General features: G+C 71.2%; 55 protein-coding genes and 1 tRNA gene (2 of these 56 cut by a window edge). 17 read left to right on the forward strand and 39 right to left on the reverse strand.

Annotated features, from left to right (window positions below; translation table 11 throughout):
• The 4 genes from HNQ79_RS22750 to HNQ79_RS22765 form a co-directional block, all read right to left on the reverse strand.
• Nucleotides 1-272: the 5' portion of a serine/threonine-protein kinase gene (locus tag HNQ79_RS22750; RefSeq protein WP_185034178.1), read on the reverse strand. Its footprint begins 1,945 nt before the window's first position; 272 of the gene's 2,217 nt are visible here — the first part of the coding sequence; its start codon is at nucleotides 270-272; the stop codon falls past the left edge of the window.
• 87 nt (nucleotides 273-359) lie between these two features.
• The gene (locus tag HNQ79_RS22755; RefSeq protein WP_229923277.1) at nucleotides 360-824 is read right to left on the reverse strand and encodes a MarR family winged helix-turn-helix transcriptional regulator; all 465 of its coding nucleotides are present in this window, start codon (nucleotides 822-824) and stop codon (nucleotides 360-362) included.
• A complete protein-coding gene (locus HNQ79_RS22760; protein ID WP_185033981.1) occupies nucleotides 821-1,420 on the reverse strand; it encodes a DJ-1/PfpI family protein in 600 nt (199 codons plus the stop codon). The genes HNQ79_RS22755 and HNQ79_RS22760 overlap by 4 nt, the downstream gene beginning before the upstream one ends.
• A 122-nt stretch (nucleotides 1,421-1,542) precedes the next feature.
• A complete protein-coding gene (locus HNQ79_RS22765; protein ID WP_229923276.1) occupies nucleotides 1,543-2,199 on the reverse strand; it encodes a M15 family metallopeptidase in 657 nt (218 codons plus the stop codon).
• Between the two features lie 217 nt (nucleotides 2,200-2,416).
• Between HNQ79_RS22765 and HNQ79_RS22770 the strand changes: the two genes are divergently transcribed.
• Nucleotides 2,417-2,917: a hypothetical protein gene (locus HNQ79_RS22770; protein ID WP_185033984.1), complete on the forward strand. Its 501-nt coding sequence runs from the start codon at nucleotides 2,417-2,419 to the stop codon at nucleotides 2,915-2,917.
• Nucleotides 2,918-2,968: 51 nt separating this feature from the next.
• Here the strand turns inward: HNQ79_RS22770 and HNQ79_RS22775 are convergent, their stop codons facing one another.
• Complete coding sequence (locus HNQ79_RS22775) at nucleotides 2,969-3,115, reverse strand: hypothetical protein (protein WP_185033986.1); 147 nt, start codon at nucleotides 3,113-3,115, stop codon at nucleotides 2,969-2,971.
• Nucleotides 3,116-3,202: 87 nt separating this feature from the next.
• Nucleotides 3,203-3,649: a MerR family transcriptional regulator gene (locus HNQ79_RS22780; RefSeq protein ID WP_185033988.1), complete on the reverse strand. Its 447-nt coding sequence runs from the start codon at nucleotides 3,647-3,649 to the stop codon at nucleotides 3,203-3,205.
• Nucleotides 3,650-3,698: 49 nt separating this feature from the next.
• Between HNQ79_RS22780 and HNQ79_RS22785 the strand changes: the two genes are divergently transcribed.
• On the forward strand, nucleotides 3,699-4,607 hold the full coding sequence (locus HNQ79_RS22785) for an NAD(P)-dependent oxidoreductase (RefSeq protein ID WP_185033990.1): 909 nt from the start codon (nucleotides 3,699-3,701) through the stop codon (nucleotides 4,605-4,607).
• A 144-nt stretch (nucleotides 4,608-4,751) separates the two neighbouring features.
• On the opposite strand, the gene HNQ79_RS22790 is transcribed toward HNQ79_RS22785, so the two are convergent.
• Nucleotides 4,752-5,891, reverse strand: a complete 1,140-nt coding sequence (locus tag HNQ79_RS22790) for a winged helix DNA-binding domain-containing protein (RefSeq protein WP_185033992.1) — start codon at nucleotides 5,889-5,891, stop codon at nucleotides 4,752-4,754.
• Nucleotides 5,892-6,175: 284 nt separating this feature from the next.
• Between HNQ79_RS22790 and HNQ79_RS22795 the strand changes: the two genes are divergently transcribed.
• A complete protein-coding gene (locus HNQ79_RS22795) occupies nucleotides 6,176-7,723 on the forward strand; it encodes a substrate-binding domain-containing protein (protein WP_185033994.1) in 1,548 nt (515 codons plus the stop codon).
• 107 nt (nucleotides 7,724-7,830) lie between these two features.
• On the opposite strand, the gene HNQ79_RS22800 is transcribed toward HNQ79_RS22795, so the two are convergent.
• Nucleotides 7,831-9,114, reverse strand: a complete 1,284-nt coding sequence (locus HNQ79_RS22800; protein ID WP_185033996.1) for an adenylosuccinate synthase — start codon at nucleotides 9,112-9,114, stop codon at nucleotides 7,831-7,833.
• Between the two features lie 240 nt (nucleotides 9,115-9,354).
• On the opposite strand from HNQ79_RS22800, the gene HNQ79_RS22805 reads away from it, so the two are divergent.
• The gene (locus tag HNQ79_RS22805) at nucleotides 9,355-10,113 is read left to right on the forward strand and encodes a diacylglycerol kinase family protein (protein WP_185034181.1); all 759 of its coding nucleotides are present in this window, start codon (nucleotides 9,355-9,357) and stop codon (nucleotides 10,111-10,113) included.
• 307 nt (nucleotides 10,114-10,420) lie between these two features.
• On the opposite strand, the gene HNQ79_RS22810 is transcribed toward HNQ79_RS22805, so the two are convergent.
• Nucleotides 10,421-10,942: a GbsR/MarR family transcriptional regulator gene (locus HNQ79_RS22810; RefSeq protein ID WP_373312496.1), complete on the reverse strand. Its 522-nt coding sequence runs from the start codon at nucleotides 10,940-10,942 to the stop codon at nucleotides 10,421-10,423.
• Between the two features lie 101 nt (nucleotides 10,943-11,043).
• Here HNQ79_RS22810 and HNQ79_RS22815 point away from each other — a divergent pair, with 101 nt between their 5' ends.
• Both HNQ79_RS22815 and HNQ79_RS22820 read left to right on the forward strand, forming a co-directional pair.
• Nucleotides 11,044-11,952 carry an ABC transporter ATP-binding protein gene (locus tag HNQ79_RS22815; protein WP_185034000.1) on the forward strand — a complete coding sequence of 303 codons (909 nt, stop codon included), beginning with the start codon at nucleotides 11,044-11,046 and terminating at the stop codon, nucleotides 11,950-11,952.
• Nucleotides 11,949-13,553 (forward strand): ABC transporter permease, encoded by a 1,605-nt coding sequence (locus HNQ79_RS22820; RefSeq protein ID WP_185034002.1) that lies wholly within the window; start codon nucleotides 11,949-11,951, stop codon nucleotides 13,551-13,553. The genes HNQ79_RS22815 and HNQ79_RS22820 overlap by 4 nt, the downstream gene beginning before the upstream one ends.
• A gap of 114 nt (nucleotides 13,554-13,667) precedes the next feature.
• On the opposite strand, the gene HNQ79_RS22825 is transcribed toward HNQ79_RS22820, so the two are convergent.
• The 16 genes from HNQ79_RS22825 to HNQ79_RS22900 all read right to left on the reverse strand — a co-directional run bounded on the left by HNQ79_RS22825 (nucleotide 13,668) and on the right by HNQ79_RS22900 (nucleotide 29,670).
• Nucleotides 13,668-14,168, reverse strand: coding sequence for a tetratricopeptide repeat protein (locus HNQ79_RS22825; protein ID WP_185034004.1), 501 nt, complete (start codon nucleotides 14,166-14,168; stop codon nucleotides 13,668-13,670).
• Nucleotides 14,169-14,205: 37 nt separating this feature from the next.
• Entirely contained in the window at nucleotides 14,206-14,802 is a 597-nt protein-coding gene (locus tag HNQ79_RS22830; protein ID WP_185034006.1) for a Uma2 family endonuclease, read from the reverse strand.
• Nucleotides 14,803-14,895: 93 nt separating this feature from the next.
• Nucleotides 14,896-15,603 carry a response regulator gene (locus HNQ79_RS22835; RefSeq protein WP_185034008.1) on the reverse strand — a complete coding sequence of 236 codons (708 nt, stop codon included), beginning with the start codon at nucleotides 15,601-15,603 and terminating at the stop codon, nucleotides 14,896-14,898.
• Nucleotides 15,600-16,988, reverse strand: coding sequence for a sensor histidine kinase (locus HNQ79_RS22840; RefSeq protein WP_185034010.1), 1,389 nt, complete (start codon nucleotides 16,986-16,988; stop codon nucleotides 15,600-15,602). Before HNQ79_RS22840 ends, HNQ79_RS22835 begins: the two co-directional genes overlap by 4 nt.
• 101 nt (nucleotides 16,989-17,089) lie before the next feature.
• Nucleotides 17,090-17,950, reverse strand: coding sequence for an SDR family oxidoreductase (locus HNQ79_RS22845; protein WP_185034012.1), 861 nt, complete (start codon nucleotides 17,948-17,950; stop codon nucleotides 17,090-17,092).
• A gap of 100 nt (nucleotides 17,951-18,050) precedes the next feature.
• The gene (locus tag HNQ79_RS22850; RefSeq protein WP_185034182.1) at nucleotides 18,051-19,052 is read right to left on the reverse strand and encodes an alpha/beta hydrolase; all 1,002 of its coding nucleotides are present in this window, start codon (nucleotides 19,050-19,052) and stop codon (nucleotides 18,051-18,053) included.
• A gap of 203 nt (nucleotides 19,053-19,255) precedes the next feature.
• Nucleotides 19,256-20,500, reverse strand: coding sequence for a kynureninase (gene kynU / locus HNQ79_RS22855; protein ID WP_185034014.1), 1,245 nt, complete (start codon nucleotides 20,498-20,500; stop codon nucleotides 19,256-19,258).
• Nucleotides 20,493-21,341, reverse strand: a complete 849-nt coding sequence (locus tag HNQ79_RS22860) for a tryptophan 2,3-dioxygenase (protein WP_185034016.1) — start codon at nucleotides 21,339-21,341, stop codon at nucleotides 20,493-20,495. Before HNQ79_RS22860 ends, kynU begins: the two co-directional genes overlap by 8 nt.
• 109 nt (nucleotides 21,342-21,450) lie before the next feature.
• Nucleotides 21,451-22,398, reverse strand: coding sequence for a DUF3152 domain-containing protein (locus tag HNQ79_RS22865; protein ID WP_308437323.1), 948 nt, complete (start codon nucleotides 22,396-22,398; stop codon nucleotides 21,451-21,453).
• 285 nt (nucleotides 22,399-22,683) lie between these two features.
• On the reverse strand, nucleotides 22,684-23,097 hold the full coding sequence (locus HNQ79_RS22870) for a DUF3151 domain-containing protein (protein WP_185034018.1): 414 nt from the start codon (nucleotides 23,095-23,097) through the stop codon (nucleotides 22,684-22,686).
• A 167-nt stretch (nucleotides 23,098-23,264) separates the two neighbouring features.
• The gene (fbaA, locus tag HNQ79_RS22875; RefSeq protein WP_185034020.1) at nucleotides 23,265-24,287 is read right to left on the reverse strand and encodes a class II fructose-bisphosphate aldolase; all 1,023 of its coding nucleotides are present in this window, start codon (nucleotides 24,285-24,287) and stop codon (nucleotides 23,265-23,267) included.
• Between the two features lie 243 nt (nucleotides 24,288-24,530).
• Nucleotides 24,531-25,070 (reverse strand): orotate phosphoribosyltransferase, encoded by a 540-nt coding sequence (pyrE, locus tag HNQ79_RS22880; RefSeq protein ID WP_185034022.1) that lies wholly within the window; start codon nucleotides 25,068-25,070, stop codon nucleotides 24,531-24,533.
• A 21-nt stretch (nucleotides 25,071-25,091) separates the two neighbouring features.
• Entirely contained in the window at nucleotides 25,092-25,910 is an 819-nt protein-coding gene (locus tag HNQ79_RS22885) for an aldose epimerase family protein (protein WP_229923275.1), read from the reverse strand.
• A gap of 87 nt (nucleotides 25,911-25,997) precedes the next feature.
• A complete protein-coding gene (locus HNQ79_RS22890) occupies nucleotides 25,998-26,885 on the reverse strand; it encodes an SRPBCC domain-containing protein (RefSeq protein WP_185034024.1) in 888 nt (295 codons plus the stop codon).
• Nucleotides 26,886-27,105: 220 nt separating this feature from the next.
• Nucleotides 27,106-29,055, reverse strand: a complete 1,950-nt coding sequence (locus HNQ79_RS22895; RefSeq protein WP_229923274.1) for a spermidine synthase — start codon at nucleotides 29,053-29,055, stop codon at nucleotides 27,106-27,108.
• Nucleotides 29,056-29,148: 93 nt separating this feature from the next.
• Entirely contained in the window at nucleotides 29,149-29,670 is a 522-nt protein-coding gene (locus HNQ79_RS22900; RefSeq protein ID WP_185034026.1) for a DUF2617 family protein, read from the reverse strand.
• Nucleotides 29,671-30,520: 850 nt separating this feature from the next.
• Here HNQ79_RS22900 and HNQ79_RS22905 point away from each other — a divergent pair.
• Both HNQ79_RS22905 and HNQ79_RS22910 read left to right on the forward strand, forming a co-directional pair.
• Nucleotides 30,521-31,852 (forward strand): pyridoxal phosphate-dependent aminotransferase, encoded by a 1,332-nt coding sequence (locus HNQ79_RS22905; protein ID WP_185034028.1) that lies wholly within the window; start codon nucleotides 30,521-30,523, stop codon nucleotides 31,850-31,852.
• Nucleotides 31,853-32,090: 238 nt separating this feature from the next.
• A complete protein-coding gene (locus HNQ79_RS22910; protein WP_229923273.1) occupies nucleotides 32,091-33,326 on the forward strand; it encodes a glycosyltransferase family 39 protein in 1,236 nt (411 codons plus the stop codon).
• A gap of 116 nt (nucleotides 33,327-33,442) precedes the next feature.
• Here the strand turns inward: HNQ79_RS22910 and HNQ79_RS22915 are convergent, their stop codons facing one another.
• The 3 genes from HNQ79_RS22915 to clpB all read right to left on the reverse strand — a co-directional run bounded on the left by HNQ79_RS22915 (nucleotide 33,443) and on the right by clpB (nucleotide 38,092).
• Nucleotides 33,443-34,561, reverse strand: a complete 1,119-nt coding sequence (locus tag HNQ79_RS22915; protein ID WP_185034029.1) for an alpha/beta hydrolase — start codon at nucleotides 34,559-34,561, stop codon at nucleotides 33,443-33,445.
• A 220-nt stretch (nucleotides 34,562-34,781) separates the two neighbouring features.
• Nucleotides 34,782-35,321: a type III secretion system chaperone family protein gene (locus tag HNQ79_RS22920; protein ID WP_185034030.1), complete on the reverse strand. Its 540-nt coding sequence runs from the start codon at nucleotides 35,319-35,321 to the stop codon at nucleotides 34,782-34,784.
• 152 nt (nucleotides 35,322-35,473) lie between these two features.
• On the reverse strand, nucleotides 35,474-38,092 hold the full coding sequence (gene clpB / locus HNQ79_RS22925) for an ATP-dependent chaperone ClpB (RefSeq protein WP_185034031.1): 2,619 nt from the start codon (nucleotides 38,090-38,092) through the stop codon (nucleotides 35,474-35,476).
• Between the two features lie 154 nt (nucleotides 38,093-38,246).
• Here clpB and HNQ79_RS22930 point away from each other — a divergent pair, with 154 nt between their 5' ends.
• Entirely contained in the window at nucleotides 38,247-38,651 is a 405-nt protein-coding gene (locus tag HNQ79_RS22930) for a TIGR03618 family F420-dependent PPOX class oxidoreductase (protein ID WP_185034032.1), read from the forward strand.
• Nucleotides 38,652-38,779: 128 nt separating this feature from the next.
• Here the strand turns inward: HNQ79_RS22930 and HNQ79_RS22935 are convergent, their stop codons facing one another.
• Together HNQ79_RS22935 and HNQ79_RS22940 are read right to left on the reverse strand one after the other, a co-directional pair.
• Nucleotides 38,780-39,133 (reverse strand): (2Fe-2S)-binding protein, encoded by a 354-nt coding sequence (locus HNQ79_RS22935; RefSeq protein WP_185034188.1) that lies wholly within the window; start codon nucleotides 39,131-39,133, stop codon nucleotides 38,780-38,782.
• Nucleotides 39,130-39,381 carry a 5'-nucleotidase gene (locus HNQ79_RS22940; protein ID WP_185034033.1) on the reverse strand — a complete coding sequence of 84 codons (252 nt, stop codon included), beginning with the start codon at nucleotides 39,379-39,381 and terminating at the stop codon, nucleotides 39,130-39,132. Before HNQ79_RS22940 ends, HNQ79_RS22935 begins: the two co-directional genes overlap by 4 nt.
• Nucleotides 39,382-39,543: 162 nt before the next feature.
• Here HNQ79_RS22940 and HNQ79_RS22945 point away from each other — a divergent pair, with 162 nt between their 5' ends.
• The 3 genes from HNQ79_RS22945 (at nucleotide 39,544) to HNQ79_RS22955 (ending at nucleotide 41,926) form a co-directional block, all read left to right on the forward strand.
• Nucleotides 39,544-40,521, forward strand: a complete 978-nt coding sequence (locus HNQ79_RS22945) for a helix-turn-helix transcriptional regulator (RefSeq protein ID WP_185034034.1) — start codon at nucleotides 39,544-39,546, stop codon at nucleotides 40,519-40,521.
• 34 nt (nucleotides 40,522-40,555) lie between these two features.
• Nucleotides 40,556-41,248 carry a helix-turn-helix transcriptional regulator gene (locus HNQ79_RS22950; protein WP_185034036.1) on the forward strand — a complete coding sequence of 231 codons (693 nt, stop codon included), beginning with the start codon at nucleotides 40,556-40,558 and terminating at the stop codon, nucleotides 41,246-41,248.
• A gap of 99 nt (nucleotides 41,249-41,347) precedes the next feature.
• A complete protein-coding gene (locus HNQ79_RS22955; protein WP_229923272.1) occupies nucleotides 41,348-41,926 on the forward strand; it encodes a hypothetical protein in 579 nt (192 codons plus the stop codon).
• Nucleotides 41,927-42,041: 115 nt separating this feature from the next.
• Here HNQ79_RS22955 and HNQ79_RS22960 read toward each other — a convergent pair whose 3' ends face one another.
• From HNQ79_RS22960 to HNQ79_RS22980, 5 genes are all read right to left on the reverse strand, one after another.
• Nucleotides 42,042-42,488: a heat shock protein transcriptional repressor HspR gene (locus tag HNQ79_RS22960; protein WP_185034038.1), complete on the reverse strand. Its 447-nt coding sequence runs from the start codon at nucleotides 42,486-42,488 to the stop codon at nucleotides 42,042-42,044.
• A 7-nt stretch (nucleotides 42,489-42,495) separates the two neighbouring features.
• Entirely contained in the window at nucleotides 42,496-43,674 is a 1,179-nt protein-coding gene (gene dnaJ, locus HNQ79_RS22965; protein WP_185034040.1) for a molecular chaperone DnaJ, read from the reverse strand.
• A 39-nt stretch (nucleotides 43,675-43,713) separates the two neighbouring features.
• Nucleotides 43,714-44,397 (reverse strand): nucleotide exchange factor GrpE, encoded by a 684-nt coding sequence (gene grpE, locus HNQ79_RS22970; RefSeq protein ID WP_185034042.1) that lies wholly within the window; start codon nucleotides 44,395-44,397, stop codon nucleotides 43,714-43,716.
• Entirely contained in the window at nucleotides 44,397-46,256 is a 1,860-nt protein-coding gene (dnaK, locus tag HNQ79_RS22975) for a molecular chaperone DnaK (protein ID WP_185034044.1), read from the reverse strand. The genes grpE and dnaK overlap by 1 nt, the downstream gene beginning before the upstream one ends.
• 186 nt (nucleotides 46,257-46,442) lie before the next feature.
• Nucleotides 46,443-47,462: an LCP family protein gene (locus HNQ79_RS22980; RefSeq protein WP_185034046.1), complete on the reverse strand. Its 1,020-nt coding sequence runs from the start codon at nucleotides 47,460-47,462 to the stop codon at nucleotides 46,443-46,445.
• Nucleotides 47,463-47,472: 10 nt separating this feature from the next.
• Here HNQ79_RS22980 and HNQ79_RS22985 point away from each other — a divergent pair, with 10 nt between their 5' ends.
• The 4 genes from HNQ79_RS22985 (at nucleotide 47,473) to HNQ79_RS23000 (ending at nucleotide 52,465) form a co-directional block, all read left to right on the forward strand.
• A complete protein-coding gene (locus HNQ79_RS22985; protein WP_185034048.1) occupies nucleotides 47,473-47,676 on the forward strand; it encodes a hypothetical protein in 204 nt (67 codons plus the stop codon).
• 80 nt (nucleotides 47,677-47,756) lie between these two features.
• A complete protein-coding gene (locus HNQ79_RS22990; protein WP_229923271.1) occupies nucleotides 47,757-48,320 on the forward strand; it encodes a sugar transferase in 564 nt (187 codons plus the stop codon).
• A gap of 334 nt (nucleotides 48,321-48,654) precedes the next feature.
• Nucleotides 48,655-50,937 carry a (Fe-S)-binding protein gene (locus tag HNQ79_RS22995; protein ID WP_185034050.1) on the forward strand — a complete coding sequence of 761 codons (2,283 nt, stop codon included), beginning with the start codon at nucleotides 48,655-48,657 and terminating at the stop codon, nucleotides 50,935-50,937.
• Between the two features lie 568 nt (nucleotides 50,938-51,505).
• On the forward strand, nucleotides 51,506-52,465 hold the full coding sequence (locus HNQ79_RS23000) for a Yip1 family protein (protein ID WP_185034052.1): 960 nt from the start codon (nucleotides 51,506-51,508) through the stop codon (nucleotides 52,463-52,465).
• A gap of 87 nt (nucleotides 52,466-52,552) precedes the next feature.
• Here HNQ79_RS23000 and HNQ79_RS23005 read toward each other — a convergent pair whose 3' ends face one another.
• The 3 genes from HNQ79_RS23005 to HNQ79_RS33895 form a co-directional block, all read right to left on the reverse strand.
• Nucleotides 52,553-53,056, reverse strand: coding sequence for a phosphoribosyltransferase (locus HNQ79_RS23005; protein ID WP_185034054.1), 504 nt, complete (start codon nucleotides 53,054-53,056; stop codon nucleotides 52,553-52,555).
• Between the two features lie 8 nt (nucleotides 53,057-53,064).
• Nucleotides 53,065-53,640 carry a dCTP deaminase gene (dcd, locus tag HNQ79_RS23010; RefSeq protein WP_185034056.1) on the reverse strand — a complete coding sequence of 192 codons (576 nt, stop codon included), beginning with the start codon at nucleotides 53,638-53,640 and terminating at the stop codon, nucleotides 53,065-53,067.
• Between the two features lie 224 nt (nucleotides 53,641-53,864).
• Nucleotides 53,865-54,044, reverse strand: coding sequence for a hypothetical protein (locus HNQ79_RS33895; protein WP_229923270.1), 180 nt, complete (start codon nucleotides 54,042-54,044; stop codon nucleotides 53,865-53,867).
• 177 nt (nucleotides 54,045-54,221) lie between these two features.
• On the opposite strand from HNQ79_RS33895, the gene HNQ79_RS23015 reads away from it, so the two are divergent.
• Nucleotides 54,222-54,295, forward strand: a tRNA-Gly gene (locus tag HNQ79_RS23015).
• 225 nt (nucleotides 54,296-54,520) lie between these two features.
• Here the strand turns inward: HNQ79_RS23015 and HNQ79_RS23020 are convergent.
• Nucleotides 54,521-55,629, reverse strand: the 3' portion of a protein-coding gene (locus HNQ79_RS23020; RefSeq protein ID WP_185034058.1) for a DUF262 domain-containing protein. 718 nt of this gene lie beyond the right edge of the window; only the last 1,109 of its 1,827 coding nucleotides appear in the window; its start codon lies beyond the right edge, outside the window — the gene reads right to left on this strand; it ends in the stop codon at nucleotides 54,521-54,523.

The following is a 55,629-nucleotide window of genomic DNA, read 5'->3' on the forward strand; positions in this document are numbered from 1 at the left end:
GTGGCGACCCACGGGACCTCGGCCTCCGTGTCCGCATCCAGGACCGGAGCCGTCCACCGGCCGCCGACCCGCCGCGCCGCGTGCACCTCCTGGCGGAAGCGGGAACGGAACTCCTCCTGCTCGGCGAGTTCCCTGCGTACGAGCTTGACCGCGACCGTGCGGCCGCGCTCCGAGCGGGCCAGGAAGACCTGGCCCATTCCGCCTGCGCCGAGGCGCGCCAACAGGCGGTACGCACCGATGCGTTGGGGGTCCGTGGGACCCAGTTTCTCCATGGCCATGACTGCTGCGCCACCCTCCCCCGGTGTGACCGCGATGGCCCGAGGATAGTGCCGTCGTACGACAAACGGGTCCGGTGCCCGCTACCGATCCGTCACCGTACCGGACACGCTTGCCATCACCTCGGAGAGGCGTTCGAGCACACGGACCGTTTCGGCGAAGCCCTCCTCGCCCAGCTCCGCCAGGAGCGCGGCGGCCAGTTCGGCATGAGCGGGGTCGAGCCGCTTGACGGCATCGCTGCCGGCGGGGGTCGCGCGGAGGAGCTTCGCACGGCGGTGCGCCGGGTTGTCGGCGTACTCCGCCAGGCCCTTGCCGACGAGGAGGTCGGCGATGCGCTGGACGCTCTGGCGGGTGATGCCCATCGTGCGGGCGATCGACGCCACGGGAGTGGGTGTGCGGTCGACCGCCCCCAGGACCTGCCACCAGGCGGCGGTCAGGCCCACCTCGCGGGCCATCGCGTCCGAGACGGAGATGAACTGGCCGTTGAGGTGGAAGACGCCGAGGGCGGTACGGGTGAGGAGGCGCTGGGTCGGGGATTCGGCGGTCACGCGGAGAGGACCTCGTAGGCGGTGGGGTCGGAGTCGTGGAAGAGGCGGTACCAGGCGTCGAGCTTGTCGCCCTCGAATACGCGGAGCAGGGCGAAGATCTCCCGCGCGAACGCGACCGGTTCGGTCGGACCCGCGGTGACGACCAGGCCGTCCGCGGAGGTGACGGCGTCGGCCTCCGCGTAGTGTCCGCCGCCCTGGTAGCCGCTCGCGGCGAGGTAGAAGGACACGGCACTGGTGTGGGCGCGGTCGTCGAGCAGGCCTTCCTTGGCGAGACCGAGGGTGGCACCGCAGATGGCGGCGACGGGGACTCCGGCCTCGACGAAGCGGCGGGCGACCGCGGTGAAGGGGGCCAACTCGTCCCCCTGGTCGAAGAGTTGCGCCCCGGGGAGGATCAGGAGCGAACTGTCGGACGCGTCCAGGTCACCGAGGGCGAGGTCGGGGAGGATGCGGAGGCCGCCCATGGTGGTGACGGGGTCGGCGGTGAGGCCGACGGTCTTCACCCCGTAGCCGTGCTGCGCCAGGAAGGCGGTGGCGAAGCCGGTCTCCCAGTCGGCGAGGGTGGGGTACATGGCGAGGTGCACGGTCTTGGCGGGCATGGGGTTTGCCTCTCGATCGTGAGCGCTCGGCCCTGGCGGGCTGATGACAGAATGCTGTCATGTTGACAATAGGCTGTCAATACGATCGACCACCGTGGGCCGGGGCAGGCTGACGGGTGTCGCTATCTCTCGCGGGTTCCGTAGGGGGCCGCCGTTGCCCTTGTCCTCCAGGCCCAGTACCTGTCCCCGTACGACCAGTGCCACCACTCCGTCGGGTAGTTGACCAGGCCGGCTGCGGTCAGCGCCGCGCCCAGTACCGAACGGTTCGCCCGTACCTGGGGGCTCAGTCCAGGGGCGTGGGTGTAGCACGCGCCCGCGCTTTCCTCCGGGCTCGCGTTCATCGGTGTGCCCATGTCCACTTCGCGTCCGTCCGGGCCCACCAGGGTCAAGTCCACGGCGGCTCCCGCGCTGTGCGGGGCGATCTCCGGTGGCGATACGTAGCGGCTCGCGGCGCCGCGCAGTTCCGGGGCCGTCCAGTGCGGGTGGGCGGCGCGCAGTTCCGCCTCGTACTCCTCGAAGTACTCCCGCTGGAGCGTGGGCGACCGGTACCCCTCCACGACCATCAGACGCATCCCGACGGGCAGCAACTCCTGTGCCCGGAGCAGGCGCTGGACGACTCCTGCCCTCAAGTGGGCGTAGTTCCCCTCTCCGTCCAGCCGCTCCTTCCCCGTCCGCAGTCCGCTCTCCCGTACGTCCGTCAATGCCTCGCCGCACTCCCGCACCGGTACGGCGGCGATCCGCGGGTCGGCCATCACTACAACTTCGGCGTCGTCAGTCATTGGAAGATCATGTCGACTGACCTTCTCGAACACCAATACGGATGCGCGCTGTTGCTCGCAGCGCGTGCGACCGGCCGAGCGCCCTGTCTCGCCCCCTCGCCCCCGCTGCCATTCGAGTGCGGGGGGTGCGCCCGGCCGCCCCCTGGAACAGGGTGTTGCCTGCGCGGCGAAGCCGCGGCGTTGTCCGTCCGTTGCTGCCGAAAGGTTCCGTTCCCTCATGTCCCGCGCGCTCGCCCCCGCCCTGGCCACCGTGACCCTCATGGCCCTCCTCGCCGCTCCGGCCCTCGCCGCCCCGGCGTCCGCGCCCGCCGACACGGCAGATCCCGCCCCGGTGGCGGGTCCGGCGACCACGCCGATCCCCGTCCCGGAATGCGGCGGAAGCCCCCTCGACTGGGCCGACCCGGGTGACGTGGGCGGCCTGTACAGGGGGCCGGTCCGCTTCGAGAACCTCGACCGCACCGGCGCGTACGGTTTCCTCGCCCACCTCGCACTCGACAAGCACCGCCTGGAGGCGGACCGGGTCAACAGCACCGAACAGTGGGAGATCCGCCGCTACTTCGGCGAGCCCGCTCCCTCCGTCCTCTTCTGGTCGCGGCACGGTGCGACCGTGCTCAACGATCCGCACTGCGACGACCCCGCCCGCCCGACCCGCGTCACCAGCACCACCGCGACCGTCGAGGGCGCCGCGACGGGCCGGCTGACCCGTATCGCCCCCTGACGGAAGCGCCGTGCACGGTGGTGGGCCGCCGGCTCCCGGCCCGGCGAGGGTTCAGGCGGTTGTTTCGTCCGCCTCGGGGTGCGAGCGTCGCTTTGTCTTGCGGTCCTCAGGTCCCAGGGCCAGCAGGTCGCCGAAGTTGAGCAGCACTTCGCCGCAGACCCGCAGAATCCGCACCCCCACGAACACGAGCTCCTCCATCTGTGTCCCCGTCTCCCCCGCAACAGACCGGCAATCCGTTCCCTTGGTGGGACTGACGCGGGCCGGGGGGCCCGGGTTGCCTCGGTATCAGGCCGGGATGTTCTTCCGGTCGGTCCCGTCGCTGAGGTCGGGGCCGGTGAACGCGGGGTCGGCGCCGGCGAAAGGGGGATAGCTCTCGCCGCCCACGCGCTCGGCCGCGTCGATGTAGTCCAGCAGCGCACTGCGGGAGCGCGCGATACCGGCCAGCTGGTCGTCCAGTCGGCGCAGGCGCGAGCGCATCGCGGACAGCAGCTCGTCGCAGCCGGGCAGTTCGGGGGTTTCTCCGACCGCGCAGGGCAGTACATAGGCGATGTCCTCCGAGGAGAGCCCCGCACCGAGCAGGTGCCGGATCTGCTTCACGCGCAGCACGGCGCTCTCGTCGTACTCGCGGTAACCGTTCGCCCTGCGCTCCGCCTCCAGCAGACCCTGCGCTTCGTAGTAGCGCAGTTGGTGGGCGTGAACACCCGTGCGCCGACCCAGTTCTCCGATTCGCATCGCGACCTCGCTTGACCTTCATACCGGTATCAACGTCAACGATGCTGTCATGGACAACAACACGAGCGACCACACGAGCAGGACCGCAGCAACTCCCGTATCTGTCATCGGACTCGGGCGCATGGGACAGGCCCTCGCCGACGCCTTCCTGAAGGCGGGGCACCCCACCACCGTATGGAACCGCACACCCTCCAAGGCCGACCAACTGGTGGCGAAGGGCGCGGCGTTGGCGGGCTCCGTCGGCGAGGCCGTGCGTCCGGACTCGCTGACGGTCCTCTGCCTCACGGATTACGCCGCCGTGCACGAGCTGCTCGCCGGGGACGGCGTCGCACTCTCCGGCACCACGTGGGTGAACCTCACCTCCGGCGACTCCGCCCAGGCCCGGGACACCGCCCGCTGGGCCGAGGAGCACGGCGCGCGCTACCTGGACGGCGCGATCATGGCCGTCCCGCCGGGGATCGGGACAGCGGAGGCGGTGATTCTGCACAGTGGGCCGCAGGCCGAATTCGACACGCACGCCCCGACGCTCGGCGCGCTGGGCACGGTGACGTATCTCGGTGCGGACCACGGACTGGCCGCCCTGTACGACGTGGCGGGACTGGCCATGATGTGGAGCGTGCTCAACGCGTGGTTGCAGGGCACCGCACTGCTCCGGACGGTCGGTGTCGACGCCGCGACGTATGCCCCGTTCGCGCGGCAGATCGCCGCCGGCGTCGCCGACTGGCTGCCCGGGTACGCCGAACAGATCGACAGGGGCGCGTTCCCGGCCGAGGTGTCGACCCTGGAGACCGACGCGCGGGCGATGACGCACCTCATCGAGGAGAGCGACGCGGCGGGCGTGAACGCGGAACTGCCCCGGCTCTTCAAGGCAATGGCCGACCGCGCGATCGCGGCGGGTCACGCCGAGAAGCAGTACCCCGTACTGATCGAGGAGTTCGGCACTCCGCGCCAGGCCTGACCGCCCCCTCCCTCCTTCGCGCGAACCCGATCCGCCGTCCGCGTCGGTCCGGCCCCGCTGTGTGGCGTTCTCCTGGCGGGCCACCACCCGCTGCGCATACGCACCGCCCGCAACCACGGGCCACGGGGTCTGACTCAGGGGCGGTCAGCTCTTGACGAGGAGCTTCTCGGCTGCGGGGAACCCCTTGTCCCACCAGTGTCCGTAGCGCCCGTAGACGGCCGGGTCGCGTGCGGCGAGCAGGGACGACAGCCGTTCCGCCTCCTCGGTCAGGCCTTGCCACGCGGCTTTCCCCAGCTTGTGGAAAGCGGTCAGTTCCAGGCCGCCCCCGGCTGCCCGCCACACCCCGGCGACCTGGCCGTCGACGAGGAAGCAGGGCAGGACGTCACCGTTGCGCCGGACGACCAGCGGCCGGTATTCCGCGGGCAGAAGCCGTCCGGGGATGGTGTGGGCGAGCAGTGTGCTGTCCCACATCGGCAGCAGCCTCGGCGGTGCCGGGGTGTCGGCGTCGGGCACGGTGGCGTCGGGCAGGTCGAACAGAACGGTGCCGTCGGGGCCCGGCAGCCGCACCACTTCGTCGCCGAGCCCCTGGAGCGCTTTCGTCGTCGCGGCGCGGGTCAGCAGGGTGAAGCGGGCGAAGTCCTGGAGCGTGGCGGGGCCGAACGCGCGCAGGTGGGCGAGAAACAGGTGCCGGACCCCGGCGTCCGCTTCCTCCGGCGTGGCCCCGGGTGCGGCCGCCGCGGCACGGTAGGCGTTGCGGTGCGTGAACGACCAGGGGCCGCCGGTCGGCGCGTGGTGCACCGGCGCGAACGTGCGCAGCGCCCACCACATGCGGCGTGCGTGCTCACCGTGCCGACCGGTGACCTCCTCCTCCACCTGGACGCCGGTACGGGGCTGTGCCAGGAATTCGGCGAGCCGCGGAAGCAGTGCGTCGGCGTCGTCGGGGGTCAGCCCCGTCGCGGTGTAGCGCCCGTCGTACAGCCGCGCCGCGCGCAGTGTGCTCAGCATGGCGGCGCGGTAGGGCGCGTAGTCCTCGGCGTGGACGGCGTGCAGGGTGATCCGCATGAGGGTGGCCTTCACCACCCGGCCGTCCGCGAATGCCGCGTCCAGGTCCTCGGGGGCGAAGTCGCGCACCCGGTTCCACAGCGCGAGGTACGGGGAAGCGGGTGTCTGCGCCTGGAGGGCGCAGAGCCGGCGTACCGCGTCCGGCACGTCGAGGGACCGGCGTTCGAGCAGGAGCTGTCTGTCCAAAGTCGCCAGGGCGAGCTGCCGCGCAGTAGGGCTCATGGCCGGATGATGCCATCCCGCGCACGCGACCGGCGCTGCCACAGGTGCGGGGAAGCCGTGCGGCCGACGCAGGACTCGCACACGACAACGCGGCTGGCCAGGAGCGTAGTTGGCCCCGTCCGCTCAAGGGCGCGAGGGCGCCGGGCGTGCTCCCGGCCCGGGACACTGCGGAATGCGGAACTCCTGGGGAACAATCGCCCGCTCTCGTCCCCGGGCCGGACCCTCCCTCGTACCGTGGCCGTCCGGTCACCGACAACGCGCGGAGTCAGAGGGGGCCAACGGCAGTGGAATGGGTCAGCGCGGAAAACGTCGTCGCGGTGTGCACGGCCGTACTCGGTGTGCTCGCGTCGGCGGCGGCCCTCTGGTACGAGCGCAGGGTGCCGCGGCGCAAACGCATCGGCTACCGGGTGCAGTTGGACACGCCGATAGGGGGCGACGCCCGGGGCGGGCGGGCGAACGTGCGGACCGGCCTGTTCCGTGAGACGCCCGGGGTGGACATGTCGGACGGCACGCTCGTGCTGCTCCGTATCGAGAACGACGGTTCGCAGAGCATCGCCGACAACGACTACACCGGCATCGACCTGCACGGCCTCACCGTCGAGTTCGAGGACCGCACCATCCAGGGTGTCGCCGTCACCCAGCCCTCCGGGGCCGAGCACCTCATGGACCACTTCACGCCCGCGGCCGGCATGCGCCACACCGACAACCGTCTCTACCTGCCGCGGGTGCCGCTCAACCGGGGCCAGCACTTCAAGCTGCTGGTACTGCTCACCGGCGGCGGGGTCGGCCGCGCGGTGCGGATCAGCGGCGGTATCCGGGACGGCGAGGTGATGCCGAACCGCAGCACCACCCCGGACGAGAAGCCGCCGCTGTTCAGCAGGCCCGCCCGGGTCATCACCGTGCTGATGACGGTGTGCGTCGTCGCGCTCGCCGCGATCATCGTCGTACGGAAGGACGCCCCGCCGATCGGTTGCGAGCGGGGCACGCTGCGGGTGACCGGATCGACGGCGTTCGCGCCGGTGGCCCGGGAGGCGGCACAGAAGTACATGAAGGACTGCCCGGGTTCCCACATCCAGGTCGAGGCGCACGGCAGCAACGCCGGACTCGACGACCTCGTGCGGGAGGGCGCGCGGACGGACACGAAGGGCGGCGGGTCGCCGGGCGTGATCGCCCTGTCCGACGGGCCGCGGCCCAAGCAGTACGCGCAACTGCGGGAGGACCGGGTCGCGGTGTCCGTGTTCGCCGTGGTCGTCAACGACCGGCTGCCGGTGCGCGACCTGTCCCTCACCGACCTGCGGCGGATCTACCGGGGCGAGATCCGCGACTGGAGCCACTTCGGCGGGCCCCGGACGCCGCGCCGCCCCATCCTGCTGGTCAGCAGGAACGCCAGCTCCGGCACCCGGGAGATCTTCCAGCGGCGCGTCCTGGACGGCCTGGAGCCCGCCAACTCCTCCCGCGACTGCGCCACTCCCGACTTCCCCACCGCGCCGGTCGTGCGCTGCGAACTCACCAGCACGGAGGCGGTGCTGGACGCGGTGGCCCGGCTGCCCGGGGCCATCGGGTACAGCGAACTGCGTTCCGGCACGTCCCTGAAGGGCGTGCGCCGGCTGAGCATCGACGGCTCGGCGCCCTCGGTGGACGAGATCGGCGACTCCGCCTACCCGTACCGGGAGATCGAGTACGCGTACACGTACGGCAGGCCGCCCGCCGACTCGCTCGCCTCCAGCTTCCTCACGTACCTGGGGCGGGGCGGCGGCCAGGAGATCATCCGCACGCACGGGCATCTGCCGTGCGCGACGCCGAAGGGGCTGCGGGTCTGCGGCGAGGGCTGAGCGGGCATGCGTGAGGGGCGGCCGGACATCCCGGCCGCCCCTCACCCGTCCAGCTGTCACTCGTACAGCTGTCACCCGTACAGCTGTCACTCGTACGGCGCGAACCCCTAGATGAAGGAGTTGATCTCGATCGTCTCGGTGCGACCGGGGCCGACGCCGATCGCGGAGATGGGTGCGCCGGACATGTCCTCCAGCGCCTTCACGTAGGCCTGCGCGTTCTTCGGCAGGTCGTCGAAGGTCTTGGCCTTGGTGATGTCCTCGGACCAGCCGGGGAGCTTCTCGTAGACCGGCTTCGCGTGGTGGAAGTCGGTCTGCGAGTACGGGAGCTCCTCGACGCGCTTGCCGTCGATCTCGTACGCGACGCAGACGGGGATCTCCTCCCAGCCGGTCAGCACGTCCAGCTTGGTGAGGAAGAAGTCCGTCAGGCCGTTCACGCGGGTCGCGTAGCGGGCGATCGGGGCGTCGAACCAGCCGCAGCGGCGGTCACGGCCGGTGGTGACACCGCGCTCGCCGCCGATGCGGCGCAGCGCCTCGCCGTCCTCGTCGAACAGCTCCGTGGGGAACGGGCCCGCGCCGACCCGGGTCGTGTACGCCTTGAGGATGCCGATGACGCGGCTGATCTTCGTCGGGCCCACGCCCGCACCCGTGCAGGCGCCGCCCGCGGTCGGGTTCGAGGAGGTGACGAAGGGATACGTGCCGTGGTCGACGTCGAGCAGGGTGCCCTGGCCGCCCTCGAAGAGGACCACCTTGTCGTCGTCCAGCGCCTTGTTCAGGATGAGCGTCGTGTCGGCCACGAAGGGCTTGATCTGCTCCGCGTACTGGAGCATCTCCTCGACGATCTTCCCGGCCTCGATGGCGCGGCGGTTGTAGAGCTTGGTGAGCAGCTGGTTCTTGGTCTCCAGCGCCGCCTCGACCTTCTGGACGAGGATCGACTCGTCGTAGAGGTCCTGGACGCGGATGCCGACGCGGTTGATCTTGTCCGCGTAGGTCGGGCCGATGCCGCGGCCGGTGGTGCCGATCTTCCGCTTCCCGAGGAAGCGTTCCGTCACCTTGTCGACGGTGACGTTGTACGGCGTGATCAGGTGAGCGTTGCCGCTGATCAGAAGCTTGGACGTGTCGACGCCGCGGTCGTTCAGTCCGCTCAGCTCGGAGAGCAGGACGGCGGGATCGACGACGACACCGTTTCCGATGACCGGCGTGCACTCAGGAGAGAGGATTCCGGAAGGGAGAAGATGCAGCGCGTACTTCTGGTCGCCTACGACGACCGTGTGGCCGGCGTTGTTGCCACCCTGGTAGCGCACCACATAATCAACGGACCCACCGAGCAGGTCGGTGGCCTTTCCCTTGCCTTCGTCACCCCACTGAGCACCGAGCAGCACAAGTGCGGGCACAGGCGTACACCCCTTCCGGGCGGGGCATGTCCAAGGTCAGGGGCGTACGCGACGACGTACGTCGACGACTGTGTCGACGTGTGCCTCACGTGCTGTGACCGTTGAACCGCTGCCCCGGAATAGACGAAGCCCCTGGCGCAATAGCGCAAGGGGCTCTTGCACAAAGATGCTACCCGAGGAAGGACCGAGGTGTCGGCTCCCGACCAGCTGCTGGTGGTCATCGACCCGGTCGCCCGGCGTATGGACGGCGAGTCCGTCCGTATCGCGAAGGATGTCTTGTGCGCAGGGGCGCGCGCCAAAATCTGTCTTCCGGAGACCGGTAAGGAGTTCGCGCGGGCCCTCGCCCGCCGGGGCCGGCGGCGGCCCGTGGTGATCGGCGACGACCGCGCGCTGCTGCGCACGGTCGGGCTCCTGCACCGGGAACGGGAGCTGGCGGCGGGCGGCCCGGTGTCCGTCGTCCCGGTCGGTTCCACCGTCTCGCTGGCGCGTTCGCTGGGCGTGCCGACATCCACGGTGGCGGCGGCCAGGGCGGTACTGGACGGGCGGGTGCGGCGCCTCGATCTGCTGGTGGACGACAGCGACGGCGTGGTGCTGGGCGGGCTGCGCATCCCGGCGGCCTCTCCGGCGCGCCTCCCGCCGTCCTCCGTGTGGACCACGTGCCGGACGCTCGTACGGACGCTGTCACTGGCCGGACCCGCGCCGACGCCCGCGCTGCGTACCTACCGGCTGCGGGTGGAGGCGGACGGCGTGCTGATGAGCGACCTGGACGTGCCGGTGGAGGACGTCTCGGTACGGTCCCGGGACGGCCGGGCGGAGGTGCTGGTCCGGGGCACGGGCTCCGGGTCCCCGGTACGGGCCGAGGCCCTCACCGTCACGGTCTCCGGCCCGGACTTCCGCTACCGGGCGGACGAGGTGGTGGGCGGGCCGGTGCGGACGCGGACGTGGACGGTGCGGGAGGCGGCCTGGGGGCTGATGGTGCCGGTGGGAGCGGAGGCGTAGACGGCTCATGGACGCGGCGCCGACCGTCGCGGCCCTCTGCGTCACCCTGAGGGCGTACGGCGCTGGCTCCCTGCACCTGTCCGACCGCATGCACCAGGCGCTGCCGAACCGGCCCTGGCAAGCGATGGCGGCCGTCTCCGTACCGCTGCGGCTGCATTGCGCGACCGTCGTCCTCGCCCGGCAGGCGAGAGGGCTCGCGGGGCGACCCGCGCCGGAGCAGCCGGAGGGCCCGGGGGGGGTGGACAGCGTCGCACCGGGGCGGTACGCATCCCGTGGAGCGGTGCGGATCGCGGCGGAGCTGGACCCGTCAGGATTCCGCTGCCGCCCGGCCCTCCCGCTGGGCACGCCAGCGCTCCATCATCAGCGGTATCTCCTTCTGGACGAACGCGAAGAACTCCGCCGACTCCGCGACCCTACGGCCCGCCGGGCTGTCCGGGCCGAGGGTTTCCGCGCCCTCCTGGAGGACCGCCCCCCACCGGGCCACCACCGCGTCGCGGCGGCTGAAGGTCTCGTACCAGAGCTGGTCGTGGAGGCTGTAGCGGTCGCGGCGGGTGCCGGGCTCGCGCTCCCGGCGGACCATGCCGACCTGGCTGAGGTAGCGGACGGCGCCGGAGACGGCGGCGGGACTGATGCGCAGCTGCTCGGAGAGCTCTGTGGAGGTGAGGGCGCCGTCGTCGGAGGCGAGCAGCGCGGCGAAGACGCGCGAGCCCATCCGCTGCATCCCTCCCTCGGTCATCTCCCCGGCGAACCGCTCGACGAAGCGGGCGACGGCCTCCTCGTCGCGTCCGGCGCGGGGCTTACCGGTTTCGGCGGTGTTGTCGCTGGTCACTGGCACATCTTCTCCCCTGGACACCTTCACTCGGCAGCGCATGAAAGTTTATACGGTTTCTTAACTTCACAACTTTGTGAAGCACGCGTACGTTCAGAATTATGACCGATGCAATCAGCGTGGCCGGACTGCACAAGTCCTTCGGCCGCACGCACGCACTGGACGGCCTCGACCTCACCGTCAGGACGGGCGAGGTCCACGGCTTTCTCGGGCCCAACGGTTCGGGCAAGTCCACCACCATCCGCGTCCTGCTCGGCCTGCTGCGGGCCGACTCCGGCGACGTCACGCTGCTGGACGGCGACCCCTGGCAGGACGCGGTCGCGCTGCACCGGCGGATCGCGTACGTGCCGGGCGACGTCACGCTGTGGCGCAACCTCTCCGGCGGCGAGGTCATCGACCTGTACGGGAAGTTGCGGGGCGGACTCGACGCGGGGCGGCGGGCGGAGCTCATCGCACGCTTCGAGCTGGACCCGACGAAGAAGGGCCGCACGTACTCCAAGGGCAACCGGCAGAAGGTGGCCCTGGTCGCGGCGTTCGCGGCCCGGGACGTCGACCTGCTGATCCTCGACGAGCCGACCAGCGGGCTCGATCCGCTGATGGAGTCCGTCTTCCAGCGGTGCGTGGAGGAGGCGCGGGACGAGGGGCGGACCGTGCTGCTGTCCTCGCACATCCTGAGCGAGGTGGAGACCCTGTGCGACCGGGTCAGCATCATCCGGCAGGGGCGGACCGTGGAGTCCGGCTCCCTCGCCGAGCTGCGGCACCTGACCCGCACCTCGATCACCGCCGAGCTGGCGTCCCCGCCGAACGGGATCGCCGGCCTGCCGGGCGTGCACGACGTCGACGTCCAGGGCAACCGGGTCAGGCTCCAGGTCGACACCGACAAGCTGGACGCGGTGCTCGGCGCACTCACCGCGTCGGGGGTGCGGTCGCTGACCAGCACACCGCCGACGCTGGAAGAGCTGTTCATGCGGCACTACGGCGAGGACCGCGAGGAGGTGCTCGCGCGATGACCGCTCTCACCGTCACCCGCGCACAGGGCGGGCAACTCACTGCCACCGGCACCTTGTTGCGGTTCGCGCTGCGCCGGGACCGGGTCATGCTGCCGGTGTGGGTGCTGGTGCTGGGCGCGATGGTCAGCAGCGGTGCCAACACCCTCGGGGCGCTGTACGCCACCGAGGCGGAACGCACGCAGGCGGCGGCCACCATGGCGTCCAACGGGACCCTGCGCGCGCTCTACGGGCCGGTCTTCGACCCGTCGCTCGGTGGACTGGTCGCCTGGCGCTTCGGCACGTTCGCCGCCCTGCTGGCAGGGGCGATGAGCCTGGTCGTCGTCGTACGGCACACCAGGGACGAGGAGGAGAGCGGACGGCAGGAACTGCTGTCGGCGGCCCGGGTCGGACGGCACGCGCCGCTGGCGGCCGCCCTGCTCGCCGCACTGATCGCCAACACGGCGGTGGCGGTGATCGTGACCGGCGCGCTCACCTCCGCCACGGGGGACGCGGCGGGATCCCTCGCGCTGGGGCTGACGATCGCCGTGAGCGGGATGTTCTTCGCGGGGACGGCGGCCGTCACGGCGCAGCTCACCGAGAGCGCACGGTTCGCGAAGGGCCTGGCGGCGGCGGTACTGGGCGCCGCGTTCGCGCTGCGGGCGGCGGGCGACGCGGGCACGGCGGACGGGTCGTCCGTACTGACTTGGGTGTCGCCGCTCGGCTGGGCGGAGAACGTCCGCCCGTACGCGGACGAACGGTGGTGGCTGCTGGCGGTACTGGCGGCTGCCGCACTGGCCCAGGCGGGGGCCGCCCGGGTGCTGTCCGGGCGGCGCGACGTCGGCATGAGCTTCCTGCCCGCCCGGCCAGGTCCCGCCGTCGGGCGCCTGACCACGGCGTACGGACTCGCCTGGCGGCTGCAGCGGGGCGCCGTGGCGGGGTGGACGCTCGGGTTCCTGGCGGCCGGGGTGCTGTTCGGCGGGATGACCTCGGACGTCGGCGACCTGGTCGGCGGCAACGAACAGACCAGGGAGATCTTCCGGCGCATGGGCGGGCAGGAGGCGATGAGCGACGCGTTCCTCGCGGCGATGGTCGGCATCCTCGGCATGGTCGCGGCCCTGTACGTGGCCGGTTCGGTGCTGCGGCTGCACGGCGAGGAGACCTCTCAGCGGGCCGAACCGGTGCTCGCGGGGGCGGTCGGGCGGCTGCGGTGGGCGGCCGGACACCTGGCGATCGCCTTCGGCGGGGCGGTGGTGCTGATGGTGGTCGCGGGCCTGGGCCTCGCGATCGGCTACGGGCAGGGCCTCGGGCCGATCGTGGCCGCGGCACTGGTGCAGGTGCCCGCAGTGTGGGTGCTGGGCGGGGTGACGGTGTTCCTGTACGGGCTCTTCCCGCGGGCGGCGGTGGGGAGCTGGGGCGTGGTGGGACTGTGCCTGCTGCTCGGCTGGATCGGTCCCGCGCTGGATCTGCCCGAGGCGGTACTGGACGTGTCGCCGTTCGGCCACCTGCCGAAGGTGCCGGGGGCGGAGATGGAATGGGGAGCGGTCGGAGTCCTGCTGGCGCTGGCCGTGGCGCTGGTGGGGGCGGGCCTGGTGGGGCTGCGGCGGAGGGACGTGGCGGTATAGCGGGGGCGCGGCGGGGGGCGGAACTGTGGGGCGGGGCGGTGGGGCGCGGCAGCGGGCAGCGGGCAGCGGCGGACGGCGACTTGGGGCGGGACGTTCCGCGCCGGGCCGTCCCCCTCACACCATCTCCGTGAGGTCCTTCGCGTAGTAGGCGATCGCGGCGCGGTACTGCTGGACGCCCTCGTCGTCGCTGCTGTCCACGAGCAGCGCCAGCAGCAATTGCATCGGCTCGTGGTGCTCGCCGACGTTGAACAGGGCCATCGCGAGGAACGTCTTGAGCGCGCCGTCGGCGGGGAACTCCGCCGTACCGGAACGCAGGGTACGGACCGCCACCTCGTAGCGTCCGAGCACCCGGAACGTACTGCCGAGTCCCAGCAGGGCCCCCCGCCGGTCCGCCGCCGTGAGCTGTCCGGCCAGCGCCCGCTCGTAGTACGGCACCGCCTCCGCCTCCAGCCCGAGCCGGTCGTGGGCCCATGCCGTCTGGTAGGCGATCTCGGCGTCCTCGGGGAAACGCCCGGCCAGTGCGAGCAGCCGCTGCCTGGCCTCCTCGGTGCGGTCGGCGGTCCGCAGGGCGACGGCTTCGGCGAGGAGGGACTCGCGGTCCTGGTGCGGGGTCATGCGAGGCATGGTCGCAGGGACGGGTGGACGGCGCGGGTCAGCGGACGTAATCCTTCAGCTCTTCGGTGTCGAGCTCGATGCCCACGGGTTCGGGAATCGTGATCGCCTCGCCGAACGTCACGCTGTGCGCGTCCATGTACTTGCCCCGGTTCTGGTCGGGCTTGCTGAAGACGGTGACCTCACAGCTGTCCCGGTCGATGAGCACGTACACCGGGATGCCCGACGCGGCGTAGGCCGGGGGCTTCTCCACCCGGTCACGGTCGTCGGTGTCCGAATCGTACGAGGTCACCTCGACCACCATCAGAGCGCCGGCCGGATCGGCCCACTCCCCCTGCCCCGCAAATGCCTTCCGGTGTGCGAGTACGCCGTCGGGCCTGGCCCGGCCCTTGCGGTACGCCTCCACCTTGAGTCCCTGGTCGGAGCCGAACAGGGCCCACCCCGGCCTGTGCTGCATGCAGATCGCCCGCAGCCACTCGACGATTGCGTTGTGATCCCCGTCGGGCACTTTCTTTTCCCTGGTCCGTCCGCCGATGAACTCGAACCTGACGGCATCGGAAGCGGAGGCGGCCGCCCTGGCCACCTCTTCGAATTCCTCCACCGTCATGCCGGACGTGCGCTCTGCCATGACCGTCATGATGCGCTCCCTTCCTGGCGTGCACCAGTGTGGCGGAGCCGCCCCGCGTACCCCGCGCTCTTGTCCGCCGTACCCCCGAACGGGTGATCGCCCCTACCCCGGCACCACCAGCCTCGCCTCGTAGGCGAACACCGCCGCCTGCGTCCGGTCCCGCAGGCCCAGTTTCACCAGCACCCGGCTAACGTGCGTCTTGATGGTGGACTCGGCGACGACCAGGTGCGCGGCGATCTCCCCGTTGGAGAGGCCCTGGGCGATCAGCACCAGGACTTCCGTCTCGCGGTCGGTGAGATCGCCGAGCTGGGCGAGGGTGGCGGGGTGGCGGGCCGCCGCCGGCCCCGAGGTCCCGGAGAGCTTCGAGAACTCGGCGATCAGACGCTTGGTGACGGCGGGCGCGAGGAGGGCCTCGCCGCCCGCCACCACCCGTACCCCCTCGGCGAGCTGCCGCGCGGAGGCGTCCTTGAGGAGGAAGCCGGAGGCGCCCGCGCGCAGCGCCTGGTAGACGTACTCGTCGAGGTCGAAGGTGGTCAGGACGAGCACCTTCGCGTCCGGGTCGGCGGCGACGATCTCCCGCGTCGCCTCGATGCCGTTGAGTTCGGGCATCCGGATGTCCATCAGGACGACGTCCGGACGCAGCTCGCGGGCGCGCGCGACCGCCTGCCGGCCGTCGACGGCCTCCCCGACGACCTCGATGCCGGGCATCGCGCCGAGCAGGACGGAGAACCCCTCCCGGACCATCATCTGGTCGTCGACGATCAGGACCCGGATGGTCCCGGGGGCGGACGGAGCCTGTGCCTCGCTCATGCGGTGGCCCCCCGGGCGGGCGGTACGGCGTCCTCGACGCCGGGCAGGACCTTGGTGACCGCGTCCTGCGGTGACGCCGGCGCCACCGGGACGAACACCGTCACCTCGAAGCCGCCCCCGTCCTTCGGGTCCGCCGTCATCTCGCCGCCGAGCATCCCGACCCGTTCCCGCATCCCGGTCACGCCGTGCCCCGCGCCGGGCGACGGCGGGGCGTCGGCCGTGCCGGGCCCGTTGACGATCCGCAGGCCGAGCCCGCCCAGGACGTAGCTGACCTCGACGCGGGCGGCGGCCCCCGGTGCGTGGCGCAGCACGTTGCTCAGGGCCTCCTGCACGATGCGGTACGCGGACAGCTCCACGCCCTGCGGGAGTTCTCGGACCGCGCCGGTGGTGACGTGCTCGACGTCCAGGCCGGTGTCACGGACGTTGCTCAGCAGCCGGGGCAGGTCGGAGAGCTGGGGCTGCGGGGCGTCGGGCGCCTCGTAGTCCTCCGCCCGTACGACACCCAGGACGCGGCGCAGTTCGGTGAGGGCGGCGACCGCGTTCTCCCGGATGGTGACAAAGGCCTGCTCCAGTTCGGGCGGCGGGCTGTCCACCCGGTAGGGGGCGGCCTCCGCCTGGATGGCGACGACCGACATGTGGTGGGCGACCACGTCGTGCAGCTCGCGGGCGATGGTGGTGCGCTCTTCGAGCAGGGTGCGGCGGTCGCGCTCGACGGCGGTGACGGACATCTGCGCCACGACCTCGCGCTGACCGGCCCGGCGGATGTGGAAGAGGGAGACGGCGAGGAGGACGAAGGCGGCGGCGACGAGGAACTGCGGCCCGGTCTCCAGGTCGCCCCCTCCCACCCCCAGGAAGGTGACCACCGCGGTGTAGACGAAAGCGATTCCCCACATCCAGGCGGCCGTCCTCGGCCGGGTCCTGGCGGCGACGACCGTCATCACGACGAGCATCGCGCCCACTGCGGCGGGCGGCCAGGGCCAGCCCTCCCGGAAGGCTCCCAGGACGCCCGTGAAGAAGGACGCCAGCAGGCACGTCCACCAGGCGAGGACCGGGCGGATGAGGGTCAGCGCGACCGGGACCGCGCAGAGCGCGCCGACGAACAGGCCCTCCGCCCCGTCGCCCACCGACTCGTACCCGATGGCGAAGGTGATGAGCGCCCAGGCGAGGACGAGGGCGTGCACCGACCAGCTCGCCCACCTCGCCATCGGCGCGGGCAGCCTGCCCAGTACCGGACCGTCCGTCCGCAGCGGGGGCAGCGGGCGGAACGTGAGGGGCTTGCGCAGGAGGTCCTCGCGCAGGCCGTGGAGCGCGCGGAGGGCGAGGCGGTACTCGGGGCTGCGGCTGCGGGGGCCGCGAGCGGTGGGCGTGCTGGTCGTCTGGGTCACGTTCCCACGGTAGGTCGGCGCACCGGCGCGGTCGTCCGCCCGTACGCCGACCTTCCTCGTCCGTCCCAGGTACTACGTGCCTCCGCCCCCGTCCGGGGCTCCTACGTCGCGCGGAACTCCTGCGCATGCTCGGCCGCCCACTCCTCGAAGGTCCTGGCCGGGCGCCCGGTCACGTCCTGGACCGTAGTGGCGACCGTGCGCCCCTCGACGGGTGTGTTTCCGTACACGTACAGCATGAAGTCGATGGTCTCCTGCGGCATGCCGGCCGTCCGCATCCGTTCCACCGCCTGCTCCTCGGTGAGCTCGACGAGGTCCACCTCGGACCCGCGCGCCTCGCCGAGAATGCGCACCTTGTCGTTCAGCGACAGGGTCTGCGGGCCGGTGATGACGTAGACCCGGCCGTGATGACGGCCGTCGCCGTGCTCGTCCAGCAGGGCCACCGCCGCGACCGCGCCGATGTCGCCCTCGTGCACCATCGAGCTGAGCCGGTCCGCGTACGGCTCCTCGATGCGGCCCCGGGTGCGGATGTCGTCCGCCCAGCCCAGTGCGTTCGCCATGAACTCCACGGGCATCAGGACGGTCCACTGCACGCCGAGCCCGTTGCCGCGGACCGCGTCCTCAAGGGGCGACTCGCCACCGCCGTGCAGCACCGTCAGCCGCCGCACGCCCGCCTTCGCGGCCAGCGACACGATCTCCTCGCCCGTCGACAGCGGTGCGTAGCCCTCGCCGAAGACGATGAGGTGGGCCGCGTCGACGCCCTCCAGCGCGGGCACGACGGACGCCGGGTCGGTCAGGTCGCCCCGTACGACCTCGACCTCCGCCGGGAAGTACGCCTTCGCCGGGTTGCGGGTGAGGGCGCGGACCGAGGCGCCCCGGGCGAGAAGTTCGGCGACGACCTGGCGGCCGACCGTTCCGGTGGCGCCGGTCACCAGTACCTTCTGCACGTTCTTCGGGTTCGTCATGACAGCCACGCTAGGAGGGCTTGCGGACAGGTACGGTCCGCGATGTGCGCCCGCCGGCAAGCGAGTTGTGCGATGCGCGCGCTGGCAGGCGAGTGCGCGGCTAGTAGGCGAGTTGTGCGATCTCCTCCGCCACCACCGCGCACGCGTCCGCCGCCGGGTCGATCAGCGGGAAGTGGCCGACGTCTTCGAGAAGGGTCAGACCGACGACTTCGCCCGCCTTGGCCGCCGCCTCCGCGTACGCCTCCGGCACCTCCTGCGGAACGGTCGAGTCCGTGCGCCCCTGGACGATCGTCGTGGCGATGCCGGTCGGCAGGAGGGCCGCCGGGTCGGCGTACGCGCGCCGCTCCTCGTACGAGTCCTCGCCGCCGAGGAGCTGGGTGACCGCTCCGCCGCACACGCCGCGTTCCACGGCCGCGCCGAAGTCGGCGATGGGGGCGAGTGCGACCACGCCCCGCAGCGGCGGCGGTGCCGGGAGCCGCCAGGGCGCGCCCTCGGGCAGTACGTGCCGGGAGGCGGCCCACAGGGCGAGGTGGCCGCCCGCCGAGTGCCCGGTCAGGACGGTACGCCGGACGTCCGCCCCGGGCAGCGCTTCCTTGGCCAGGTCCCTCATCGCGTCCAGCGCGGCGGCGACGTCGTCGAAGGTCTCCGGCCAGCGGCCCGCCTCGGGGCTGCCCGCGCCCTGACTCGGGAAGGAACTCCCGCGCCGGTACTCGACGTTGGCGACCGCGAAGCCCCGGCGGGCGAGGAAGCCGACGAAGGGGGTGATGTGCTGCCGGTCGTACGGTGCGCGCCACGCTCCGCCGTGCAGGACGACGACCAGCGGCGCGGGCCCGCCCCGGCCGACGGCGGGTTCGCCCCGGGGCGCATAGAAGTCGACGATCTGGTCCGGGTGTTCGCCGTACGGGAGGCTGACGTCCGGCGCCACGGGCGGATACGCGGGCGGCTCGTCGGCGGGCTGCCCGGAGGCGGGCTGTCCCGGAGCCGCACGCTCGGCGCCGGATCGCACGGGGCCGGATCGCACGGGGCCGGAATGCTCGGAACCCGGGTGCTCGCGGCCGGGGTGCTCGGGCGTCTCGTCGGGCAACGGCACACGGCTCGGCATGCTCGGCATACGGCTTCAACCTCCGGGCACTGGGGGGATGTTCCACGTGAAACATCCGCGTGGAACACACGCGGGACGTCCAGGAGAGCATCCGGGCTGGTCATCCGAGTGGATCATTCAGCGGGGACGCTACCAGCCACTTTGTGCACGCGTGGCCACGCCGGGAACCATTCCCCCCGACGTGGCCACCCGCTGTGTACGCCCTACAGCACCTCGGCGAGCACCCGCGCCGCCCGCTCCACGTCACCGAATCCGACGTACAGCGGAGTGAAGCCGAACCGCAGCACGTCCGGGTGTCGGAAGTCCCCGACCACACCCCGCGCGATCAACGCCCGCATGACGTCGCCCGCATCGTCGCACCGCAGGGCGATCTGGCTGCCGCGCTCAACGTGCGCCGACGGCGTCACCAGCTCCACGCGGCCCGCGGGCACGTACGCCCGCACGCACTCCACGAAGAAGTCGGTGAGCGCCAGCGACTTCGCCCGTACGGAGTCGATGCCGACGCCCTCCCAGACACCCAGGGCCGTTTCGAGCGCCAGCATCGAGAGGATGTCGGGGGTGCCGACCCGGCCGCGGGTCGCTCCGTCGGCCGGGGTGAACTCGGGCGTCATCCCGAACGGGTTCGCATGACCGGTCCAGCCCGGCAGCGGCGAGTCGAAGCGTGCCTGGTGGCGTGCCGCGACGTACAGGTACGCGGGCGAACCGGGTCCGCCGTTCAGGTACTTGTACGTGCAGCCGACCGCCAGGTCCACGCTGTGCTCGTCGAGGCCGACGGGCAGCGCGCCCGCGCTGTGGCACAGGTCCCAGACGGCGAGCGCCCCCGCCTCGTGGACCGCGGCCGTCAGCCCCGGCAGATCGTACAGGCGTCCCGACCGGTAGTCGACGTGGTTGAGGAGGACCGCCGCGGTACGGGGGCCGAGGGCGTCCCGCACCTCCTCGGGCCGCACCGGGCGCAGGGTGCGGCCGGTCATGCGGGCGGCGGACTCGGCGAGGTAGCCGTCGGTGGGGAAGGTCGTCGCGTCGACGAGAATCTCGTCCCTGTCGTTCCCTGCCAGCCGCACCGCCGCCACCAGCGCCTTGAAGATGTTGACGCTGGTCGAGTCGCCGACCACGATCTGGCCCGGGGCCGCGCCGACGATCGGCGAGATCAGGTCGCCGATCCGCTCGGGCGCCGTCCACCAGCCGCTCTCGTCCCAGGAGCGGATCAGCAGTTCGCCCCATTCGCGGGCCGCCACGTCCTGGAGGCGGCCCGGAACAGCGCGCGGCAGGGCACCCAGCGAGTTGCCGTCGAGATAGACGACTCCGTCGGGGAGGGCGAACAGCTCGCGGGACTTGGCGAGTTCGTCGGCGGCGTCCAGACGCACGGCCTTCGCCGCACACGCCTCCGCCCCGTGCGCCACGCCTTCCGCTCCGTGCGTCACGGCCTTCGTTTCGTACTTCTCAGACATGGCTGCGCGCCGTCCACAGCTCGGGGAAAACGTTCTTCCGGGCGCGCTTCTCCAGCCAGGCCACCCCGGCGGAGCCGCCGGTGCCGACCTTGGAGCCCATCGCGCGGCGGGTGGCGACCAGGTGGTCGTTGCGCCATCGCCAGACCAGTTCGCCGACGTCCGTCAACGCCTCGCCGAGCACGACGAGTTCGGAGTGGTGGTCGCCCTGCGTGTAGACCTGCGTCCAGACCGCCTCGACCTCGGGCGACGGCTCGTACTTCGTGGACAGGTCACGTTCCAGGACCTCCCGCGGCACGGGCAGGCCGCGCCTGGCCAGCAGGCGCAGCACCTCGTCGTACACGCTGGGCTCGTGCAGCGCCTTCTCCAGCTCGGCGTGCACGCGCGGTGCGCCCCGGTGCGGGACGAGCATCGACGCCGACTTGTCGCCGAGCAGGAACTCCAGCCGCCGGTACATCGCGGACTGGAAACCGGAGCCGTCGCCGAGTGCGCTGCGGTAGCTGTTGAACTGCGCGGGGGTGAGGTTGGCGAGCGGCTTCCAGGAGGCGTTGAGGGCCTCCAGCTCACGGGTGGAACGCCTCAGGGCGTCCAGTGCGACGGGGATGTCGTCCTGGCGCAGCGCGCCGGCCGCCGTCTCCCACTCGTGGACTATGACCGTGAACCACAGCTCCATGACCTGGGTGGTGACCAGGAAGACCATCTCTCCGGGGTCGTCGGAGAGGGGGTGCTGGAGGTGGGTGAGCACGTCCGCCTGGACGTAGTCCTCGTACGGTGTGGTGCCCGCGAAATCGAGGTTCGGGGTGTCCGAACCTTCGCTCCCGGGGGCCTCGGGGGTGTGCGTCATCGCATGCTCCTCGAAACGAACTTCCAGGTAGCGGTCCGCCCCTTCCTAGGATTTACGGAGCCCCGGTCCCTTGCGGGCAAGCATAGGCCGGGTCCGCAAGAGGTGCGTCTCAGAGGGTGGGACCGGAGAGGTATGCCCGGTTCGTGCCGTACGGCCACGCGTTGGAGCGGCACCCGTCCAGGCCCTTGATCTGCTGCATCATCACCGGTGCGGGGCGGCCGGGGCCGGGGCAGCCGAGGTGGCCGAGGCCCAGTGCGTGCCCCAGCTCGTGGTTGATGATCAGGTGCCGGTACTGGGCGGGCGGGCCGGTGAACTGCGGGGAGCCGAGCAGCCAGCGCCGCAGGTTCACCACGACCCCCTTGCCGGTCTCGCAGTTGAGCTGACCGCCGGTGTCCAGGCCGGCCTCGGCGCAGAGCCGGTCGGCGGTGCCGGGAGTGGCGATGCGGATCACGAAGTCGGCCTTGCCGGTGACCAGTTGGAACCGGCCGCGGCCGTTCCTGGCCCAGCCGAGCGGGTGGGCAACGATCGCCTGTATCTCCGCGGCGGCCTCGTCCGCGGAGACCCCGCTGCCCTCCTCGACCTGCACCTCGTAGCGGCGCAGGGTGCCCGAGCCGACCGGTGTGCCGGAGACCCCGGCGGCGGCGAAGGTCCCGGAGCCGGTCTCGGGCACCCGGGGGGCCCGGCCCTCGGCGTCGCGGGGACGGCTCGGGGGGTCCGACGACACCTCACCGGCCGCGCGGTCGCCCTGCCCGCCCGCCGTCCCGGCCGCTCCTGCCGCGCTCGACGGTCTCGCTTCGGCCGTCCAGGGGGCACTGGGCTCTGCGTCGCCCTGCCAGCCGGCGGAGGCGTACGCGCCGCCGAGAACCGCGGCGAGGCTGAGCAGGCCCGCGAGAACCCGTCCGCGGCGGGTGAGCCGGGTGCCCTCCTGGGGGCGGGTGCGCGGGGCACGGGCGTCCGGCGGGCGGTCGTACCGGGGCCCGCCGTATCGCGAGCGGTCGTCCTGCGGGCGGTCGTACGCGCTGCCCGGGCGTCTTCGGCGGTCGTTGCGCTGGGCCACGGCAGAGCCCTCCCCTGGTCTTCGTTCCCGACTGGTGGGGGGAGCGGGGCGAAGGCCTCGGGCGCCGGTAACGATCTTTGCTGCGGTCCGCCGATCGTACAGGCGTCCGAGTGGCCCGGCCGCGGGGTTCGGCCGACGCCGCGTGTCACCCCCGCCCGGAGACACTCCCCTTTTCGCAGCGTCCGCCCCGACACACCGCTGCCCCCGCGGCCTGTGGACGGCCGAGGGGGCAGTGACGCCCTTGTACGGGGTACGCGGGCGTGGCGGGACGGGCGCGAGGGGCGGTCAGCCGAGCGTGTCCGCCGCGAGCGCCGAGGAGTCACGCAGGAACGTCGCGCAGCGCTCGTACTCCTCCTGCTCGCCGATCGCCTGCGCGGCGCGGGCCAGCGCGTGCAGGGCGCGCAGGAACCCGCGGTTCGGCTCGTGCTCCCACGGCACCGGGCCGTGGCCCTTCCAGCCGGCCCGGCGCAGCGAGTCGAGGCCGCGGTGGTAGCCGGTGCGCGCGTACGCGTACGACTCCACGACGCTGCCCCTGTCGAACGCGCCGTCGGCGAGCTGTGCCCAGGCGAGCGAGGACGCGGGGTACTTCGCAGCGACGTCGGCGGGCGCCGTACCGGACGCGAGCAGTTCGCGGGGCTCCGGGTCGTCGGGCAGGTGGGTCGGGGGCGGGCCCCCGAGGAGGTCCTGGTGAATAGCCATGCCCCCAGTCTGCCCTCCCGCCGCGGCAACCGGCGCCCGTCCCCCGAAGTCGGTCCGTCCGGCGCCCGGCACCCCGGGGAAATCCAGGTGTGCCGGGGCCGTCCGGCGGGAGGATCCGCGGACGCGCGGACTGCTCCCGCAGGAGGTCCGGTCCGCGTGCGTGCGGACTACTTCAGGCGGGTGCCCGTCGAGCGCAGCGCAGCGCACGCCTCGGTGACCCGCTTGGCCATGCCGGCCTCGGCCGCCTTGCCCCACGTGCGGGGGTCGTACTTCGACTTGGTGCCGACCTCGCCGTCGACCTTCAGTACCGCGTCGTAGTTGCGGAACATGTGCTCCACGACGGGGCGGGTGAAGGCGTACTGCGTGTCCGTGTCGAGGTTCATCTTCACGACGCCGTTGTCCAGCGCGGTGGCGATCTCCTCGGCCGTCGAGCCCGAGCCGCCGTGGAAGACGAAGTCGAACGGCGAGGTCTTGCCGTACTTCGCGCCGACGCCCTCCTGGAGGTCCTTCAGCAGTTCGGGGCGCAGCACGACGTTGCCCGGCTTGTAGACGCCGTGCACGTTGCCGAAGGACGCGGCGAGCAGGTAGCGGCCCTTCTCGCCCAGGCCGAGCGCCTCGGCGGTGCGCAGCGCGTCGTCGACGGTCGTGTACAGCTCGTCGTTGATCTCGTGGCTGACACCGTCCTCCTCGCCGCCGGTCGGGGTGATCTCGACCTCAAGGATGATCTTGGCGGCGGCGGCCTTGGCCAGCAGCTCCTGGCCGATGGCCAGGTTGTCGGCCAGCGTCTCGGCGGAGCCGTCCCACATGTGGGACTGGAAGAGCGGGTTCTCGCCGCGCGCGACGCGCTCGGCGGAGATGTCCAGGAGCGGGCGGACGTAGGTGTCCAGCTTGTCCTTGGGGCAGTGGTCGGTGTGCAGCGCGACGGTGATGTCGTACTTCGCGGCGACGATGTGCGCGAACTCGGCCAGGGCGACCGCACCGGTCACCATGTCCTTGTTGTGCTGGCCGCCCAGGAACTCCGCACCACCGGTGGACATCTGGATGATGCCGTCGCTCTCGGCCTCCGCGAAGCCGCGCAGGGCGGCGTGCAGGGTCTGGGACGAGGTCACGTTGATGGCCGGGTAGGCAAACTTCTCAGCCTTCGCCCGGTCGAGCATCTGGGCGTAGACCTCGGGGGTTGCGATGGGCATCTGTCCGCTCCTTGGGATATGCGGGTGTGCGTGCTGGTCCCTGACCTGGGGGCGACGTCATCGTCGACCCTCATCTTTCCAGACTCTTCACGGGACTCCACCCCGCGGAACCCGGCAGGCGGCCCGCTCCTCGCGTCCCGGAACGCGCGAAGGGCGTCGTGTTTCACGTGAAACACGACGCCCTTACGCGAAACGCCAGGTCACAGCCATGCAAGGGCGGTGAAGCGCCCTTTGCTCACCGCGTCACGCCAGTCCCAGGTCCGCCAGCTGGTACCCGGTCAGGTACGGCACGCCCGCGTCCGCGAGGGCCTTGGCCGCACCCCGGTCGACGATGGTGGCGACCGCGACGACCTCGCCGCCCGCCTCCCGTACCGCCTCGACCGCGGTCAGCGGCGAGCCGCCGGTCGTCGAGGTGTCCTCGACGACCAGACAGCGGCGGCCCTTGACCTCGGTGCCCTCGATGCGGCGCTGCATCCCGTGCGCCTTCTGCGCCTTGCGCACGACGAACGCGTCGAGCCGCTGCCCGCGCGCGGCGGAGGCGTGCAGCATCGAGGTGGCGACCGGGTCGGCGCCGAGCGTGAGGCCACCCACGCAGTCGAAGTCCAGCTCGGCGGTCAGGTCGAGCATGACCTGGCCCACCAGCGGCGCGGCCTCCCCGTCCAGGGTGATGCGGCGGAGGTCGATGTAGTAGTCGGCCTCCCGCCCCGAGGAGAGGGTCACCTTGCCGTGCACCACGGCCTTGTCCTTGATCTGCTGGAGCAGGTCAGCGCGTACGTCAGTCATGCCTACGAGCTTAAGTGGGCGCTACCCGAGCCGCCGCCACGACCAGGTGGCGGCGGCCTCCAGGGGATCCACCGGCGTGACCAGGCGGGGCAGCGTGTTCAGCCCGTTGGGCGGGCCGGTCTGCGGCTCCACGCACACGGCGGCCGCCTGCTCGTCGTACACGACGACCCACTCCTCGCGGCTGGTCACCCTGATCTCCAGCTGCTGCGGCCAGGTCAGGGTGACGTCGACGCCGTCGGGCATGCCGAAGCAGTCGTCCCACGGGCTGGGGAGGGGGTCGATGCGGCGGCCGGTGGGGAGGTGGTCGTCGCCGCGCTCCTCCTGCCAGGCGGCGTCGAAGGACAGCTCGACGTCCGCGCCGGAACCGAGGTTGCGGCGGAACCAGGGGTGCCAGCCGACCTGTGCGGGGAAGGAGTTGTCGTACGTCTCGACGCCCATGGTGAGGGTGAGCGTGTCCGGGGTGAGTTCGAGGGTGTGGGTGACCCGGCCCGCGTACGGCCAGGGGCTGGTGAGGTCGTACGTGAAGGACGCGGACGCGGTGTCGCGGTGCACGGTCCGCCAGCGGGTGTCGCGGCCGGTGCCGTGAATGGCGTGCGGCGGGGAGTTCACCGGCAGCTGGTGGACCTTCTCGCCGTCGCGGAAGATCCCGTTCTCGGTGCGCCCGCACCAGGGCACCATCGGGAAACAGCCGAACGGCTTGCCGTTCTCCGGCTGGCGCAGCACCTCGGTGGCCCCGATGCGCAGGCTTTCGATGCGGCAGCCGTCGGCCGGGTCCACGGTCAGCTCGACGTCGCCGGCGCTCAGCAGGACACCGGGATGCTTGTTCTGTTCGCTACTCACACTTCGACAGTACTCAGCTCGGACCCCGACTTGGCCCACTTGTGCCTGCTGGTGCCCCGGGCCGCACCGCGGATGGCCCGGGGCGTCCTACTTGCGGCGGCGCAGCACCCTGCCGACGACCACCGCGGAGGCGACCGCGAGGGCGGCGGCCGGGGCGAGGCGGCGCAGCGTGTACGGGCCGGAGGCGGGGGCGGGGGCCATGACCGGGGCGTACCGGCCGCGCGGCGGCGCGTGGTCGACCTCCTCGGCGCTGCGGCCGATCATCGTGCGGCGGGCGTGCGCGGCTTCGGCCGGCGGCTCGTCGGGGAAGGCGTCCGGAAGCTCGCCGGGAAGCCCTTCGAGGGCCGCGCGCAGGGCTTCGTCCTCGTCCTCGCGGAGTGCGTCGGCGTCGCTGACGGGGCGGGTGCCCGAGCCGGTGCCGGGCAGCGGGTCGTCGAAGGACAGTTCCTCGTCGGTGAGCCGGTCGAGGGGCGGCGGCACGTCCGCCTCGTCCGCCTCGACCGGAGGGTGACCCGGGGAGGCGGCGGGCCCGGCGGCCTCGGTGCCCAGGCGGGCTGCGAACCGGTCGAGAAGGCGGTGCACGGCGGCTTCGACGGCCGGGGCGTCGAGTTCGGTGATGCGGCCGTCGCCGTGGGCGGTGCCGCTGAAGTACAGGGTCGTGCCCCGGTCCGGGGTCTCCCCGCTCTCCTCGGTGCGTACGGTCAGCGCGAGCTTGACCGAGCCGTTGCCGCGCGCTTCGGTGCCTTCGCCCTCGACGGAGTGAACGCCGGGCTCGTCGGCGGCGGTGACGCTCAAGGTGCCGCGGTAGGTGATGGTGTGGCCGCCGACCCGGACCTTCATCCGGCCGGACAGCGGCGGGGACGTCTTGTCGGCGTCCTGCTGGAGGCCTGGCACGCAGCGGGCGACCCGGGCGGGGTCGGCGAGCGTCTGCCGTACGGCCTCGGGCAGAACCGGAACGAACACCTCATGCTCCATGCTGGCTGAGCCTACTCAGGTGGGGCGTGGACATGCATGACTCCGGGCGCAAGTTCTGCGGGTGGATTTCGCGGGCCGTGGGCCGGTTGGGTGGCCGCCGCCCGTGGCCCCGGGCCGGCCTGCGCCCCGTCCCCCGGCGTCCCACCCCGTCGGCGCACGAGGTCGCGGGCCGCCTCCCGGCCGAGGGCCCTCGGTGCGCGGGGCGCCACACCCCGGTGGCTCAGTGCGCGTAGCGCGGATGGACCAGGGTCGAGGCCGGTACGTTGCGGACCCGGGACTCCTCCGCCGACCTGGCGCCCTCACGCAGCACCGACGGGGTGAGGGCGCGGAGGGCAGGCGCGTCCGGGGGCAGGTCCAGGGCCGGCCGGGTGGGAGCGGCGAGAATGAGCCCCCAGTCGCGGGGCGCGCGCCCGTTGCCGGAGGAGCGGTCGGGCCCCGCGCTGTAAACGGAGAACCGTCCGGTCGCACGGTAGGGCCGCGTGGCGAGGCCCGCCGCGCGGAGGGTGGCGTCGACCGTCCAGTACACCCGCGGCCTGGCGCCGATCGGCCCGGCATGCACGACGATCCGTCCCCGCGGGGTCAGGACGTCCGCCGCGAGGCCGTAGAACTCCTGCGAGTAGAGCTTCGTGGAGGCGGTGATGCCCGGGTCCGGGAGGTCGGAGATCACCACGTCGTACGGCGGGTCGGCGTACGGCGCCGAGCGCAGCCACTGGAACGCGTCCGCGTGGACGACGTGCAGCCGGGGATCCTGGTGGACGCCGCCGTTGAGGACGCTCAGCGCCGGGTCGGTGCGGGCGAGTTCGACGACGCCGGGATCGAGTTCGACCAGAGTGAGCGAGCGGACGTCCGGGTAGCGCAGCACCTCGCGCGCGGCCAGACCGTCGCCGCCGCCGAGGATGAGGACACGGGCGTGGCCGCCGCGCATCGCGGGGTGGACGAGCGCCTCGTGGTAGCGGTGCTCGTCCCGGCCTGAGACCCGCAGCCGGCCGTCCAGGAAGAGGTCCAGGGGCCCGCGCGGCCCGCCGGTGATGACGACCTCCTGCACGTCCGTCTGGACCGCGACGCGGACCCGGTCGCCGTACACCGCCCGCCTGGCCGCCCGTTCGAAGTCGTCGACCAGCACGGTGGCGGTGGCCAGCCCGGCGAGTACCGCCACGTTGGCCAGCACCAGGAGCCAGCGTTCCCGACGGGTGAGTTCGCGCCGGAAGAGCCACAGGACGAGGGCCCCGCCGACGGCCGTGTTGATCGCGCCGGTGACCAGGGCGCCGGTGAGCTGGCCCAGCATGGGCAGCAGCAGGAAGGGGAACGCGAGACCGCCGACCAGCGCCCCCACGTAGTCCGCGGCGAACAGGTCGGCCACGTCACCGCTGGCGTCGTCCTCCGCCCCCGCCGCTCCCGCAGCGCTCTCCCCTCCGGAAGTCCCCGCCGCCGGCACGGTCCCGGCTGCCGCCCCCGCGGTTCCCACCGGCCACGCCGTCCCGCGCGCCTCCGCGGCCCCTTCCCGCGCCGGTGCGCCGCCCCCGCGGTCCTGGCGGCCGATCCACTGGATCAGCGTCATCAGCAGCGGGATCTCCGCGCCGATGAGGACACCGATGGCCAGTGAGAACGCCACCAGGACGTACCGCGCACCGCCGAACCAGGCGAAGGACGCGTACAGCACCAGTGCCGAACTCCCGCCGACCGCCGCGAGGCCCGCCTCCAGCAGTCCGAACCCGACGGCCGCCCGGCAGCGCAGCCGTTTCGCCAGCAGCGAGCCGACGCCCATCGCGAAGACCATGGTGGAGAGGACCACGGACGCCTGGGTGACGGAGTCGCCGATCAAGTACGAGGCGAGGGCGACCAGTTCGAGTTCGTACACCAGCCCGCACGCGGCACAGACGAACACCACGCCGAGCACCAGGAACCGGGCCAGCCGAGGCCGCACCGGCAGCCGACCCACCGCCTCGGTGCGGCGCTGCGGCGGCACTCCGCCGGAACCGGTGCCGCCCCCGGCGGCGGCTGCGGGGACCGCGGCAGTCGCAGCCGAGTTGCCGGAGGCGGCGCGACCGGAGGAATCCGCGGCCCGCGACGCACCGAGCGAGCCCCGACAGCCGGGCGGGTCCCCGGAGCCCGAAGGGGCCACGGGATCCGAGCGGTTGGGGCCGGCTGGAGCGGAGGCCGGTTGGATCATGCTGGGAACGCTACGTCACCCCGTGCTCGCGACCTGTCACCCACAAGGGTGCTCCTGAGGCACCCCCGCATACCGCCCGCTCACCCGCCTCCCTCACACCGCGGCCGGCACCCGCACCCCCACTCGGGTGCGCGTCACCACCAGTTGCCCCTCCTGCGGGTAGGCGTGCCAGGTGCGCCAGCTGACCTGGTCGCGCTCCTCGCGCTGGGCGAGCAGCGCGGTGAAGGCGTGCAGGCTGCCCGGGAACGTACCGGCGAGACCGTGAGGATGGTCGGCCACCAGGGCGAGCAGCTCCTGGGCGCGTCCCGCGAAGGCGGCCTCGCTGAGCGTCTCGACGCGCGCGGCGAACTCGTAGTCCCAGTGGCCGACCTGCTTGGAGACGCCGAGCGGGAGCGGGGTGCGGCTGCCCGGAATGCAGGCGACGGTCTCGGAGCAGTACCCGTCGCCCTCCTCCAGGAGGATCTGGTGGGAGGCACCGAGGAGCCGCAACTGGAGTTTCGCGTCGCCGAGTTCGAGGTCCAGTACGGCCAGGGCGGGCAGCGGTTCGCGGCCCAGCGCCCAGGCGAGGTCGGAGGCACACGTGTCGGTGTAGTCGGTCTTGAGGGTCGTGAGCATGAGGGGGCTCCGCAAACACGCAGTGGGGGGATGGACCGGGCACGCCGTGAGGTGAACGGGAGGAGTTCGGGGGGACCGCCCGCTGGGGCGCGCCGAGGGCCGGAGGATTCCGGGGTCCGAGTGATTCCTGGGGGCTTGCGCGGGGTTTCGTGGCCCGGGGCCACAGGAAGCACGGGGCATCGCGGGAAGAACAGGAAAAAGCCGGGCGGGGATCAACTGAGGGTGGTTGAGGGGCGGCTGATGATTTTTCAACAGCGAGGGAACCACGAAGCGCACGGCGCTCCTAGCGTTTTTACCCAACTTGGCGTGGTTTCCATCCCCTGGGGGGCCACACGGATCAACTGTTCAACAAAAGCGCGCCCGGCGGGAGTTCGGATCGGCGTACTGCCGTTCCCTCGTCCCGCCGGGCGCGCGGCGCGTTCCCTCAGGTGTGCGAAGCCGGATCAGCTTTCCGGCGGATCAGCTGCCCCGTGTCAGCTGCCTCCGCCGCAGCCACCCCCGCCACCGCCTCCGCCGCCGCACGAGGAGCCTCCCCCGCAGGACATCGAGCTTCCGCAGCCGCCGCCTCCGCCTCCGGCCCACCAGCTCCCGCCGCCCCGGCGGACGGAGCGCTTCCGCAGCGAGGTCGTCGTGCGTACGGGAGGCTTCGGCGACCTCCTTGCCCCCGCCCCGACCCCGACCAGGATCAGGACCGCCACTCCCAGCGCGATGAACAACGCCATGGCTCCCCACCGTCCTTCCGTTCCCCCGTCGGGCGGCAGTTCGCCCGAACGTGTTCAGGGGATTCCCGCCCGCCACCACGGCCAAAGCACACTTGAGCAACTCCAGAGGTTCCGCGCAGGATGGCGCCATGACCTCCCGCTCCGACACCCCCGGCCCGGACACCCCCGCCCCCGCGACCCCCGGGACCGGATCTCCGCCGCCCGGGACCCCCGCACCCGGAACGCCCGCGTCCGAAACGACCGCAACTGGAATCCCCAGTTCCGAAACCGTCGCCCCTTCTCGTGCGGGCCGCCCGTTCCTCAACCGCCGCCTCGCCGGTTTCGGGACGACGATCTTCGCCGAGATGTCGGCGCTGGCCGTGCGCACCGGCGCCGTCAACCTCGGTCAGGGCTTCCCCGACGAGGACGGGCCCGAGTCGGTCCGCGAGGCGGCGGTACGGGCGCTGCGCGACGGTCGCGGCAACCAGTACCCGCCCGGTCCCGGTGTACCCGAGCTGCGCGAGGCGATCACCGCGCACCAGCAGCGGTGGTACGGAGTGGCCCTCGACCCGGACACGGACGTCCTGGTCACCGCAGGCGCCACCGAAGCCGTCGCGGCGGCGCTGCTCGCCCTGGTGGAACCGGGCGACGAGGTGATCGCGCTGGAGCCGTACTACGACAGTTACGCCGCCTGCATCGCCATGGCCGGCGGCACCCGCGTCCCGGTCACCCTGCGGCCCCGCGACGGGGCGTACCACCTCGATCTCGACGAACTGCGCGACGCGATCACCCCGCGCACCCGGCTGCTCCTCCTCAACACCCCGCACAACCCGACCGGCACGGTCCTCACCCGCGCCGAGCTGTCCGCCATCGCGCAACTCGCCGTCGAACGCGACCTGCTGGTGGTCACCGACGAGGTGTACGAACACCTGGTGTACGACGGCGAACACGTCCCCCTGGCGTCCCTCCCCGGCATGCGGGAGCGGACCGCGACGATCTCGTCCAGCGGAAAGACGTTCGCGCTCACCGGATGGAAGGTCGGATGGGTGACGGGCAGCCGGGAGATGGTGGCCGCGGTGCGCTCCGCCAAGCAGTTCCTGACGTACGTCTCGGCGGGGCCCTTCCAGTACGCGATCGCCGAGGCGCTGGCCCTGCCCGACACGTACTACGAGGCGCTGCGCACCGAAATGCGTGCCCGGCGCGACCTGTTGGCGGACGGCCTCGCGGCGGCGGGCTTCGGGGTGTACCGGCCCGCCGGAACCTACTTCGTGACCACCGACATCAGGCCCCTCGGCGGCACCGCGGACGGCTTCGCCTTCTGCCGGGAGCTGCCCGAGCGGGCCGGGGTCGTCGCCGTCCCCAACGCGGCCTTCTACGACGACCGGACGGCCGGCGCCCCGTTCGTGCGGTTCGCCTTCTGCAAGCGGCGCGAGGTGCTGAGCGAGGCCGTGCGGCGGCTGAAGGGGCTCGCCGGGGGGTGAGCGACCGGCTGGAGGGCGCAGAGCCCCGGGGCTGGAGCCTGCTGGGCTCCTGGCGTCCGGGGTCCCGCCGGCCGACGTGGGCGTCCCCGCCAGCGCCGTACGGGATCCGGTAACCGACTGCCCGTACCCTTACCCCCTACACCCGGACGTCCGCCCGTCAGCGGCGGGCCGTGCCGGGGCCGATCAGCGTCGGGACGGCCGCCGTCCCGCGACCGTCCCCGCGCCCGGAGGCAGCCCCGTGTCCGTCGACACCACGCCGGTCGGCACCACCGACGACTCCGGAACCGACCGCACCGGCGGCCCCGCCCGCGCCCGGCCCGCCGCACGTCCCCGCACCCGGGACGCCCTGCGCGCCTCGCTCCGGCGGGCCGCCCCCGCCCTGGCGCTGTTCGCGGCGGCCCGGCTGACCGGGATGCTCGTGGTGTCGCTGTGGGCGTGGCACGTCGGGCGCTCACCGATGCGGGCGCTCGGCCAGTCCTGGGACTCGCTCTGGTACACCCGGATCGCCCAGCACGGCTACGGCCACACCCGCGTCCTGGAGGACGGCGCCGTCCTCCAGAGCGACCTGGCGTTCTTCCCGCTCTATCCCGGGCTGATCCGGTCGGTGTCCCACGTCCTGCCGGTGACGCCGGGCGGTGCGGGCCTGCTGATCTCCTGGCTGGCCGCCGGGGTCGCCGCCTGGGGCGTCTTCGTCGTCGCCGACCGGCTGTACGGGCACCGGGCCGCCACCTTCACGGTCGTCCTGTGGGGGCTGCTGCCGCACTCGGTGGTGCTGTCGATGGCGTACACCGAGCCGGTTTTCGTCGCGCTGTCCGCCTGGGCGCTGTACGCGGTGCTGACCGGCCGCTGGCTGTGGGCGGGGGCACTGGCCGCGCTCGCCGGGCTCTCGCGGCCCAATGCGGTCGCCCTGGTGGCCGCGGTCGTCGTCGCGGCTCTCTGGGTGATCGTCGGGCAGCGCGGGCGGGCCCCCTGGCGGGTGTGGGCGGCGGCTGCTCTCGCGCCGCTCGGCTGGGCGGCGTACGTCTGCTACGTCGGCATCCGCAAGGGCGACCCGCTGGGTGGCTACTTCGCGGTGCAGGCGGGCTGGACCTCCCGCTTCGACTTCGGAATGGGCACCTTCCGCTACGTCCGGCACCTGGTGAGCGCCCCGGAGCACTTCGGCTTCCCGATGGCCCTGGTCATCACGGGTACGGCGGTACTGCTGCTGGCCCTGCTCCTGTGCGGGATGGAACGGCGCCCTCCGCTTCCGCTCCTGGTCTACTCGACGGCGCTCGTGCTCATCGCGGTCGGCGGCGCGGGCTACTTCGAGTCCAAGCCGCGCTTCCTGCTCCCCGCGTTCCCCCTGCTGTTCCCGCTCGCCTGCGCCATGGCGAAGGCCCGGCCGCGGGCCGCGTTCGTGGTGACCGCCGCCCTGGCCGTGCTCTCGATGGGGTACGGGACGTACCTGGTGACGGTCGCCCCGATGCCGATGTGAGGCCACCGGCGGGTACGCCTGCGCCGCACGGCGCCCGTGGGGCGTACGTCCGCCCGTGGGGCGTACGTCAGAGCCTCACCGCGTACGTCAGGGCCTCAGCGCGTACGGTCAGAGCCTCACGGTCCGGCGACCGGGCCCTGCATGTGCTCGCTGAGCCACTGGATCGACCCCTCCGCCATGCCTCCGACGTACGTCTTGGCGTTGTGGCTGCCGTTGCGGATGACGTTCAGCCGCGTCTTGACCCGGCCCTTCCCGTACTTCTCGGCGAAGCGGCGGACGTCCTGGACGTTCGCCTCCCTGGACCCGACCTGGAAGGCGAGGTAGACGTCCTTGTCCGGAGCGGAGGGCTGCCGGGACAGCGCGTCGGCCAGCTTCCGCGGATCGTTGGCGGCGCGCTCGGCCTCGTGGCCGGCCCAGAGCGGGGAGTCCGGGACGGTGTCGGGGCCGGAGGCGATGACGGCCTTGAACCTGTCGGGGTGCTTCAGGACCGACTTCAGTCCGACGAAGGCGCCGGACGAGGACCCCATGAACGCCCAGCCGTCGCGGGAGGTGAAGGTGCGGAAGTTGGCCCGTACGAAGTCGGGCACGTCCTCGGTCATCCAGGTGCCCATCCGGGGCTGCCCGGGAATGTCGCTGCCGTCGTAGTAGTGCGTGGCGTCCGGGTTCAGCACCGGCATCACCACGAGGAAGGGGTGGCTCTTCTTCTCCTTCGACCAGGTGGCGAGGGAGCTCTGGAGCTTGAGGTCGGTGCCCATCCAGTAGTTGTTGGGGTAGCCGTTGCCGCCGGGCAGCGCGATCAGCACGGGGAAGCCGCTGCGCGCGTACTTCGGGTCGAAGTACTCCTTCGGCGCCCACACCCAGACCTTGCCGGTGAACCCGGACTTCTTCCCGGCCAGGGCCGTCACCGCGATCCTGGTGCCGTCGGCTATGGAGTTCTGGGTGGTGAACGCGGCCTTCGGACCGGTCGGCAGCAGCGTCTTCGCGGTGGCCTCCGAGGGGGTCCGGTCCGGCCGGGAATCCTTCGCGCCCGGGTCCGCCGGCGGCTCCTCGCCCATCGGTCCGCCCTCCGCGTCGAAGGAGACCGGCTCGCCCTGCTCGAACCAGCCGGTGCGGTACGCCCAGGAACCCGCCACTCCGAGGCCGACGCCGAACAGCACGCTCACCACGACCAGCAGCACCAGCCATATGCGGGACCTCCGCCGCCGGTGCGGGACGGGGCCGCCAGGGTGACTCATCAGAACTCCGTTCGACCGGGCCCGGGGTGGCCGCACAGAGAGAGGCGGCTTTGGCCCGCTTGGTTCGCCCGCACGCCCGCAACGTGCGCCACTCCACACGCATCCGGACATGACAGGGGCCCGGCCGCCGTAGCGGCCGGGCCCCTGTCATGCGCTGTACGTGGCCGAAGCCCCGGCCCGCGACAGGCCCGGGGTCCGAGAACCCCGGGCTCCGCCGGGCTCAGGCCTCGTCGTCGCCCTTGTCGTCGTTCTCGACGGCGGAGTCGACGTCCTTCTCCAGGCCGAGCTGCTCGACGACCCACTTGTCGAACTCGATGGAGGCGCGGACCCAGCTGACCGTGGAGGACACGAAGTGCTCCAGGGAGACGCCGGTGCCGATCAGCATCTGCGCCTCGCCGATGAGGCGGACGGAGCCGTCGTCGTGCGTGTGACTGTAGACCTTCGGCCACAGGGTGCGGCGGTTCCAGTCGTCCAGCAGTTCGAGGAGCTGGACCTTCTCCTCGATGCTGTGCGGGCGGTCGTAGAACGTCCGTACCGAGAAGACCTGCTGGTCGTCCTCGCCGCGGAACATGAAGTACGTGCGGAATTCCTCCCACGGCGCGGCGAGGTCACCCTCGTCGTCGACGACGTACTTCAGCTCCATCTGGTCCAGGAGCTGCTTGACCAGATCCTGGTCGGGGACGACGGGGCCCGCCGGTCCCTCGGGCTGCGGTTCGGGCTGTCCCCCGAAATTCGGAATCGAGGACGGGTCGATGCTCACCGTGTATTTCCCTTCGTACGGTTCCGGTCATCCTCTCCCATGCCGGGAGGGGGATGGCAAGCCCCACAGGGGGCGATCCGCTGCGAGCTGACAGATCGCCTCGAATCGCACCCCTTACCGGGGCGGGGCGTGCCCTGCGCGGGCCGTGCCGGTCATGCCTCCTTCTCGGTGGAGACCGCCGTATCCGTCGCCGGGCCCACGACCAGCCCGTCGCCGACCAGGTCCACCCGTACCGTGTCGCCGTCCCTGACCTCGCCGGCCAGGATCTCCTTGGCGAGGCGGTCGCCGATGGCGGTCTGGATGAGGCGGCGCAGCGGGCGGGCGCCGTACGCCGGGTCGTTGCCCTCCTCGGCCAGCCAGGCCAGTGCGTCGGGGGTGACGTCCAGGGTCAGCTGCCGGTCGGCCAGACGCTTGGCGAGGCGTTCGACCTGGAGGCCGGCGATGTGCGCCAGCTCATCCTTGCCGAGGGCGGAGAAGACCACCAGGTCGTCGAGCCGGTTCAGGAACTCCGGCTTGAAGGAGGCGCGTACGACCTCCATGACCTGCTGCTTCTTCACTTCCTCCGAGGTCGTGGGCTCCATCAGGTACTGGCTGCCGAGGTTGGAGGTCAGCACCAGGATGACGTTGCGGAAGTCGACCGTCCGGCCCTGGCCGTCGGTGAGCCGGCCGTCGTCGAGCACCTGGAGGAGGACGTCGAAGACCTCCGGGTGCGCCTTCTCGATCTCGTCCAGGAGCACGACGCTGTACGGGCGCCGGCGCACGGCCTCGGTGAGCTGGCCGCCCTCCTCGTAGCCGACGTAGCCGGGCGGGGCACCGACCAGCCGGGAGACGCTGTGCTTCTCGCCGTACTCCGACATGTCGATGCGGACCATGGCCCGCTCGTCGTCGAAGAGGAAGTCGGCGAGGGCCTTCGCCAGCTCGGTCTTGCCGACGCCGGTGGGGCCGAGGAAGACGAACGAGCCGGTCGGCCGGTCCGGGTCGGCGATTCCGGCGCGGGTGCGGCGTACCGCGTCGGACACCGCCTGCACGGCCTCGTGCTGCCCGATCAGCCGCTTGCCGAGCTCCTGCTCCATGCGCAGCAGCTTCTGCGTCTCGCCCTCCAGCAGCCTGCCCGCCGGGATGCCTGTCCAGGAGCCGACCACGTCCGCGATGTCGTCCGGGCCGACCTCCTCCTTGACCATGGTGTCGACCTCGCGGACCTCCGCCTCCGCGGCGGCGGCCTCCTCCAGCTCCCGCTCCAGGCCGGGGATCTCCCCGTACAGCAGCTTGGAGGCGGTGTCGAAGTCGCCGTCGCGCTGGGCGCGCTCGGCCTGGCCGCGCAGTTCGTCGAGCTTCTCCTTCAGCTCACCGACCCGGTTGAGTCCCTGCTTCTCCTTCTCCCAGCGGGCATTGAGGCCGCGCAGCTCCTCCTCCTTGTCGGCGAGGTCGCGGCGCAGCTTCTCCAGGCGCTGCACGGAACCGGCGTCGGTCTCGTTCTTCAGCGCCAGCTCCTCCATCTTGAGCCGGTCCACCGACCGCTGGAGCTCGTCGATCTCGACGGGCGAGGAGTCGATCTCCATGCGCAGCCGGGAGGCCGCCTCGTCGACGAGGTCGATCGCCTTGTCCGGCAGGAAGCGGGAGGTGATGTACCGGTCGGACAGCGTGGCCGCCGCGACCAGCGAGGAGTCCGCGATCTGCACCTTGTGGTGCGCCTCGTAGCGTCCCTTGAGGCCGCGGAGGATCGCGATGGTGTCCTCCACGGACGGCTCGGCGACCAGCACCTGCTGGAAGCGCCGTTCCAGCGCCGGGTCCTTCTCGATGCGCTCGCGGTACTCGTCGAGGGTGGTCGCGCCGACCATCCGCAGCTCGCCGCGGGCCAGCATCGGCTTGAGCATGTTGCCGGCGTCCATGGCGGAGTCGCCGCCCGCGCCGGCGCCCACCACCGTGTGCAGCTCGTCGATGAAGGTGATGATCTGGCCGTCGCTCTCCTTGATCTCGGAGAGGACGGTTTTCAGCCGCTCCTCGAACTCGCCCCGGTACTTCGCCCCGGCGACCATCGCGCCCAGGTCGAGGGAGACCAGCTTCTTGTTCTTGAGCGACTCGGGTACGTCGCCCTTCACGATGCGCTGGGCCAGGCCCTCGACGACGGCGGTCTTGCCGACGCCGGGCTCGCCGATCAGCACCGGATTGTTCTTGGTACGGCGCGACAGCACCTGCACCACCCGGCGGATCTCCTGGTCGCGGCCGATGACCGGGTCCAGCTTCCCCTCGCGCGCGGCCGCCGTGAAGTCGGTGCCGAACTTCTCCAGCGCCTTGTACTGGCCCTCGGGATCCGCGGTGGTCACCCGGCGCCCTCCCCTGCTCGTCTCGAATGCGGCGAGCAGCTTCTTCGCGCTCGCGCCCTGGTCCTTCAGTACGTCGGCGCTCCGGCCGCCCTTGGCCGCCAGAGCGATCAGCAGGTGCTCGGTGGACAGGAACTCGTCGCCCAGCTCCTTGGCCCGCTGCGACGCGTCGGCGACGACGGCCAGCAGCTCGCGGTCGGGCTGCGGCGGGGCGACGGTGGACCCGGTCACGCTGGGCAGCGCCGCCAGCAGCCGCTCGACTCCGGCGCGCACCTCCGCCTGGTCCGCCTCGACGGCGGCCAGCAGGTCGGTGATGTTCTCGTTGTCCTGGCCCTCCAGCAGTGCGAGCAGCAAGTGCGCGGGGGTCAGATCGGGGTGGCCGTCCGAAACGGCCCGGTTGGTGGCCGCGTTGATCGCGTCCCGGCTCCTGTTGGTCAGCTCTGCTTCCACGTCTCTTCTCTCCTCCTGCGCACCGTCGACCGGCCTCTGGGGCCCCACCGAGTTCTATGACTCATCCAACGTGTACAAAGTTGAGTCTATTCCACTCACCTTTGTGCGGGCGCACCGGGTCGGCGGGGGAGCCCGCCCGGTTAATCTGCGGGACATGGCCATCGACGTACGCAACCCGAGCCCCGAGTACCGCGCCTTCTGGTCCGAGTACCACCTCTGCACCCTGACTACCCCCCGCCCGGACGGCACGCCACACGTGGTGCCGGTGGGGGTGACGTACGACGCGGAGGACGGCATCGCCCGGGTCATCTGCTCCGGCAGCAGCCGCAAGGCCGTCCACGTGCGCGCGGCGGGCGAGCAGGGGGCACGGGTGGCGGTCTGCCAGATGGCGGGTGCGAAGTGGGCGACGCTGGAGGGCGTGGCGCGGCTGCGCACCGAGCCGGCGGAGGTCGCGTACGCCGAGCAGCGCTACAAGGAACGCTACGGGCGCACCCCGCGCGAGAACCCGGAGCGCGTGGTCATCGAGATCACCCTCACCCGCGGCATGGGCAACGCGTAGCGCGCCGCCGGCCGGTCCGCCGGGGAAGTCCGCACGCAGCACAGCGACGTCCTCGTGTTCAGGTCCACGAGGACGTCGCTGTGTGGGGGAAGCGCCGCGATGCGATCAGTGACGACGGGGGAATCGCATCAGGCGCTGCGGGGGGTGGCTGTAGCAGTCCGCGCGGCGGACCGTGGGGAACGAGTGATGGTCTCGGCCTCGATGAGCTGGTGGTCGCACGTGTCGAGGCTCACGAAGATGTTGCCGTAGCGGATCTCGCAGCGGATGGGCTGGGGGGCGCCCCTCGGCCTGCGCAGACACCGGTACGCCCGGACGTCCTCGTCCTCCTCGCGCACGACCAGGATCGGTTCGCCGAAGAGGGTCACCATCAACGAGTCGCCGCGCTCGGGAACCGCCGAGACGAGATCGATGAGGTGCCATCCACCACGGATGACCCGGGCCATTTCGCGTCTGAAGGAGGGGTCGTCGGAGGGCATGGTCAGGCGCCCTTCCCTGCCGGAGCGCTGTTCCAGGCAATGTCCCCGTCCGCCTGGATGCTGTTCCACGCGATGTCCGAGGGCCCGGCCGCCTTGACGTCCCAGGCGATGTCCGACGGCTCGGCAGCCGCTCGGAAGTTCCAGGCGATGTCCGACGGCGGTGCCGCCACCGTTCCCGCCCCGTCCTTCCCGCTGGACCAGGCGATGTCCAGGGGCAGAACCGCCCCGAGAACCGCCCCGGCAGAGAAGGCCACCGCAAGACCTGAACGAAGCATTCGCTGATACATAGTCGGCTTTGTCCTCACTTCCATGGGTTCCTCACCCCGCCGGTAAAACGATGGCCTATTAGGCCACGTCAACACCACAGGGGCGGTGCATCATGTTCTTGCACGTTCAGGACCCTGGGGGACGGACCTATGACCGCAAATGCCGCCAACTCGACACATCCCCACGCGATAACCGAGATGTGTGACGCCGCGAAGCAGCTCTATGCGAGCGCCTTGCGTTCAGGGCGGATTCCCCGGGCGGAAGTCGACCCGGCCCCGTGCCTGATGGATCTCGCACTGCTGCATCCCGATCCTGACGACGCACTCTGGCTCCGGCCGGTTCCGCCGGCTTCGGCTCTGGCCAAAAGGCTCCAGACAATCGAGAACGAAATTCAGGTCAATCGGCGTCTGAGCGTCGAACTCACCGACACCTTCGAGCCATTCATGGCCATCAGCGCGCAGAATCCCCCGCCCACTTATGCCATTACGGTCCTGGAAGGGGACTCCCGGATCAACGCGGCCCTCGATCTCGCCCTCGCGGACACCGAGTTCGAGGTGCTGACGATCCAGCCGGGCGGCGGACGCAGCGAGGACGCACTCAACGCGGCGGTGTCACGCGGCCGCGCGCTCAACGGGCGCGGCGGATCCATCCGCACCCTCTACCAGCACACGGTACGCCACAGCCAGGGAACGCTCGCCTACGCGGAGATGATGGCCGGCGACAAGGTGGAGATACGCACCCTGGAGGAACTCCCGGACCGGCTCCTCGTCTTCGACCGCACGGTCGCCTTCATCCCGGCCCAGGACGACCGGCAGATCGCCCTGGAACTGCGGCACCCCGGACTCGTGTCCTACCTGGCCACCGTCTTCGAGCACTTCTGGAGCCGCGCGACCCCCCTCGTCGAGCCCGTGACGTACGACCCGACCCCGGAGGGCATCTCGGGCGTCCAGCGCTCCATCGCGAAACTCCTCGTGGAGGGGCACGTCGACGAGGCCATCGCCCGCCGCCTCGGCATGAACGTCCGGACCTGCCGGGCCCACATCGCCAAACTGGCGTCCGCCCTCGGCAGCAGGAGCCGGGCGCAACTCGGCTACCTCATCGCGCAGTCGAACATCCTCGACGCATAGCCGCACCCGCATCCTTTCGCAGAACGGAAGACCCTTGATCCCGGATCCACCTCCCGCGATCACCGTCCTGGAAGGGCTCGCACGGATCAACGCCGCCCTCGACCTCGCGTGCGTGGCATGCCGCACGGAGGTCAGGACGATCCAGCCCGGCGGGGCCCGGCCGGAACACGCGCTGGCCCAAGCTCTGGAGAGAACCCACCTCCTGGCCCACCGGGGCCTGCGCATGCGCACGCTCTACCAGCACACCGTCCGGCACAGCTACGGCACGCTTGCCTACGTCGACCGGCTGCCGGACATCCAGGTCGAGATGCGCACCGTGGAGGAACTCGTCCCCCGGCTCCTCGTCTTCGATCGCACGGAGGCGTTCCTCGCCGCCACACCGGATGCGCAGACCGCCCTGCACCTGCGGAACCCGGATCTCGTCGGGTACCTGATCTCCGCCTTCGAACGCTTCTGGCAGCACGCCGTCCCCCTCGACGAACCCCTCCCCGAGCCCGCCTCCCCCGACGGCCTCACCGCCATCCGCCGCTCCATCGCACGCCTCCTCGTCCAGGGCCTCGTCGACGAGGAGATCGCGCAGCGCCTCGGCCTCAACGTACGCACCTGCCGCGCCCACATCGCCAAGCTCGCCGCCGCCCTCGGCGGCACCAGCAACCGCGCCCAGCTCGGCTACCTCATCGCCAAGTCCGGCGTCCTCGACACCTCACGCCCGACGCCTGGCGCCTGACCCCGCCGGCCTGTGGGAAGTCCACCGCCCGCGCAACCCTGCGCGTCCCGCCGCGGTCTTCCCCGGTGAACCGCCCGTCCCCGCCCCGAAGGCCATGGCATGACCGAGCGCACCCCGTCCACGACCGCCGCGCAACCGGTCGGCCTCAAGAAACGCCCCGAGGCCCCGCAGGCGGTCCGTCCGCCCCTGGACGACACGCTCTTCGGAGCCGTGACCGTCACCGTCGACACGCACACCCGCGTCACCGTGTCGGGCCCCGCGATCCCCCGGACCGTCCTCGTCCGCGCCCCCGGCGCGGCAAGGCCCGATCCGCACATCGCGATCGGCACCCGGGCCGCCGGCGAGCTGACCCTTTCCGTGGACGGCGCCCCGGCCTGGATCCGCCCCGGCAAGGGCCGCATCCGCCGCTCCACGTACAAGGTGGACGCCACCCACGACGGGGCCCGCTACCGCCTCACCCCCACTTCCCTCGCCACCAGCCGCTTCACCCGCGACGGCAGGCACCTCGCCGACTTCAGCGCCGACGGCGACGAGACGGTCCTCGTGGAGTGGCACCCGGACGCCGACCCCGAGCCCGTCGACGCCTCCCTCGGCTACACCCTCGCCGCCGCGTACGGCACCGGTGGTCAGCCGACGTGGATCACTCTCATCGACGTGGTCTCGGAACTGATTCCCTGAGCGCCCCGGGGCCCGGCCCCCCGGGAACGACGACGTGGGGCGGGAAAGCACCGGAGTGCCTTCCCGCCCCACGTGTCGCCGTCCCGTGCGCGCCGGCCGGACCCGTACGCGCCGGTCAGTCCCGCGGCCTCTTCGGCCGCCACACCACCAGCGCGCCCGCCTGCTGGACGTCCTGGTAGGGGACAAGGTCGCGCCGGTAGGAGGCGTGGACCTGGGCCTCGCGCTGCTGGAGGGCGGCGGCCGCGCCGTCCACCGCCGCCGAGAGTTCGGCGACGCGGGACTGCAGGGCGGCGACCTGGTTCTCCAGCTCGATGATGCGTTTGATGCCGGCCAGGTTGATGCCCTCGTCCTGCGACAACTGCTGCACGGTGCGCAGCAGTTCGATGTCGCGGGCAGAGTAGCGCCGGCCGCGCCCGGCCGTGCGGTCCGGGGAGACCAGGCCGAGGCGGTCGTACTGGCGCAGGGTCTGCGGGTGCAGACCGGAAAGCTGAGCGGCGACCGAGATGACGTACACCGGAGACTCGTCGGTCAGCTCGTAGGGGTTCCGTCGTCGGCCGTCCATCGCTCTCCTACGCTCCCTTCGCGTCCTGGAACAGTGCGGCCCTCGGGTCGTCGCCCTCGGTGGCCGTACGGTAATTCTCCAGGGCTTCCCTGGCCTTGTCGCTGAGCTTCGTCGGCACGTCGACCTCGACGGTGACCAGGAGGTCGCCCCGGGTGCCGTCCTTGCGGACCGCGCCCTTTCCGCGCGCCCGCATGGTGCGCCCGTTGGGCGTCCCGGCGGGCAGCTTGAGGGTGACGGCCGGGCCGCCGAGGGTGGGCACCTTCACCTCGCCGCCGAGCGTCGCCTCCACGAAGGTGACGGGCACGGTGACGGTGAGGTTGTCGCCCTTGCGGCCGAAGACCGGGTGCGCGTCGACGTGCACGACGACGTACAGGTCGCCCGCGGGGCCGCCCCGTTCACCGGGGGAGCCCTTGCCGCGGAGCCTGATGCGCTGCCCGTCCGTCACCCCGGCGGGGATGCGGACCTGCATGGTGCGCGAGGACTTGGCGCGTCCCGAACCCTTGCAGATGTCGCACGGGGTCTCGGCGATGAGGCCGCGCCCCTTGCAGTCCACGCACGGGTCGGTGAGGGAGAACCCGCCACCGCCGCCGCGCGAGACCTGCCCGGTACCGACGCAGGTCGGGCACACGCGGGGCGTGCCGTTCTTGTCGCCGGTGCCGGAGCACGCCTTGCAGGGGGCCTGGGAGGACATCCGCAGGGGGACGGTCGCGCCGTCCACCGCTTCGGTGAAGCTGAGGGTGACCTCGGATTCGATGTCCTGCCCGCGGCGGGGCTGGGTGCGCGTCCCCGTGCCGCCCCGGTTGAAGAGGCCGCCGAAGACGTCCCCTATGCCACCGCCGAAGCCGCCGGGCTGGGTGCCGCCGCCGGCCGCGCCGCCGAACAGGTCGCCGAGGTCGAAGTTGAACGAGCCGCCGCCGGCCGCCCCGGGGCGGGCGGCGAAGCCGCCGTTCCCGAAGAGGGCGCGCGCCTCGTCGTACTCCTTGCGCTTCTTGGCGTCACCGAGGACGTCGTTCGCCTCGGAGATCTCCTTGAAGCGGTCCTCGGCCTCGGCGTTGCCCTTGTTGGCGTCCGGGTGGAACTCGCGGGCGAGCTTCCGGTACGCCTTCTTGATCTCGGCCTCGGTGGCGTCCTTGGGGACGCCGAGAACCTTGTAGTAGTCCTTCTCGACGAAGTCCTTCGTGCTCATTTCCTCGACGTCCCTCCTCTCGGACTCCCAAGTACGGTGCTACCCCTCCTCGGGGGCACCGCTCTCCTTGTCATCGGAGTCATCCGACTTGTCTGCCTGCGCCTTGTCCGCCGACGCGCCCGGCTGGGGCTCGGCGACCGCGACCCGTGCGGGACGGATCGTACGCTCGCCGATCCGGTAACCCGGCTGGAGGATCGCCACACAGGTCGTCTCGGTGACGTCCGGCGCGTAGCTGTGCATCAGGGCTTCGTGGATCGTCGGGTCGAAGGGCTCGCCCTCCTTGCCGAACTGCTGGAGGCCCATCTTGGCGGCCACGGTCTCCAGCGACTCGGCCACCGACTTGAAGCCGCCGACCAGTTCGCCGTGCTCGCGTGCCCGGCCGATGTCGTCCAGGACGGGGAGGAGTTCGGTCACGAGGTTCGCCGCGGCGATCTCCTTGACCGTGACCCGGTCCCGCTCCACGCGGCGACGGTAGTTCTGGTACTCGGCCTGCAGGCGCTGGAGGTCGGCCGTGCGCTCGGAGAGCGCCATCTTGGCCTGGTCCAGCTGGGCGGTCAGTGCGACGTCCTTGGCTGCGTCCGCCGCGTGGGTGTTCGCTGCGTCCCCGGCCGGGGCCGCCGAGCCCGCCTCCTCGGAGGTGTCCTCGGCGGCCTTCGGCTCGGCGTCATCCGCGCCGGAGGGGACGTCGGGCTTCTCCTCGAAGCCCGGAGTCTCCTCCGTCATCAGGCAGCGCCACCCTTCTTGTCCTTCTCGTCGTCGACGATCTCGGCGTCGACCACGTCGTCCTCGGCCTGTGCCTGGCCGGCACCCGGGGCAGCGCCCTCGGCGCCGCCGGCCGCCTGCGCGCCCTGCGCGTCGGCGTACATGGCCTGGCCCAGCTTCTGCGAGACGGCCGCGACCTTCTCGGTGGCCGTGCGGATCTCCGCGGTGTCCTCGCCCTTGAGCTTGTCCTTCAGCTCGGTGACGGCGGTCTCGACCTCGGTCTTGACGTCGGCCGGGACCTTCTCCTCGTTGTCCTTCAGGAACTTCTCCGTCTGGTACACGAGCTGCTCGGCCTGGTTGCGGGTCTCGGCGGCCTCGCGGCGCTTGTGGTCCTCCTCCGCGTACTGCTCGGCCTCCTCACGCATCCGGTTGACCTCGTCCTTCGGCAGCGAGGAGCCGCCGGTGACGGTCATCTTCTGCTCCTTGCCGGTGCCGAGGTCCTTCGCGGCGACGTGCATGATGCCGTTGGCGTCGATGTCGAAGGCGACCTCGATCTGCGGCACGCCGCGCGGGGCGGGCGGCAGGCCGGTCAGCTCGAACATGCCGAGCTTCTTGTTGTACGCCGCGATCTCGCGCTCGCCCTGGTAGACCTGGATCTGCACGGACGGCTGGTTGTCCTCGGCCGTCGTGAAGATCTCGGAGCGCTTCGTCGGAATCGTGGTATTCCGCTCGATGAGCTTGGTCATGATGCCGCCCTTGGTCTCGATACCCAGGGACAGCGGGGTCACGTCGAGGAGCAGGACGTCCTTGACCTCACCCTTGAGGACACCGGCCTGGAGCGAGGCGCCGATGGCGACGACCTCGTCCGGGTTGACGCCCTTGTTGGCCTCGCGGCCACCGGTGAGCTCCTTGACGAGCTCGGCCACGGCCGGCATGCGGGTGGAGCCACCGACGAGAACGACGTGGTCGATCTCGGAGAGCTGGATGCCCGCGTCCTTGATGACGTTGTTGAAGGGGTTCTTGCACCGCTCCAGCAGGTCGGAGGTGAGCTGCTGGAACTGCGAGCGCGTGAGCTTCTCGTCCAGGTGCAGCGGGCCCTCGGCCGACGCCGTGATGTACGGGAGGTTGATCGACGTCTCGGTGGAGGACGACAGCTCGATCTTCGCCTTCTCCGCGGCCTCGCGGAGACGCTGGAGAGCCATCTTGTCCTTGCCCAGGTCCACGCCGTGGTTGCCCTGGAACTGCTTCACCAGGTAGTCGACGACGCGCTGGTCCCAGTCGTCACCACCGAGGTGGTTGTCACCGTTGGTGGCCTTCACCTCGACGACGCCGTCACCGATCTCCAGGAGCGACACGTCGAAGGTGCCGCCACCGAGGTCGAAGACGAGGATCGTCTGGTCGTCCTTGTCGAGGCCGTACGCGAGGGCGGCGGCGGTCGGCTCGTTGACGATGCGCAGGACGTTGAGGCCCGCGATCTCACCGGCCTCCTTCGTCGCCTGGCGCTCGGAGTCGTTGAAGTACGCCGGGACGGTGATGACCGCGTCGGTCACCTTCTCGCCCAGGTAGGACTCGGCGTCGCGCTTCAGCTTCTGCAGGATGAAGGCGCTCATCTGCTGCGGGTTGAAGGACTTGCCGTCGAGGTCGATCTTCCAGTCGGTGCCCATGTGGCGCTTGACCGAACGGATCGTCCGGTCGACGTTGGTGACCGCCTGACGCTTGGCGACCTCGCCGACGAGCACCTCGCCGTTCTTCGCGAAGGCGACGACGGACGGCGTGGTCCTGGCGCCTTCGGCGTTGGTGATGACGGTGGGCTCGCCGCCTTCCAAAACGCTGACGACGGAGTTCGTCGTGCCCAGGTCGATGCCGACCGCACGTGCCATTTCGGATTCCTCCAGATTACGTACTTGAGTGGATCTGGCTCAAGGATGCATCACTCGTACGCCCGCGTCAACAGACCTGAGTCGAGCACGCTCAACTCTTATGCGGTACTTATCTGCAATGGAGGGAGACGGAAATAGTTTCCCCTGGTCAGAGGGGTAAGGCAGTCGCGGGACACCCGCACCGGATCACTCGTACTCGTCGTGAACCGGCTCGTACTCGGGCTCCTCGGGCGCCTCGTCCGGCTCCGCCCGCGCCGCCTCCAGCGCCGCCACCACCGGCTGGTCCTTCCGTACGGCCTCGAACACCCGGCGCGCCTCCGGCTGCTCAAGGTCGAGCCGGTACCAGTGGTCGGACGCCTGGTGGTACGGGAGCGTGGTGAAGGTCAGCGCGCCCTGCGGCAGGTCCCGCAGACTGTCGGCCACTTCGTACAGTTCGGTCAGCGAGTCGAGGCCGGCGTCGGCGGTCAGCGCGGAGGTCGCGGCGTCGAGCACCGGCAGCAGCCGGGCGGGATTGGTCAGCGTGCCGTTGCCGCGGATCTTGGCGACAAGCCGGTTCACGAAGTCCTGCTGGCGGCCGATCCGGTGGAGGTCGCTGCCGTCTCCGACGTACTTGCGCGCCCGTACGTAGCTGAGCGCGTCCTCGTCCTTGAGGACGTGCCGTCCGGCGGGCAGATCGAGCCCGATGTCCGGGTCGCGTTCGGGCTTCTTGAGGTCGACCTCCACGCCGCCCACCGCGTTGACGATCGTCTTGAAGCCCGCGAAGTCGACGATCATGTGGTGATCGATCCGGATGCCGGTCAGCTTCTCCAGCGTACGGATCGTGCAGGCCGCGCCGCCGAACTGGAACGCCCAGTTGAACTGGGCGTTCTGCGCCCGGCTGTAACTCCCGTCCGGCCGCGGACAGCTCGGCACGTCCACCCTCAAGTCCCGTGGCACGCTCAGGACTTCGGCCCGCTTCCGGTCGGCGGCCAGGTGCAGCAGCATCACCGTGTCGGAGCGCTGACTGTCCTGCTCCTTCCGCCAGTCGGAGCCGAGCAGCAGGATGTTCTGCGCCCGGCCGGGACGCCGGACGGGCCGCTCCGCGCCGTACTCGGCGAGCGCCGCGGCAGTCGCGTCGTCGGTACGGATGTTGCCGTCGATCTTCCGGTACGCGAGCCAGCCCAGCGCTCCCGTCAGAGCGACGAGGAGAGCCAGCGCGGCACACACGAACCTGACCGTGCGCCGCGTCCCGCATCGTGCGCGCAACGACGCGATGCGCGAGCGCGCCGCCGCGGCGTACGGCTTCAACGCGACCACCTCGCCGGGCCCCCTGTCGCCACTCGGCCGGAGCTTCCTGTCCCCACGTCCCGCATGCCGCGCCCTCCTCTCCGACCCCTCTGCCGTACGGCTGAGCGGCACGCGTGGCGCGCCCGCCGACTGATGTTCATCGTGCGAGAGTCAGAACAATAAAGCCGACTATTCGCACAAAGTCGGTCAAAGATCCCACGAAAGGGTGCGGCGATGCAGTCGTTGTCCGCGAAACGGGTGCTGGATCTGACGGGCAGCCTGCTGCTGCTGCTCCTCTTCGCACCCGTGCTCGCCACGACCTACGCCGTCGTCGCCCTCACCGCCCCGGCCGCCGCGATCTGCCGCCGGCCCCGGGCGGGTCTGTACGGGGAGCCGTTCCAGCTGCTGGGATTCCACCGCGCACCCCCCGCGCCCCGCGGCCCACGTATCCCCCGGGGTCCGCACGCCGCCCGTGCCGCGGCGGCCGGCCGGGCACTGCGACGCCTGGCGCTCGACGGGCTTCCGCAGCTCGTCAACGTCCTGCGCGGCGAGATGTCCCTGGTCGGCCCGCGCCCCCTGCCCCTCGAGGACACCGGCAGCACGGCACTGACTTGCGGCCGGCTCACGGTCAAGCCGGGCATGACCGGACTGTGGCAGGTCAGCAGGCGGTCCGGTCTCCCGTGGGACGAGATGCTGCTGCTGGACCTGGAGTACGTGGACACCCACTGCCTGGCCGTCGACCTCGGCATCCTCGCCCGTACCGTCCCGGCGGCCCTGACCGCGCACGGCACCCGCTGAGGCACGCACCGCCCGCGCCTCGGCACCGGCCGCCCCGCGCGTCCGCCCCCGGCCCTCCGCCGAGCGCGGCGGCGGCCGAAACCCGCAGCCGGCCACCGGCGCACCGCGTGCCCGCGCCCTGCCGCCCGCGCGCGCCCGCCTGGTGAGGGTTGCCTGAGCGACGCAGATCACCGCCCGCGTGGATACTCTGCGACGGCATAAGTGGGTAATCTCAGCTCGACTGGATAAGTTACCGCTTAGTAATCACATAAGCCTTCACGCCTGAGGACCCGGGACTTCCGGACGCGCCGCAGGCCCCTCCGTTACCCACCTCGCAGGCCCGAGGAGCCCCCAAATGCAACTCGCCGCGATCATCGTGTCGCTGGTCCTCATGGCAGTCGGCGTCGCGCTGTTCGGCCGTGCGATCGCGCGGATCTACCGCTTCGTGACGCTCGGCCAGCCCGTGCCCGCCGGTACCCGTACCGACTATCCCTGGCAGCGCGCGATCACCGTGGTCAAGGAGTTCCTCGGCCACACCCGGATGAACAAGTGGGGCGTCGTCGGCGTCGCCCACTGGTTCGTGGCGGTGGGCTTCTTCTCGCTGCTGCTGACGATCGTGAACGCCGTCGGCCAGCTGTTCCAGGCCGACTGGATGCTGCCGATCGTCGGCGAATGGGCGCCCTACAACATGTTCGTGGAGTTCATCGGCACGATGACCGTCCTCGGCATCCTGGTGCTGATCGTCGTCCGCCAGCTGAACCGGCCGGGCGGGGCGGGCCGCAAGTCCCGTTTCGCGGGCTCCAACACCGGTCAGGCGTACTTCGTCGAGACGGTCATCCTCCTCGTCGGCGTCTGCATCTTCACGCTGCACGCGCTGGAGGGCGCCCAGCACCACGTGGACTCCTACGAGGCGTCGTTCTTCATCTCGTACCCGCTGGTCGCCTGGTTCCGCGGCATGGACCTCGGCACGCTCCAGAACCTCACGTACTTCTTCGCCGGTCTGAAGATCGCGACCTCCTTCATCTGGATGATCACGGTCTCGCTGAAGACCGACATGGGCATCGCCTGGCACCGCTTCCTGGCCTTCCCGAACATCTTCTTCAAGCGCAGGGCCGACGGCGACGTCGCGCTGGGCGCGCTGCCGCCGATGACCTCCGGCGGCAAGCAGATCGACTGGGAGGACCCGGCCGACGACGCCGTCTTCGGCGTCTCCCAGGTCGAGCAGTTCTCCTGGAAGGGCATTCTCGACTTCTCCACCTGCACCGAGTGCGGACGCTGCCAGTCGCAGTGCCCCGCCTGGAACACGGGCAAGCCGCTCTCCCCCAAGCTCCTGATCATGTCCCTGCGCGACCACGCGCACGCCAAGGCCCCGTACCTGCTGGCAGGCGGCGGCAAGGACATGGAGGGCAACGAGAAGGCCACCGAGGAGCAGCTGAAGGACGTCCCCGCCGCCGCCCTCGCGGAGGCCGAGCGTCCGCTCATCGGCACGGCGGAGGAGAACGGCGTCATCGACCCCGACGTCCTCTGGTCCTGCACCTCCTGCGGTGCCTGCGTCGAGCAGTGCCCGGTCGACATCGAGCACATCGACCACATCGTCGACATGCGCCGCTACCAGGTGATGATCGAGTCCGCGTTCCCGTCCGAGGCGGGCACGATGCTCAAGAACCTGGAGAAGAAGGGCAACCCCTGGGGCCTGGCGAAGAAGCAGCGCCTGGAGTGGCTCAAGGAGCTCGACTTCGAGGTGCCGGTCGTCGGCAAGGACATCGAGGACCTCACCGAGGTCGAGTACCTGTACTGGGTCGGCTGCGCGGGCGCCCTGGAGGACCGGGCCAAGAAGACCACCAAGGCCTTCGCGGAGCTCCTGAACATCGCGGGCGTCAAGTTCGCGATCATGGGCGGCGACGAGAAGTGCACCGGTGACTCCGCCCGCCGCCTGGGCAACGAGCCGCTGTTCCAGCAGCTCGGCCAGGAGAACGTCATGGCCCTGAACATGGCCTTCGGCGAGGAGTACGACGACGAAGGCAAGGTCACCGCGGAGTCGAAGAAGCCGCGGACGGCCAAGAAGATCGTCGCCACCTGCCCGCACTGCCTCAACACGATCGGCAACGAGTACCCGCAGATCGGCGGCGACTACGAGGTCATCCACCACACCCAGCTGCTCCAGCACCTCATCGACGCGGGCAAGCTGATCCCGGTGACCCCGGTCGAGGGCCTCATCACCTACCACGACCCCTGCTACCTGGGACGCCACAACAAGGTCTACACGCCGCCGCGCGAGATCATGTCCGCCGTCCCGGGCCTGCGCCAGCAGGAGATGCACCGCCACAAGGAGCGCGGCTTCTGCTGCGGCGCCGGCGGTGCGCGCATGTGGATGGAGGAGCGGATCGGCAAGCGCATCAACACCGAGCGCGTGGACGAGGCCCTCTCCCTCAACCCGGACATCGTGTCGACCGCCTGCCCGTTCTGCCTCGTCATGCTGACCGACTCGGTCAACGGCAAGAAGAACGACGGCAAGGCGAAGGAGTCCCTGACCGTCGTCGACGTGGCGCAGCTGCTGCTCGACTCGGTCAGGACCCCGATCGACCCGGCCGCCTCGGAGGAGTCCGAGGACGCCCCGGAGCCCGAACCGGTGAAGTAGGCGGGCCGGGTCCGGCGGACGCTGCGAGATTCCGTTCGTACCGGCGCATGAGCGGCTGGACCTGCCTGGGGGCGGGGCCGGCCGCTCTTGCCGTTCCGGGGGCAGTTCCCGTGTCGAGGGGCACGCTCGCTCACGACCAGGCGGGGCTGCCGGGACTACCAGCACCGCTCGGGACTGCCGGGACCGACGGGACCGACGGGACAGCCAGGACTGCTGGATCTGCCGGGGCCGCGGGAGCTGCCGAGGCTGCCGGGGCCGCCGGAGCTGTCGGAGCTGCCGGGGCCGCCGGAGCTGCCGGGGTTGCCGGGGCCGCCGGAGCTGCCGAGGTTGCCGGCACCCAAAGAGCAGACGGAGCCGACGCGGCCAGCAGGAGCAGGACCAACGGGGCCGCCAGGACCGGCGAGCTCAGCGGGGCCCGCCACCCTCCGGCATCCCCCGGTACGCCCCCTGCCTGCCCGCCGCCCACCCCCGGAAGTCCCCCTAGGGGATGTCACAGCTCGGCCGCAAAGGCCCCCCGCTTCCCCACCGCCCGGGCACCGGCCCCTCCGGAGCGGGTACGTTCGTTCGCGTGGCTGGATTCAGGATCGGACGCGGCCGGGACAACCGCACGCAGCAACAACCGCAGCGGCAGCGACCGCAGCAGCAGCCGTACGGGCAGCAGGCACCGCCTCAGCCCCCGTACGGCCGCCAGCAATGGCCGCAACCGCAGACCCCGCAGCACCCGGGCGGCGGCTACGGCCCCGAGCCCGGGGGGCAGCACGGCGGATACGGCGGAGGCTCCGACGAACCGGAGTACTTCGGCGACCCGCAGCCCCACCAGGCCGGTTACGGCGACCCGGGCCGCCCCCCGTACAACCAACCGCCGCCGCACGACCCGTACGCGGCCAACAACCCGGGGCACACCCAGGTCTTCCGCGTCAACGAGGACCCGTACGGCGACGGCAACACGCACCAGGCGGGGGGACACCACCCGGCCCCGCCCACGGGACCGCGGCTGCACTGGAAGCAGCTCCTCTCCGGTATCGCGCTGCGCCCCGGCGCGACGTTCTGGCAGATGCGCGACCACCAGGTCTGGGCGCCGGCACTGATCGTCACGTTCCTCTACGGCATGCTCGCGGTCTTCGGCTTCGACAAGGCCCGTGAAGAGACGATCAACTCGACGTTCGCCAGCGCCATTCCGTACGTCCTCACCACAGCCGTCGCCATGGTCGTCTGCGGGCTGATCCTCGGCGCGGTCACCCACACGTTGGCGCGGCAGCTCGGCGGGGACGGTGCGTGGCAGCCGACGATCGGCCTTTCGATGCTGATCATGTCGATCACGGACGCCCCACGCCTGCTCTTCGCGCTCTTCCTGGGCGGCGACAACGGTCTGGTCCAGATCGTCGGCTGGGTGACCTGGCTTGCCGCGGGTGCCCTCTTCACCTCGATGATCAGCAAGTCGCACGACCTGCCCTGGCCGAAGGCGCTGGGCGCGTCCGCGATCCAGCTGATCGCACTGCTCTCGCTCATCAAGCTGGGCACGCTCTAGCGACGGCGACGGCACGTACGCGGAAGGGCCCGGAACGAGAATCTCGTTCCGGGCCCTTCTTCCGTGGCCTTCACCCCGGTCGGTCCCCTACGCGTCGAGGACCTGCCCCGCTCGGCGCACGACCGGCTTCTCCACGGACCACGGGAAGTTGATCCACTCGTCGGTCCGCTTCCACACGTACTCGCACTTCACGAGCGAATGCGACTTCTCGTACACGACCGCGCTCCGCACCTCGGCGACGTGCTCAAGGCAGAAATCGTGCACCAGCTTCAACGTCTTGCCGGTATCGGCGACGTCGTCCGCGATCAGCACCTTCTTGTTGCTGAAGTCGATCACGTTCGGCACCGGCGCCAGCATGACCGGCATCTCCAGAGTGGTCCCCACTCCGGTGTAGAACTCGACGTTCACCAGGTTGATGTTCTTCACGTCCAGCGCGTACGCCAGCCCGCCCGCGACGAAGACCCCGCCCCGGGCGATGCTCAGAATGATGTCCGGCTCGTACCCGTCGTCGGCGACGGTCTGCGCCAGCTCCCGCACCGCATGCCCGAACCCGTCGTAGGTCAGGTTCTCTCGCACGTCACTGTTACCCATACCGGAAATCACACCTGCGTCCGATGAAAGTTGAGGAAGGACCGCGAGGCCGTCGGCCCGCGCTGTCCCTGATAACGGGACCCGTAACGCTCGGACCCATAGGGAAACTCAGCCGAGGAACTCAGCTGGAACAAACACAGCTGGCCGATCTTCATGCCCGGCCACAGCTTGATGGGCAGAGTCGCCAGATTCGACAGCTCCAGCGTCACGTGCCCGGAGAACCCCGGATCGATGAACCCGGCGGTCGAATGCGTCACCAGCCCGAGCCGGCCCAGCGAACTCTTCCCCTCCAGCCGCGAAGCGAGGTTGTCCGGCAACGTGATGGTCTCGTACGTCGAGGCCAGCACGAACTCGCCCGGATGAAGAATGAACGCCTCGTCCCCGTCCGGCTCCACGAGCCGCGTCAGATCGCTCTGCTCCTCCGCGGGGTCGATGTGCGGGTACCGGTGGTTCTCGAACACCCGGAAGTAGCGATCGAGGCGCACATCGACACTCGACGGCTGCACCATGGACTCGTCGTACGGATCAATGCGAACTCGTCCGGCGTCGATCTCGGCCCGGATGTCCTTGTCTGAGAGAAGCACCCACCGAGGATACGCAGAGCGCACGGGCCCACCCCAATCGGACGGCCCCGCGCCCCGACGCCCCCCGACGACCGACTACCCGCCTCCCCTCCACGGCCGGCCCCCGCACCCGGGCCACAACGGGGAATAGCGGGTACGGGGAGGGTTGCCATGGCAGGGGAACGCGAACCCGTCCTGCTGCCACGCCCCCGCGCCCGGGCCCGGCTCCCACCCCACCCGCCTGCCTATCGCTCGTCCGCCCCCACCCCGGGCACGGGCACGGCATGCCGGAGCCGCGCACACCGGGGACACCGAACGAGCCTCCCGGGCCCGATCCGTCCCTCCCCGAGCTGCCGCAACGGGAACGAAGAGGTGCTGAACACGTGCCCCTCGGCACAGCGGACGACGGTGCGATCGCGATCCATCAAGTCCCTTCCCCAAACCACGCGTGGACGAAGCTGCCACATTAGGGGATATACGGGACGCGTTCCCAAGCGGCACTCCGCACCGCCCTCACACCTCCGCCGACCACTTCCCTGCCCCAGGATCCCGACATGGGGTACAGTGTCCGACGATGCGGCAACAGCTCAACGGCCGTTTCGGCGGGTGTAGTTTAATGGTAGAACATGAGCTTCCCAAGCTCAGAGCGCGAGTTCGATTCTCGTCACCCGCTCCACTGCGAACCCCCAGGCCAGCGGCCCGGGGGTTCTTTGTTGTCGAGACCCATTCCGGAACCGTGCACCACCTCTGCTCCGCCTGGCCCCTTCCTGACCTGCTCAGATGCCTCGCCCGCACCTGTCGCAGCGCGGCGGGGGCCGCCATCAGAATGGGGAGGGTCTGCTCCGAGGCTGGCAGGGGCCACTTCGCCGAGCTGGGCTTCTGGAGTGCTGTCAGCCGACGATCAGTCTTCGTCGCCCTCGTCCACCGGATCGGTCGTGGGGTACCCGTCTTCCGTGACGACCGCCTTGCCAGTGGCCGTCTCGATCGCCTCAACCAGGGCCCGCTGCCGGGCTTCGAAGAAGCCCGCGAAGTCATCCTGGGCGAGCAACACGGGATCAGCCAGATGAGTGCGAATGTGGTTGGCCACGGTGCCCGCGTCCACCTCGGCGTTCTTGGCGAGTCTGGGGAGGTAGGAGGAGGGCGCTGCCCCGCCGATGATGCGGTTGGTGCGTCCGGTCAGCGGGGTCTTGTTGACGATCGAGTTGTAAGTTCCCCGGGCGATGTTCTCCCTCTCGCACCACGCCTGCGGGAAGATGTGGTGGATATCCACGGCCTCCGCGAAGTACTCGGTGACCTCGGTCTTCTCACCAGTCCGCCAATCGACGGCGCCTTCCTTCATCAGGAGGGCGTAGATCCCCTTGTAGGCGGCGCTGTTGCGGGTGCGCAATGTCAGCAGGCGGCTCTCACTGAACCGAGCGTCGCGGATGGTGCGGGGTTCGGCGCCTGTGCCGCGTACCCAGCCCACGGTTTCGGGGAGGTCGTGGCTGAACCTTGTCTCCGTCGAGCCGCCGTACAGCTCGCCGAACACACCGCACCAGTACCAACGGGCCAGCTTCTGTTGCGCACCAGCCGGTTCGGCATCCTCACCCAGCGTGCTGAGGATCGCGGCGAGAGGGATCAGCTGGGTGCCGTACGGCAGGAACTTGGTGTCGAAGAGGTACTGCTGGCGGAGGAACTTGGCGGCGTCCTTGAAGCCCTGGACGACCATTGGCGCGAAGCGGCGGTACTCCTCCAACCCCAGTTCCAGCATGTCCTTGCGCTTGCAGCCGATTCGCGGCCGGCGCTCTTCGTCGATCCCGCCGGTAGCCGCCTCGGCTCGCCGGGCCGCCGTCGCCATCAGGGTGACGGCCTGCAGGAAGTCGGTGTTGGAGACCTCTTTGAGGACGCGGTACTCCGGCGCCTTCCACGCGGTCCGGACCACTTTGTCCCAGTGATTGCGCAGGTCGAACTCTTCGGCGGCATACGTGGCGGTGAGCAGCTCGAAGACAGTGAGGGTGACGCCGCCGGTGT

Source organism: Streptomyces candidus (assembly GCF_014207445.1).
GTDB classification, from domain to species: domain Bacteria; phylum Actinomycetota; class Actinomycetes; order Streptomycetales; family Streptomycetaceae; genus Streptomyces; species Streptomyces candidus.

Coding starts and splice junctions, on each gene's coding strand:
- HNQ79_RS22760 (WP_185033981.1), bottom strand. CDS start 1,420: ATGCCCGCCAAGACCGTGCACCTCGCCATGTACCCCACCCTCGCCGAC.
- HNQ79_RS22765 (WP_229923276.1), bottom strand. CDS start 2,199: ATGACTGACGACGCCGAAGTTGTAGTGATGGCCGACCCGCGGATCGCC.
- HNQ79_RS22770 (WP_185033984.1), top strand. CDS start 2,417: ATGTCCCGCGCGCTCGCCCCCGCCCTGGCCACCGTGACCCTCATGGCC.
- HNQ79_RS22775 (WP_185033986.1), bottom strand. CDS start 3,115: ATGGAGGAGCTCGTGTTCGTGGGGGTGCGGATTCTGCGGGTCTGCGGC.
- HNQ79_RS22780 (WP_185033988.1), bottom strand. CDS start 3,649: ATGCGAATCGGAGAACTGGGTCGGCGCACGGGTGTTCACGCCCACCAA.
- HNQ79_RS22785 (WP_185033990.1), top strand. CDS start 3,699: ATGGACAACAACACGAGCGACCACACGAGCAGGACCGCAGCAACTCCC.
- HNQ79_RS22790 (WP_185033992.1), bottom strand. CDS start 5,891: ATGAGCCCTACTGCGCGGCAGCTCGCCCTGGCGACTTTGGACAGACAG.
- HNQ79_RS22805 (WP_185034181.1), top strand. CDS start 9,355: ATGGACGGCGAGTCCGTCCGTATCGCGAAGGATGTCTTGTGCGCAGGG.
- HNQ79_RS22815 (WP_185034000.1), top strand. CDS start 11,044: ATGACCGATGCAATCAGCGTGGCCGGACTGCACAAGTCCTTCGGCCGC.
- HNQ79_RS22820 (WP_185034002.1), top strand. CDS start 11,949: ATGACCGCTCTCACCGTCACCCGCGCACAGGGCGGGCAACTCACTGCC.
- HNQ79_RS22825 (WP_185034004.1), bottom strand. CDS start 14,168: ATGACCCCGCACCAGGACCGCGAGTCCCTCCTCGCCGAAGCCGTCGCC.
- HNQ79_RS22830 (WP_185034006.1), bottom strand. CDS start 14,802: ATGACGGTCATGGCAGAGCGCACGTCCGGCATGACGGTGGAGGAATTC.
- HNQ79_RS22835 (WP_185034008.1), bottom strand. CDS start 15,603: ATGAGCGAGGCACAGGCTCCGTCCGCCCCCGGGACCATCCGGGTCCTG.
- HNQ79_RS22845 (WP_185034012.1), bottom strand. CDS start 17,950: ATGACGAACCCGAAGAACGTGCAGAAGGTACTGGTGACCGGCGCCACC.
- HNQ79_RS22850 (WP_185034182.1), bottom strand. CDS start 19,052: ATGCCGAGCCGTGTGCCGTTGCCCGACGAGACGCCCGAGCACCCCGGC.
- kynU (WP_185034014.1), bottom strand. CDS start 20,500: ATGTCTGAGAAGTACGAAACGAAGGCCGTGACGCACGGAGCGGAAGGC.
- HNQ79_RS22860 (WP_185034016.1), bottom strand. CDS start 21,341: ATGACGCACACCCCCGAGGCCCCCGGGAGCGAAGGTTCGGACACCCCG.
- HNQ79_RS22870 (WP_185034018.1), bottom strand. CDS start 23,097: ATGGCTATTCACCAGGACCTCCTCGGGGGCCCGCCCCCGACCCACCTG.
- fbaA (WP_185034020.1), bottom strand. CDS start 24,287: ATGCCCATCGCAACCCCCGAGGTCTACGCCCAGATGCTCGACCGGGCG.
- pyrE (WP_185034022.1), bottom strand. CDS start 25,070: ATGACTGACGTACGCGCTGACCTGCTCCAGCAGATCAAGGACAAGGCC.
- HNQ79_RS22890 (WP_185034024.1), bottom strand. CDS start 26,885: ATGGAGCATGAGGTGTTCGTTCCGGTTCTGCCCGAGGCCGTACGGCAG.
- HNQ79_RS22895 (WP_229923274.1), bottom strand. CDS start 29,055: ATGATCCAACCGGCCTCCGCTCCAGCCGGCCCCAACCGCTCGGATCCC.
- HNQ79_RS22900 (WP_185034026.1), bottom strand. CDS start 29,670: ATGCTCACGACCCTCAAGACCGACTACACCGACACGTGTGCCTCCGAC.
- HNQ79_RS22905 (WP_185034028.1), top strand. CDS start 30,521: ATGACCTCCCGCTCCGACACCCCCGGCCCGGACACCCCCGCCCCCGCG.
- HNQ79_RS22915 (WP_185034029.1), bottom strand. CDS start 34,561: ATGAGTCACCCTGGCGGCCCCGTCCCGCACCGGCGGCGGAGGTCCCGC.
- HNQ79_RS22930 (WP_185034032.1), top strand. CDS start 38,247: ATGGCCATCGACGTACGCAACCCGAGCCCCGAGTACCGCGCCTTCTGG.
- HNQ79_RS22945 (WP_185034034.1), top strand. CDS start 39,544: ATGACCGCAAATGCCGCCAACTCGACACATCCCCACGCGATAACCGAG.
- HNQ79_RS22955 (WP_229923272.1), top strand. CDS start 41,348: ATGACCGAGCGCACCCCGTCCACGACCGCCGCGCAACCGGTCGGCCTC.
- HNQ79_RS22960 (WP_185034038.1), bottom strand. CDS start 42,488: ATGGACGGCCGACGACGGAACCCCTACGAGCTGACCGACGAGTCTCCG.
- dnaJ (WP_185034040.1), bottom strand. CDS start 43,674: ATGAGCACGAAGGACTTCGTCGAGAAGGACTACTACAAGGTTCTCGGC.
- grpE (WP_185034042.1), bottom strand. CDS start 44,397: ATGACGGAGGAGACTCCGGGCTTCGAGGAGAAGCCCGACGTCCCCTCC.
- dnaK (WP_185034044.1), bottom strand. CDS start 46,256: ATGGCACGTGCGGTCGGCATCGACCTGGGCACGACGAACTCCGTCGTC.
- HNQ79_RS22990 (WP_229923271.1), top strand. CDS start 47,757: ATGCAGTCGTTGTCCGCGAAACGGGTGCTGGATCTGACGGGCAGCCTG.
- HNQ79_RS22995 (WP_185034050.1), top strand. CDS start 48,655: ATGCAACTCGCCGCGATCATCGTGTCGCTGGTCCTCATGGCAGTCGGC.
- HNQ79_RS23005 (WP_185034054.1), bottom strand. CDS start 53,056: ATGGGTAACAGTGACGTGCGAGAGAACCTGACCTACGACGGGTTCGGG.
- HNQ79_RS33895 (WP_229923270.1), bottom strand. CDS start 54,044: ATGGATCGCGATCGCACCGTCGTCCGCTGTGCCGAGGGGCACGTGTTC.